The organism is Mesorhizobium sp. WSM4849 (genome assembly GCF_055811385.1).
This window is the reverse complement of record NZ_JBVVPW010000043.1, coordinates 1-48,255: the sequence shown is the minus strand read 5'-3', so window position 1 is coordinate 48,255 and position 48,255 is coordinate 1. Positions and strand designations below refer to the sequence as shown.

Sequence of the window (48,255 nt, the reverse complement as noted above, 5' to 3'; positions counted from 1 at the left end):
AACGCTTCTGCCTCGCAACCCTCAAAACCGGCGACCAACAGGCTAAAATCGTCAGAACTTCGGAATCAGGACACTAGGGGCAGATCACCACCTTGCGGTGCCCAGCCTGACCGCACTCAAGCATGGCTTTTGCGCTGTCAGCATCCGTTGCGACGTCCGTCGCCAACCCGGCCCGCGCCACAGCTACAAGAATGGCACGTTGGTGCTTCCCGCCTGAGGCGATGATGCGGCAGGGAATATTGCGGTAGTCGTCGAGCTCCGGCGAAAGCACCTGACCGTTGAGAGTTTGGTCGACAGGCTTGCCGTGGATAGCGGCCCGGCCAAATAGCCCTCAACCGGAAAAACGCGCTGTTTGCGGGGCACGACACTGGAGCAAAAAACTGGGCCACCATCGCCTCGCTCGTCGAAACCTGCAAGCGTAATGGTGTCGATTCCATTGGCCTAACTGACCGCAACGCTCACGTCGCAGCAGCGTATTGCCTCCTCGTAAGCGCGTCGAAGGAGCTTTAGTCCTCTGTGGATTTGGCTCTCGGTAAGACTTGCGTATCCCATCACCAGGCCGAGGCACCTCCGATCCAATGTCTGATCGAAATAGTGCGGTGATATGGAGTAGATGCCGACTCCGAGCGAGGCGGCTCTCTCGGTGAATGATGTCGCCATAGAGGGCGGCATGTCGCCGAACCAGACGACGAGGTGCAGACCGGCCTCCGCGCCTTCGACCCGAACGAGATCCCGGAATTCAGCGTGCAGAGCGTCGAGGAGCGCTGCACGTCGGCGGGCATTTTGACGACGGGCCTTGCGCACGTGGCTTTCGTAGACGCCGGATTCCACCAGGGTCGCAAGCGCCTCCTGTTCGAGGATGGGCGCATGCCTGTCGGTCAGGCGCTTGGCCTGGGCAAAAACCTCCTGCAACTCTCGCGGAATGACGAGGTAGCCGATCCGGAGCGTCGGCGACAGTGTCTTTGAAACCGTACCAACATAGATGACGTTCGACGCGCCTCCAAGCGCGCGAAGCGGCGGTATGGGGTTCATGTCGAATCGATATTCGCTGTCGTAGTCGTCCTCGACGATGTAGGCTCTCTTCTCTTCCGCCCATCTTAGCAGTTGCTGGCGTCGCCCCATGGACATTACGCTTCCCAAGGGAAACTGATGTGAAGGCGTGACGTAAGCCAGCCGCGCGCCAACATCCGCCAACAAGTCCGCTCTGATGCCTTCGGCGTCAACCTCCACCGGGGCAGCGATGGCCCCTGTCATCTCGAAGACGCTCCGTGCCATCGGATAGCAGGGCTCTTCGATGGCAAACCCGTCGCCCTCATCGAGAAGGAGCCGGGCGCAGAGATCTAGTCCCTGCTGAGAGCCGTTGACGATGACGATCTCGCCCACCTCGCACCTGATGCTCCGCGCTCGCCATAGATAACCCTGCAGGGCGGTACGCAGGCGGATCAAGCCACAGGGCTCGCCATAGGATAGCTTGGGCGGCCGTCCCAGCGCAGCATCGTTCATGGCCTTCCGCCAGGCAAGGGTCGGGAAGTCAGAGGCCGACATGTCGCCGTAGCGGAAGTCGGCGACGAGCTTCTCCGACGGAACCCGCATCGGAATGGCTCTGGATCGAAGCCTTTCTCCGAAAGCGGAGAGGCCGTGTGGCTCTGCAGCTGTATGAACGAGGTCTCCCGGCTCGCTGTGCGCGATCTTGATGGCCACCCGTGGCCGAGCGCCATGTCGAATGACCACGAACCCCTCGGCGGCGAGCTGTTCGTAAGCTGACGTCACAGTCGTTCGCGAGACGCCAAGCTCGACCGCCAGTGCACGAGCCGACGGAAGCACGTCTCCGCGGCCGTATACCTCCGCCACGATCTGTTCCCGCAGGTTCTCATAGATCCCGCGCGCGCCCAGTCCCGACGACGAATTTCCCGACGACGAATTCTGCTTGCGGGGCCGTAACTGGACCATCGCGATTACCCAAATGAAGACGTTTCGTTGATCCAGGCATTACCGGGAAAACTCAGTCAGGCAAAGGCCTGAGGGCAACTGGACCAGCAATTTTTATCCAAACTGGTTCTATGTCAGGGCCAGTTGTACTGGTATTGATGACGCCAGTTTGCACCTCCCGAAGAAGTAAAATGCTGGCCGAAATCCACCAATTCATCATCGTCTTTACCGCATACGTCATCGCTGCCGGTAGTCCCGGCCCGAGCAATATGCGCATCATGGCCGTCGCCATGAACGACGGCCGCAGGGCCGCGCTGGCAATCGCGTCTGGCGTAGTCAGCGGCTCGATCTTTTGGGGCCTGATGGCGGCGACAGGTGTCTCGGCGATCCTCAGTCGATACGCGCAGGCACTCGTGGTCCTGCAGGTGCTCGGAGGCCTATATCTTCTCTATCTCGCCTTCAAAGCGGGCAAGGCTGCGCTTTCTTCAGACAAGGATCAGCTTCGCCCGACGAACGAACGGAAGGCGACGGCGGCCACTCTCTACAAGCGCGGACTGCTAATGCACCTCACCAATCCGAAATCGATCCTGGCATGGATCGCACTGATGACGCTGGGGCTCGGCTCTGGGTCGTCGCCGTATACGGTACTCGTCATCCTCGCAGGCTGCGCGGTCCTGAGCGTCACCATCTTCTGCGGCTACGCGATCGTCTTTTCGACCGCTCCAATGATCCGCCTGTATCGGCGGGCGCGGCACTGGATCGAAGGCACGCTGGCCGTATTCTTCGGATTTGCCGGGCTGAAGCTTCTCCTGACCCGAATCTGAAAGGTTTTTTCATGTCTATTTTCCAAGGCCTTTCGGCATTCCCGATCACCCCGGCGGACGCTTCCGGCAGGCTCGATACCGCCGCCCTCGCGCGCCTTCTGAAGCACATCGAGGAGGCGAGAGCGGACTCTATCGGACTGCTCGGCAGTACCGGAGCCTACGCTTTCCTCACGCGAGAAGAGCGTCGACGCGCGGTCGAAACGGCGATGGACACGGTCGGCGGCAAAATCCCGGTTATGGTCGGCGTCGGAGCGATCCGGACCAGCGATGCGGTGGAGCTTGCCCGTGACGCGAAGGCTGCGGGCGCCGACGGCCTGCTGCTCGCTCCGGTTTCCTATACACCGCTCTTTGACGACGAGGTCTTCGAACACTTCGCCGCAGTCGCCGATGCGGGGCAGCTCCCGCTTTGCATCTACAACAATCCCGGCACGACCAGGTTCACTTTCAGCCTGGACCTCATTTCCCGCTTGTCGAAGGTGGCTAACATCGAAGCCGTGAAGATGCCTTTGCCGTCCGGTGGTGACGTCGCTTCCGAACTCGCCTCCCTCCGGTCTGCGACCGGGTCGGCATTCAAGATCGGCTACAGCGGCGACTGGGGCGGGGCGCCTGCGCTGCTCGCCGGGAGCGACGCCTGGTATTCCGTCGTCGCAGGACTTCTGCCGTCACAGGCTCTGGCCCTGACGCGAGCGGCGCAAGCCGGGGACGCCGCCACCGTCGAGCGATTTGACGCCGCCTTCGGACCGCTTTGGGCGCTGTTCCAGGAATTCGGCAGTTTCAGGGTGATGTATGTCGTCGCCAAGCTTCTGAACCTCTGCGACGTCGATCCGCCACGCCCCGTCCTCCCACTGAGGGACCAGGCACGGCAGCGCGTCGCCGCCGCTCTCGACCATCTCGATGCGGTTTTCTCCACTGGTTCCAAAGTTTGTATTGAACTTCGATAGACAGTCTTTCATCAGGACATTTCCATGCTGAATTCCAACGCTTTCACCGTCTACCTGTTCACGGCATTCCTTCTGGCGATTACTCCGGGTCCGGGGATTTTCTATGTCGCCGCCCGAACTCTTTCCGGCGGCCGCTCTGAAGGAATCGCTTCGAGCCTTGGCAATGGTCTCGGCGGGCTGTTTCATGTCTTAGCCGGCAGTCTTGGCGTCTCGGCGATCGTGCTGGCAAGCGCCGAATTGTTCACGGCACTCAAGGTGGTCGGCGCGCTCTATCTGGTCTGGATGGGATACCGAACCATTCGCCATGCCAGGCTCGGCTACAAGTCGCTGGGTCATTCAGAGCCGCCCGTCGGCGCGATGCGGGCCTTCAGGGATGGCGTTCTTGTGGAAGCGATGAACCCGAAGACGGCCGCATTCTTCCTCGCCTTCATTCCCCAGTTTGTCGTTACATCGTCGGATCACGTTGCCCTGCAGTTCGTGATCCTCGGCGCCGTCTCGGTTGCTCTTAACACGCTCGCCGATATTGTCGTGGCGTTTGCAGCCGGAAGACTTCGCGATGGCGCGGCGTCCCGTCCGAATCTCATTCGCCGGCTTCGTGAAGGCTCGGGCGGCGCTATGATCATGCTTGGATGTGGGCTGCTGCTGGCAGAGCGCCCGGTTGCTTGACCGGTTCGGCCGGCCGCACTGCCGCCGAAGGCTCGTTTGGCGATACAACCAACTGACGGAGAAGAATATGCGGCAAGCGTTGATCGTATGGGGCGGCTGGGATGGACACGAGCCGGAAGAAGGTGCGCGCGTCGTCAAGGCGATGCTCGAGGAAGAAGGGTTTGGCGTGCGCGTGGAAACCACGACCGAGATATTCGCCGACCCCGCGATCGCCGATTTGAATCTGATCGTCCCGATCTACACGATGGCCAAGCTTGCGAAGAACGAGGAGCTCAATCTGACAAAGGCGGTCGAGGGCGGTGTCGGCCTTGGCGGCTATCACGGCGGCATGTGCGATGCCTTTCGTGAAGCCACGGAATACCAGTTCATGTGCGGCGGTCAGTGGGTGGCCCACCCGGGCAACATCATCGACTACCGGGTTGACATCACCAGGCGCGACGATCCGATCATGAACGGGATCGACGATTTTTCGTACCGCTCCGAGCAGTACTACATGCATGTGGACCCATCGAATGAGGTGCTGGCGACCACCACCTTCTCCGGCGAGCACGCGTCCTGGATAGAAGGCGTGGTCATGCCGGTCGTCTGGAAGCGCCGGCACGGCAAGGGAAGGGTGTTCTATTCGGCGCTCGGCCATGCCGCCAAGGAGTTCGAGGTGGCGCAGATGCGAACAATATTTCGTCGCGGCCTGGTGTGGGCGGCGCGCTGAGAGCGCCGACGATTGGCTATGCTGGGAACTGGTCGCCACGCCAGGAATCCTGCCACGCCGCCGGATCTGGATTTTGGAGCCTTGTGAAGAATGGCGCCGAACCTGAAACAAAAAACCCGCCTCGGCGGCGGGTCGTCGGCGCGAATAGGCACCATAGATGACTTCATAGCACGGCTGCCGGAACAAGAATAAACATGCTGCCGACACGAAATCGCTCACGAATTGCTGCCGGAGGCAAATGCCGAACGCGCCGCCGCATCACCGAGCAATGCGGCGCAGGGCCAAGGCAGCGACAGTGATGGCCGCTGCCAGAAGCGGCAGCCAGGCTTGTGGATCGCCCATGGCATGCAGCGTCAGGCCGCTGAGCAGCAGCCACAGCAGCGGGATCGCAAACAGCAGCGGCACAAGCCCGCCGCTCGCTGCAAGCAGGACGCCGAGCGCTACGATCGCCGTCGGGTCCGGCGCGATGCCGAAGACCTCGGCGCTCGACCATGGCCGCCCGAAGAGTAGCGGCAGGAGGGGATAAACGACGAGGCCAACGACCGCGATCAGCAGCCCGAGCCGCCCTGCGATGTCCCGCCGGTCGAAGGCGAGGGCGCCGCGTGCGGCACCGCCGATCGCCAGCAGCAGCGCCTGCAGGCCGAAGGCCGGCGCGACATAGGCGATCGCCCAATTGATCGCGGCATAGCGGCTCCACAGGAAGGACCAGCCGACGAAGGCAAAGAGCGCGGCGAGGACGAGCGCAATCCAGAGACCATGGCCAGGCGGCCGCCGCAGCACGAGCAGGACGATGGCGAGGCCGGCGGCGAGCGTCAGGAGATGCAGCGGCCAGAACGCGGCATTGGCCAACCCGAACATGCGCCAGTAGACGCGTGGCGAGAAGAGCAGGAAATCTTCCAGACGGTAGGTCCACCACACCGACATCTAGAGGTCCCGGACGTAGGCCGCCATCCGATCACGCATGGATGCGCCGGGGAGGGGACCGGTCGCCGCCATCACGTTCTCGCGCACATGGTCGACGCGGGTGGTGGCGGGGATGGCGACCGTGACTGAGGGATGCGAAAGAATGAACTTCAAAATGAACTGCGCCCAGGTCCCGGCACCGATCTCGGCCGCCCAGTCCGGCAGAGTCTCGCCTTGGAACTGGCGGGTCAGCGCGCCCTGGCGAAACGGCCGGTTGACGATGACGGCCATCCCGCGCTCGGCGGCCAACGGCAAGAGCCGTTCCTCCGCCTCGCGGTCGACGACGTTATAGGTGAACTGCACGAAGTCGAGCGGATGCGCGCGCATGATTTGTTCGAACAGGTCATGCCGTCGTCCTTCGGACGTCGTGATGCCGACATAGCGGATCCGCCCGTCCGCCTTCATGGCGAACAGGGTTTCGAGATGCGTCTCCCAGGCGACGAGGTTATGGACCTGAACGAGGTCGAAGCGCGGCACACCCCAGAAGCGGCGCGACTGCTCGATCTGCGCGGGTCCGTCGGCGGCGGAGGAGGTCCAGACCTTCTCGGCGGAAAACAGCGCTTCGGGCCGGCCGAGCTTCTCGAGGCCATAGCCGATCACGGGCTGCGAAGAGCCGTACATGGGCGAGGAATCGATCATGCGGCCGCCTGCCGCAAAGAAGGCCGCGATCACCTCGGCGCATTCGTCGCGCAGCACCGAATCGTCGCCGACATTGAAGGTGATCCAGGTGCCCAGCCCCACTGCGGGAAGCATCTCTCCCGAGGAGGGCACGGCCCGCATCACCGGCGCACGCGGCGCGCCGGGCGCGGTTCCCGGCAACACCAGAGCCGCTCCGGAAGCGGCGGCAGCCTTCACGAATATCCTGCGGGTGATGATCATCGTCTGCCATCCCTGTACTCCCGACCACAAGAATGGTTCCGGGCGACCGGCCTTCGCATGGCTGATCGGCGGGGAGTGCGGTCGGTCTCTGGCGACTGTTCGGAATATAGAACGTCTGCCTGAAATGGGAACGAACGGTGCAGGCCCGGGTTGCGCCAACCAGCCCGATTACCTGGAAATGGCTCCTGTCCTGACTTGATGGCGCTGGCGGGCATATGCCACGCAGGCGTCAACCGTGCTGACGCAGAGCGCATCGCGGTGGTTCGGCGTGTTGTTGTCGCCGGCGTAGGCAACCTCGGCAACACGGCCATCGACCATTCGGATTTGCGTGTTGCAATAGCCGCCAGGATCGACATTGAGCGATCCTCCAACCGTCGGGATCGCACCCACGGGCAAAGTTGGAATCACGACGTTGAGGTTGCCGCGTTGAACGGTACGCTGATAGGTCCAGATCTGGCTTCCGCCCGCATCAGCGGTGGCAGTCGGAAAGCCGGCGCACATTCGGACGTCCGCCTCGCTGAGACCGATCATCTCTTTGCGGGCTGCCGCCGTTGTGTCGTCTTCCTGTGGGAGGTTCGACGTGTCGTCAGGGGCGACGCAGGACGACACGATGGAACTGCCGGGCAAGACAACAACAACAAGGACAAGCGTTCGGATGCGGGAAGATATCATACCGACTGTGGTGATTTGCGCTGAGCCCCGAGATCCTAGTTAGGCAAGCAGACAATCGAGTCAACCTGCACGGCATCACGATGTCGTTTGTCGTGCCGCCCGACCGACCTTGAGCTGACGGCGAGCTGACGGCGCCGATGCGGTCGTCGCCGCGATCGAAGCCCAAATGGGCCACGCGCACGCGCCGCTATCGTGCGCGACGTAAACGAGGCGAGCCGTGAGGCCTATGTCGACGAGGTGCGCTTCATGATCATTCCCGACACGGCGGCAGCGGAGACCGCGCTGTTTGCCGGCGAGCTCGACGTCCTTCCCGATCTTGAATCATCGCGTGTCGAGGAAGCCAAGTCGCGGGGCATGACGGTGCTGTCGACGCAAGGCCTGTCGTGGACGGCGATCCTGCTACAAACCAAGGATGCGCCAGGAGCGGTCGTTCGACAGCGATCCGAGCAGCAATGGCCGTTGGGCATGGCCGAAGCGCTATTGACGTTTAGTATGAGGTGACGGTTGACCGTGGAGGTCCGTGACCTAGCTTTGTGACTAGCTTAAAGCTCAGGCGGACCGTCCAGAACCGGAAATGGCGGAATGGTACGCACCGTGGGAGAACTTTCGGGACGTTGAGATGCAGAGGTGCAAGTCGGCTTTCAGAGCCTGTGTGCCCTTGGCGGGCGATAATCGGCGGCCACGGCATCTTCAAGTTTCGATTCAAACAAAAGTCATCTGCGCCGGCATGTCTATCAGCGCGCGACAGGCGCTCCGTCATGCAACAACAATTCGAGCACTGGAGGGATCTCGGAGCAAGTGTCGGAGGGACACTGCTCGAAGCAAGTGACAGCTTCGAAAGCGATCAAAGGCTTTAGCCAGCACCAAGACGAGGGGGCAAACACCGCTTCACGAACTTGAGAATACACCCAAGACCGCACAGGCACGGCAATGTCAAATCCTCTTGCCGAAATTTACGCAAACGACGCAGATCTCGCCATCCTGGGCGGGATAGCAACATTTGCCTCGGTGGGCCTCTATCTTGTGCTCCGGCGTATCCTTATCGCGGTGCAACGGCGTCGCCTCAAATCAGATGTGAGCGAAGGCGGATCTGATCCCCCCGATGAGGCATCTTGGGATTGGGAAAGCCCGGTCGACCTTGCAACCGAGCCTGCTTGTTCTTCTCGGGTTGCCACGCCCTCAGACACCGTAAACCTGGATATTCGGCATCAGGATGCCGATTGCCTTCGGTTCGGGGTGCGAATCGAGTATTTCGACGTGATCTCCGAAGCTTGCGAGAGCTCGTCTGTGGCCCAGACCAACGCTTTCGCTTCCGCGACGAACATAGCGCAATCCGGCCGACTTGCGACATCGATCAGGGAAATCGCTGGCTATGTTCAGAGGCAGGTGGCGGCTTATCTTGCCGCCCTAACTAGTCCAGTATTGAGGGCTCTGAGCCGTATGCCGACGCAACTCGCCCTCGCGGAGGATCCCGACCTCACCACAGCGACGGCCTCACCTCCTCGCGTTCGTAGGCCGATCGGTCTTGTACCCCGCTTTGGCGTCGCCGCAATCTGTCTGGCCGTGCCGCTTAGCTATGCGATGACGAGACAAAACTGGGTCGAAAGCGCCCCCGCCATTTCGCGGGTCCAGGGCAACGCCAATCCGGACCTTTCGCGACCCATCGAGCTTCCGGCGAGTGCTGCATTAGATGTGCGTGGGCCAGCCCAGGGAGACGAGCGCACGAGTGTCGAATTGCTCAGCCCGGATCTCACGGCTGCCCGGGCGCAAGTCGGAGCAGCTGCTGCTCAGGCAGCCGCAGCGAAGGAATTGGCCGGCCAGGAGCACCGGGCGGCGGAAGGCGAGCGCGCCAGGAGCGCCGCTCTGCAGCGAGCGCTGCTCGAGTCGCGCAAGGAGATCGACGCGCTGAGGACAAGCATGGCAGCCGCCGATAGCGTACGCGAGGAGCAATTGCGCAACGAGCTCGCGGCAGCCCGCACAGTTGACGCATTGCGACGCATTGCGGGAGATACCCGCACGATGCTGCGCGAGGCCACCAACTATGTCTTTACGGAGATGCCCGCTGCTCATCTGGAGCGTCAGCGAGCCGAATGGCGGCCGCGCGAGCTATCGCGAGCGCGGGCGAAAATTCAACAGCTTGAGGCCGAGGCCGCCGAGGATCGCGCCAAGGCCAAGGCTTCGCTGGCGCAAGCTAGCGGAATGCTCGACGACGAACGCCGGAAATCAGAGGACCTTCGTGGCGACCTCGCCGAAGTGAAACTGTCCAATGCCGCGCTCATGGAGCGCGCCGATGCGGCTGAGCAGGGACGGACCGGTGCAGTCAGAGCCAGAGAACGAGTGGAGCAGACCGCAGCCGAGACGGAGGGCGCGCTGGCTCGAGAACGCGCTGCAGCAGCGTCGATTCATGAGGAGCTGAAAAAAACTCGCCTCGAGCTCGACGCGGCTGAGCAGGAACGAGCCAGAGCAGTCTCAGCGAGAAAGCGTGCCGAGCAGACTGCAACCGAGACGGCACAGGCTCTGGCACGAGAACGTGCTGCAACAGCGTCGACGCGAGAGGAGCTGAAAAAAACTCGCCTCGAGCGCGACGCGGCTGAGCAGGAACGAGCCAGAGCAGTCACAGCGAGCGAACGAGTGGAGCAGACTGCAACCGAGACGGCGCAGGCTCTGGCACGAGAACGCGCTGCGGCAGTCTCGACCCATGAGGACCTCAATAAAGCGCGCCTCGAACGCGACGCCGCCCGAGCACTTTTGGTAGGGGTCGCCAGGCTGAAGGAGGCTCTGGACAAGCAACGTGAAGTCACTGTTTCTCTTGCCCGCGACCTGGCCGCCGCGCGCGCGGACAATGACAGGCTCAGGGCTGAGCGTCGCAGCGCCCAGATTGAGCCGCCGCTGAAGCCGCGCGCTGGCCGCGCGGCAGCCGCTGCCGGCGGGTTGAAGGCTGTCAGCCAGAAGACTGCACGCAGCAAGATTCGCGCCCCGGCGCGGATTGCCCGGGTGCGTTCTCTCATACTTCCCTATCCCCTCAGGCCAAGACAAGCGACGTTGGAGTGATTTCTAAAACGACTGTGCGGTCCTCCTATCGAAGGCCCCGGGCCTTTGGGAGGCATTGCAGTCGCACCCTCTCACGACGCCGCGGATGATTCACCCGTTCGAATTCATCCTGCTCTCGTCGGCGAGGAGTTCTGCGCGATGCGCTATGTCAGCCCGATCACGCCGCCAGTCGCGTTCAATTCGCATCTGATCGGCGCCTGCCGCGTCTCCACCTTGCCTTGCCGTCCATAGTCGATGCTGACCTCAACGGGAGCCGAGATCGTATCCGGGCTCAACCGGCGTATGGAACCTGCGCTGCTGACGCGCACACTGGTCGCGCCAAACGGGGCGGCGGCCGACTCGATTGCATCATGGCAGGCGCGAACGATTTCATCCGGGACGCCCGGCAGCGCTTTGATTGGACTAACCGTCGATGGACTGTTGATGTCGCTGGGAGGCTGGAGGCTGGCCGGGAGGTCGAGCGACCGTCCGGCTCCTGCGGACCGGGCGACACTGACGGCAGTGGCGGCCGTAGTTGCCGCAACTGCTGCCGTTGCAGCGGTGCTGGTCCCATCGTCGTCCACCGGTGACCTACTGCTGGAGCCGCTAGGTCCTTTGTGCGCGCCGCCTTTGCGGCCTTCACCGTGATGGCTGCCAGCGCTATTGTCTCCGCCACCATGGTTGCCACCGCTATTGCCTCCGCCGCGCTCACCGCCGGCAGCAGCTCCTGCGCAAGCTACCGCGATCGAGCAAACGCATGCGAAATATGCCCAGCTGGATTCAAGGGATTGACGCACGACCACCTCCATAAAGTGCGTCAGTCGAACCGTCTTTCCGCGGTATGCAGTCAGGACGGCGCAACCGCCGCCGCCCCCAGGCAAACTCGCGACTAAGGCGCCCACGGAGGTAACTAGGGGATGAATCCGGTGTATCAAGGACGCGGGTACGTGGTAGTGGCCTCGCACGGGACGCGAATTGATCAGACGGTCATGGTCAGGACCGGTCTCATGGATTGCCTCTCGATGACGGCAGGCCTCCGAGTTCGCTTCGCCGCAGCGCTCGATCTGATGCCTGCGACGGTGAGCATCATTCCATCATCATTCCGCGCCGCCTGAGCGCCACGCGCTCGATGGCCGCGCAATGCGCCGACACCGGCCGCCATGAGGAACTGGGCGATCTGGAGCGAGCGTCCCCCCCGATCGCTTCACGCCAATCCGATCCGTGAAATGCCGGGATTGGATGTTTTAGGACCGATTTTCAGCGGCGCATCATTTTCATCCGGATTGGGAACGGGAGCTTCGTCGGGAAGTCTGTCCGGGTCCGGCTCACGCACCGGCTTCGGTTCAGGAAGTGGCGGTGGCGTGGGCGCCGGAGTGGGCGTTGGTTCGGGAGTGGGAAGAATGGCCATGGTGCGATTTCCTTCCTCGCTGCACGCTGCCTTGGCGGGTCACCGACGTCGGCCGGGATTTGACGCCACCCGTTTCGATCGGTTTCGTTCTACGGGCTGATGCACGCAGAACGACCACGCGTGCCTATGGTTCCGACGGCAACCTCCGATGATCCCGCAGGCATCAGGCACTCGTGGCAGGACGGCGCCGTCAGAAAAGTGATCGAATGGTACGCGCATGAGGGCCTTGTCGGCGTCGTGGAGCGCCATAATTTCCATTTCAGGGTGGGACGAACTCACCTGTTGAATAGGAGGCGGCCGTGAAGCACCAAACACTTGACCAACTGCATACCGTTGCCGACGTTCACGCTGAAGCAACAGACCTCGTAGCGACCCGAAGCCAGCGTCTCGAACGTTGGGCGAAACTGCTGGAGAAAAATCCCGATCGGCGTCTCGAAGCGTTGACGGGCACCGAATACAAGTCCCCTGAGATACGCGAAAAGATGCGTTACAACGACTCGCCTCTCACGGTTGCCTTCGAGGACCCGATCTTTCGCGCACAAGGCTTGAGAGACGACACCTACGGTGAAGCCAGGCGCTTCTTCGAACTGACCGACTGGCAGTTGCACGAAATCGTCTGCCATTGCCATGTCGGCGCCACGATACGAGCGCGATGGGCTGCCTCCCGCGTCCGTGCGGCAATGTCCGAGAGGTTCGGCTTCTTCGCCTGGCTGCGAGGAACATTCATGCATTGAAGCAGCATTGACGCTACGGGCATTGAAGCTACCGGCATTCACGCTAGGGGCCGGCATGTTCAGTTGATGGAGGCGGCGAAGCGATTTCCACGCCTCGCATCAGTGGTCGTTGATGTGCGGATATGCCGTTCGGCGGCGATCCGCCATCGGCGAAGCTCGATACAATCGGCCTCGATACCACAGGGCATGGGCGGATTTCAGTCGGCGGGCGCGGTGTAGCGGCGATGGACCGCTTCCGCGATGGCGGCGCGGCTTCTATGCGGATCGAGACTATCGTCATCCTCGATGACAGCCGCTTCCTCCGCAAGTCCCTGGTCCTTGACCTGGTCGCGGAACCAGGCCGAATAGTCGCCCGCGCGCAAGTGATGCTCCCAGGTGCGGTCGTCGATCCCCTCGGCGATATGGAGGAACATCATGAGATTTTGCGCTTTCAGGTTGAGCTTGCCGTCCGCGCCGCGGAAATAGAAACTGTTGTCGCCAAGATCGCCCTCGGCATATTTCCGAATATGGCGCTTGCGTTCCTGCCGGGGACGCTCGACCGAGATCGGTCTTGCGGGATCGGCTGTCGACCGGTTCCAATACAAGACCTTGTTTTCCGGTGGCGGCACGACGCCCGGCGGTACGCCCTCGCCAATTGCTGCACAGAAGCTTTCAACAACCTTGTCGGCTTCCGGGCCAAGAGCCAGCACCGTGTCGACACCTGCCAGCACATCCCGCGAAACCAGATCGGGATGTACTGTGACCAGAATGGTCGCCGAAAGGCTTTTTGGAAGCGCAAAGGATGTGCCATCGCGCGCGTGCGGCAACAGGTGGTGTGCCTCGTCGATGATCAGCCAGTGCGGGCGTCCGGTGCGGGCGCGAAGCGCGGCAAGCTCCGGCAGCAGCTTGGCGAAGGCGTTTGGCCGCTCCGCGGTCTTGATCCCGAGCATGTTGACGGCGACATTGTTGGACGGCTTCGACAAGAGGTCGAAGATTTCGCGCGAGCTCGGCGGGCTTTTGGCGTCGCCAACCACCAGCACGTCCTCCAGGTCCTCGTAGTCGCCCTCAGGGTCGAGCACGCAAAATTGGAAGCCTTGCTCGACGAAGCGCTCGGTCAGGGCAGTGGCGAGGGTGGATTTTCCGATCCCCGACGTGCCGGCCAGCAGCACGCCGCCGCCGCGCGGTGAAAGGTGCATCACCGCGCCCGATCCGTCGTCCGCGCCAATCTCGATGCGTTGCCGCGCCGTGTCGAGCAAGGCGGCGTCATGCGAGATGAGGCCCTCGATCAACTCCCTCACGCCCGCGCCGCGGGCACCATTCGTCACGTGGCCCGCCGTCTCCCTTACCTTCGGCAGTGCATTGGCGACTGCAACTCCGAAGCCGACGGCGCGCAGAAAGGCATGGTCGTTCTCCGCATCGCCGATGCCGACGACATTGTGGGCGGACAATTCCAGATCCTCAAGGGCAGCCGCAAGACCGGTCGCCTTGTTGACCCCGCTCGGCAGCACCATGACGGCACCCTTGTTGAAGATGATCTCCAGCTCCAGGCCAAGGTCCTTGATCACTTCCAGCACGATGGTCTCGTTGGGCTCCCTGGTGGCGACGACGGAACGTCCAATCGACAGGGGCGCGATCTTGCGCATCATCAGCCTGTCGACGAATTCCGCCGGCGGCGCAGGCGCCAGGACCCGTATCTTCTTCGAAGCCGGCGTGTAGACGAGCGCGCCGTTTTCGGCGACGACCTTGTCGAAAATGCCAAGCTCCGGGAAAACGCTTTCGAGGTCGGCAAGCTCGCGACCGGTCACCATTATCAACTTGCGGCCGGTTTCCTTCAGCCGCTCAAGCGCGGCACGGGTCGTATCGGAAACGACCCCGTTTTCCGCGAGTGTGCCGTCGTAGTCAGTGGCTAGTGCAAGAGCATACATCGAACTGTCGTCGGCAGTCCGAAAGCCGACCCGAGATGCTTTCTCGCCGAAACTGAACGGAAAGCCGTCTGCTCGGGTGACGTCCATAGGCCGAATCCCGTCATTGTTTGTCATGCCCGCCCGCATCGGTTCCAACGGCGCTGGCTGTCGATTGTTCCCGACGGCGCAAGGCAAGAGTCGCGTAGGCCTGGCTTTTTGGTGAGCAATCGGGTTTTCCCAAAGCCGATATACACTTTCTAGCCGATGATCCTGAATCCGTTCGGCTCCTGGCCCGGGTCGACATCTTGGGATGTCACGCGGGACACCGAGGCTCCGGTCGGCCCTTTCCAGAACCGGTTCATCATCGTCGAAACCGCGCCTTCGGCCCCGACGATCAGTGCCGTTACGGATCCGTCATCCTCGTTGCGAACCCATCCGGACAGACCGAGCCTCTCGGCCTCGGTCCGTGTCCACACGCGAAAAGAGACGCCTTGCACCCTTCCCCTGAGCCTGACACGTACCGCCTTGCGCTCGTCCTCCATGGTCACCTCCGTGCTGGTGGTTTTCTCATACCTTCAACTCCTCGGCGGCGAAAAAGGCTCCGCCATCGCATTTTTAACGGATTTGGCGGCCTGGCCGTCCGATGGAGGTGTCCGGCTGCATGATATCGACAACGGAACCATGCGGCGGCGGCTTTGTTAAGGACGGACAGTTGCAGATTTGCTGGGGTTTTGGAGCCACGGTTTCATGACCAATGATTCTACACCGGAAGGCGCCATCCCGGCATCCGTTCCGACGATCAATGCAAAAGCGGCGCCGACGCTTCGCCACGCCGAAGCAGAGGTCTTCTACACCGAGGCGATCCGCGAACTCGCCGCGACGGATATCCCCTTTCTTGTTGCCGGCACCTATGCGGTGAGCGCCTACACAGGCGTCACGCGCCAGACGAAGGACCTCGACATTTTTTGCAAGGCCGGCGACTACGCCCGCATTCTCGCGCATTTCAAGCAGGCCGGCTATGCGGTCGAGATCGTGGACGACCGATGGCTTGGAAAGGTTTTCAAAGGCACGCATTTTTTTGACGTCATATTCGCTTCTGCCAATGGCACCATGCCGGTCGGCGACCAGTGGCTGGAGCATGCACGGCAATTCGAGCTGCTGGGCAGTCAGGTGCGGATCGTAGGTCCGACCGAGCTTATCTGGTCCAAATGCTTCATCCAGGACAGACGCCGCCACGACGGCGCCGACATCGCTCATACCATCCTCAAGGCGCAGGATCAGATCGACTGGCATAGGCTGCTTTCCTACCTCGAAGTTCACTGGGAGGTGCTGTTGATGCAGCTTCTGAATTTCCGATGGATCTATCCGAGCGAGCGCGATCATGTTCCCGCCTGGCTGCTCGACGAATTGCTTGACCGTCTCGCCAAGCAGAGGGAGTTGCCTACCCCCCGGATGAAGATCTGCCGTGGACGACTGCTTTCGCCGACCGACTACGAAATCGACGTCAAGGAATGGGGCTTTGCCGGCGTCGGCGGAACAGGAGAATTTCGCGATGGCTGAGAAGGGCGGAACTGCCACGGCAAGGACCGAGAGAAACCGCACAGTCAAGATTGCGGCCGTCGGCGACCTGCATGTGCGGGAAGACGGCCAGGCCTCCTGCCGTGATCTCTTCGGCGAGGTCTCGCGCGAAGCGGACGTCCTCGTGCTCACTGGCGACCTCACCAATCTCGGCAAGCCCCGAGAGGCCGAAATCCTTGCAGAGGATTTGCGCGCCTGCTCCATCCCGGTCGTCGCCGTGCTCGGCAACCATGACTATGAATCCGGCGCGGTCGAGGACGTCGCCCACATCCTTCGGCAGGCAGGCGTCCATCTTCTCGACGGCCAGACAACGGAAATCAAGGAGGTCGGCTTTGTCGGCGTGAAGGGTTTCATCGGCGGTTTTGGATCACGCATGCTCGGCTCGTTCGGCGAGCCGGCGATCAAGGCGATGGTCGCCGAAAGCGTCAGCGAGTCGATGCGGCTCGAAAACGCGATGCGGCAGGTTCGCACCAACCGTACGCTCGTCGTCCTGCACTACGCTCCGGTGGTCGAGACGGTCGTTGGCGAGCCGCTGGAGATTTTTCCGTTCCTCGGCTCGTCGCGGCTGGCTGAGACGATCGATCGGTTCAAGGTCAGCGCCGTCGTGCATGGCCACGCGCATCGCGGCGTCTATGAAGGTCGCACGCCCGGTGGTGCCCCGGTATACAACGTCGCCATGCACGTGGCGAAGCCGACCGGCCGTCCCTACGCCCTGCTCGAAATCTGAAACACCCCGCGCCTCGTCAGCGATCGATCTCGCCGAACACGATATCGAGCGACCCGATGATCGCGGCGACATCGGCGATCATGTGCCCGCGCGACAGAAAATCCATCGCCTGCAGATGGGCAAAGGACGGCGCGCGGATCTTGCATCGATAGGGAGTATTGCTGCCGTTCGAAACCAGGTAGACGCCGAACTCGCCCTTCGGCGCCTCCACGGCGGCATAGACTTCTCCAGCGGGCACGCGAATACCCTCCGTGTAGAGTTTGAAATGGTGGATGGTCGCTTCCATCGAGCGTTTCATCGTCGCCCGCGGCGGTGGCGTGATTTTGTGGTTTGGAATTGCCACTGGCCCTTGGCCTTCGGGCGATCGCAATTTTTCCAGGCATTGCTTCATGATCCGCACCGACTGGCGCATTTCCTCCATGCGGACGAGGTAGCGGTCATAGCAGTCGCCATGCTTGCCGATGGGAATGTCGAAGTCCATTTCGGGGTAGCATTCATATGGCTGCGCCTTGCGCAAATCCCATGCTGCGCCCGACCCGCGCAGCATGGGGCCGGAGAAGCCCCAGGCCCAGGCGTCATCGGGGCCGATCACGCCGACATCGACATTGCGCTGCTTGAAGATGCGGTTGCCGGTGAGCAATTCATCGAGATTGTCGCAGACCTTGAGGAACGGATCGCAGAAATTCCAGATGTCGTCCAGGAGCTTCTCAGGCAGGTCCTGGTGCACGCCGCCGACCCTGAAATAATTCGCATGCATGCGGGCGCCGGAGGCGCGCTCGTAGAACACCATCAGCTTCTCGCGCTCGGCGAAACCCCAGAGTGGCGGGGTCAGCGCGCCGATATCCATCGCCTGTGTCGTGACGTTGAGGAGATGCGACAAGAGCCGGCCGATTTCGCAAAAGAGCACACGGATAAGTTGTCCGCGCCTCGGGACTGATATTTCGAGCAGCTTCTCGGCGGCGAGGCAGAACGCATGCTCCTGGTTCATCGGCGCGACATAGTCGAGCCGGTCGAAATAGGGCAGGGCCTGCAGATAGTTCTTGTACTCGATGAGTTTTTCCGTGCCGCGGTGGAGCAGGCCGATATGGGGATCGGCGCGGTCGACGATCTCGCCGTCCAGTTCCAGCACCAGCCGCAGGACGCCGTGAGCTGAGGGATGCTGCGGCCCGAAGTTGAGGGTGAAGTTGCGAACTGCGGCTTCGACCATCACGGTGCTCCGCTGTACTGGGTTTTCAGGGCCGAAGCCGGGTGGTCCGGTCCGCCACGCCCGGATCGCCGATCAGGTGGTTGTCTGGATGATCAGCGTCAGCATGCCGTCGCCATCGATGTTGGCGGCAACAACTTGCGAGGAATCCAGTCCGCTCGCCGCCAGCGCCGTTGCTGCCTGCGGCGACGCATCGATCGAGCTCTGCAGGGTAAGCAGATCTTCAACGCTGGTCTGGGTGATCACGGCCTCGGCTTGTGTCTTGAGTTCCGGCGGCAGATCCTCGAGGGCGACAATCGCAATGCCAGTAAAATTCTGGTCGGTGAAACCTTGATCCGGCAGGGCCTGGTCAGGCGTTTGGTTAGGCAAGCTTGGATCGGGCAGGGCTTCCGGGGCCGGGGGCGCGATTTGGGGAAGCTGCGGGTCGGTGGATTGCGCGTGGATAGGCTGCGCCAGGGCCAATCCCGAAAGGGCGGCAATTGTCGTCAATATGCGCATGATCGTTCCTTCCGTTTTCCGTTTTGCTCGGGGAGGATCACTTGGTGACCACACAACCATCGTGCCGGATTATGGTTCCCGGTCCGTCACGGATAAGGCCCGTCGCAGAGCTATCCCGTCGCGCCTGCCCGCTGCGCGTGGTCGAAAAATGGAACAATTTCTAAAGGCGTTCATTCTCCCCTGATCACACCTTCATCACAGGATCGGCGGGGCGCTGCACCTCGAGGAGAAAGCTATGAGAATCAGCGAGTGCATGACACGGAATGTTCAGGTCGCCAGTCCGGACCAGTCCCTGCGGGATGCCGCACGAGCCATGGCCGATCTTGACGCCGGTGTTCTGCCCGTCGGTGAGAATGACCGGCTGGTCGGCATGATCACGGACCGCGACATTGCCGTTCGTGGCATCGCGGAGGGCAGAGGTCCCGATGCCAAGATCAGGGACGTGATGAGCGCGGAGGTACAATGCTGCTTTGACGACCAGGAAGTCGGCGATGTTCTTCAGAATATGCGCGAACTCAAAGTGCGGCGAATGCCGGTGATCAGCCGCGACCGTCGGTTGGTTGGCATTGTCTCGCTCGGCGATCTCGCCACGAACGGCGAGCCGGCCTGGGCCGGCGAAGCGCTGGGCGGAATTTCGGAGCCGGGCGGCGACCATTCGCAGACGGCGCACTGATGCATCATAACCAGATTTGAAGTTCCTGCTCGATCGACGGCATCGGCGTTCAGGAACTTCGAATCCACAACCGTACTGGAGTCACTCCTTTGCGCTACACGGCCGCCAGCGAAAATCGATTTCCGGGGTGATCCGGGCCGACGCTACGCAACCGAGAATCGATCGATGACCCACAGCCATGTCCCGTCGCCTTGGCGGCGGGCGACCTCGGCGGTTACGGTGCCATCGGGAAGACGGGTTGATGTGAGTGCCAAGTCTCCGCTGATAACTGCCGGTGCCTGAGTTCCGGCAGCAAATTTTCGGCCCGTGGCGGTGATGTTCGCGAAGAGTGCCCGGATCGCTTCGCGGCCATGCGTCAGTCGGCCTTCACCGCTGTCGATGACGGCATGCGGCTCAAAAAGCGCGGCCATGCCGTCGATGTCTCCCGCCCACTGACGGGAGATCAGCAGGCGCTCCAAATCCCGGGGATCACGCGCCGGTTCACGGCTTGGTTCATCGGTCATGCGAGACTCCTCCGACGCTCGGTACCAAAGCGTTCGATCCTGCGCCAAGTTTCGTTGGAAGACGAGCCGCCGAAGCTCCGCCATGCCGAGCGCCAGGTGGAGCAGCCTGGCGATCATCCTCCCCAGCCGACATCGCGGGCCGCAACGCGCCATTCGGCAGCGCCGGCGAGGCGCCGATGGCTGCTGCTGTCGTTGAGGAAGTCGGCGATCCTTGCCGCCGACTTCGCCGAGGCGAAGGTGAGCAGCCGATCGTGATGGACCACGGGCTCGCCGGTCTCATTGTCCCAGATCTCGAACCGGCAGCTTGGGTTCGGTATGGCTTCGAAACGGTTCTTCATATCGATGGTTCCGGTGATCGTCGGACCCAGGTTCCGCGACCCCGGCTTACGGATGGCTTACGGCTCGCGCGGGCCGCCCTCGGCTAGCTGGCCTTCGGCGCGAGGCGCTGCGCGACATGGTCAGCGATCGCCAGGCTTGACGTAAGGCCGGGACTCTCGATGCCGAACAGATTGACCAGGCCCTCCACGCCATGCACCGCCGCATCCTGGATGACGAAGTCGGCATTGGCTTCGCCGGGACCGGAGAGCTTCGGCCGGATGCCGCTATAGGCCGGCTGCAGGCTGCCATCGCCCAGGTCCGGCCAGTATTTGCGGATCTCGTCGTAGAAGCGCTCGCCACGCGTTGGATCGACGCGATAGTCGAGTGTCTCGGTCCATTCGACGTCAGGCCCGAAGCGGGCGACGCCGTCGAGGTCGAGCGTCAGATGGACGCCGAGCCCGCCTGGTTCGGGCACGGGATAGACCAGCCGCGAGAATGGCGCCCGGCCGGCGACCGAAAAATAGTTGCCCTTGGCATAGCGAAGATCTGGCACGAATTGCGGGTCGAGCCCGTCAAGCGAGCCGGCAAGTGCTGTGGCGCCAAGCCCGGCGGCGTTGATGAAGCGCGTGGTGGCGATTTCAAAGCGCTCGCCGCTTGTGCTGTCGACCGTGTCGAGCGCGATGCGCCCGCCCTCGATGCGGCCGCAGACGATGCGGGTGTTGAGGCTGAGCGCCGCCCCGTGCTCCTCGGCGTCGCCCAGCAGCGCAAGCATCAGGGCATGGCTGTCGATGATGCCGGTGGCGGGAGACAAAAGGGCCGCCGTGCACCGCAGCTTGGGCTCCAGCCTGCGCGCCTCTGCTGCGGTCAAGCGCGTCAAATCGCCCGCGCCGCAAGCAGAGGCGTTGGCCAGGATGGAAGCGAGCACCGGCTCCTGTTCGGCATCCGTGGCGACGATGAGCTTGCCGCAGCGCGCATGCGGCACCGCCCGCTCCTGGCAATAACGGTAGAGCTTTTCCCGGCCTGGCAGGCAGAGCTGGGCCTTCAGCGATCCGGCCGGATAGTAGATGCCGGCATGGATGACCTCGGAATTGCGCGAACTGGTCCCGGTGCCGATGGCGTTCTCGGCCTCGAGGATCAGGGTATCCATGCCACGCCGCGCCATCTCTCGCGCGATCGCAAGGCCAATGACGCCGGCGCCGGCGACGATGCAGTCGACATGGTCCACGATCAGGCCACCTCAGCCTTGTTGTTGTGCCTGCTGGTGACCCGTTCGGGGATCAAGTCTTGGCGACGCGCACCGCCGGCTTGGCGCAGGTTCTCGCGTTCCGCAGCCTCGAAGCTGAAATTCTGCATGTCTTCCGTCCATCCGCCGGCCCTTCCGAAATGGCTTGACACCCTTACAAGAAACGGATGCACCAAACAGCATTAATTCAGAGGCCGATGCGCGCGCCGAAAGGCGGCAGGACGCACGTCCCGGCATGCAGGACAGGAGCCATCATGGACGCTCGACCGAATTCTCCCGAAGCCCGCGACATCAGCTACCACTTGCACGGCTACACCAATGCCCGCAAGCATGAGGAAGCAGGGCCACTCGTCATCGAGAAGGGCGACGGCATCTATGTCGAGGATCTCGCCGGCAACCGCTATATCGAGGCGATGGCCGGGCTTTGGAGCGTCGCGGTCGGCTTTTCGGAGAAGCGGCTGGTCGATGCGGCGGTGCGCCAGATGTCCAAGCTGCCTTACTATCACGACTTCGGCTCCAAATCGCATTCGCCGCTGATCGATCTCGCCGAGAAGCTGGTGCAGATGGCGCCAGTGCCGATGAGCAAGGCGTATTTCACCAATTCCGGCTCCGAGGCCAACGATACGGCCATGAAGATGATCTGGTACCGGTCGAATGCGATCGGCCAGCCGGCACGCAAGAAGATCATCAGCCGCAATCGCGGCTATCACGGCGTCACCATTGCCGCTGCAAGCCTGACCGGCCTGCCCAACAACCACACGTCCTTCGACCTGCCGATTGCCAATGTGCTGCACACGTCGACGCCGCACCACTGGCGCGAGGCGCTGCCAGGCGAGAGCGAAGCAGAGTTTTCGAGCCGGCTTGCCGACGACTTGGAAAAGCTGATCCTGGCCGAAGGACCGGAAACCATCGCTGCCTTCTTCGGCGAGCCGATCATGGGCGCCGGCGGCGTCATCGTGCCGCCGGCCGGCTACTGGGAGAAGATCCAGGCGGTCCTGTCGAAATACGACATCCTGCTCGTCGCCGACGAGGTGATCTGCGGTTTTGGCCGAACCGGCGAGATGTTCGGCTCGCAGACCTTCGGCATCAGGCCTGACATCATGGTGCTGTCGAAGCAGATTTCTTCGTCCTACCTGCCAATCTCGGCCTTGCTGATCAACGAAAAGGTTTTCGAGCCGATTGCCGACGAAAGCAATCGCATCGGCACCTTCGGCCACGGCTTCACCGGCGGCGGCCATCCCGTTGCGGCGGCAGTCGCGTTCGAGAACCTGAAGCTGATCGAGGAGCGCGACCTTGTCGGCAATGCGCGCACGGTCGGCGCGCATATGCAGAAGCGGCTGCGCAAGCTCGAATCGCACCCGCTTGTCGGCGAGGTGCGCGGAGTCGGCCTGATCGCGGCGGTCGAACTGGTCGGCGACAAGGCGAGCAAGACGCCGTGGGAGACGGCCGGCGCGCTGGGCGGGCTCGTCAACGGTTTCATGCAGCAGAACGGCGTGATATCCCGCAACATGGGCGACGCGCTGGCTTTCTGCCCGCCGCTGATCATCACCGAGCCACAGGTCGATGAGATGATCGACGCGTTCGAAAGATCGCTTGAAGCCGCGGGCAAGCAGGTCCCGCAATTGGCGCGCGCGTAACGGCGTGATCTCGAGCGACGCAAGCGGCGTTATAAGAAAATTGCGAAAAACTTATAACGCTGCAGGAGAGGATCAGGAATCCTTGTTGCCGTCGTGCAGCCAAATCAGAATGGTCTTGCAGATAAACAAAGCCATCACGAAAAACGCCTCGTGAAAGCCGCCGCGTATTGAGCGTTGAAAGCCAGGTACGCTTTGAGCCTTGCTGCGGCATCCAATCTTCCGCAGGGGAGATCGGCAGCTTTGCCGGCGGCGCCACGATCGGCAATTGCCCCGGATCGTACTTGAACATCCACCGCGCCGGTGCTACGTCCACCCAATCGACAGGGGCGCTCCGTATTGCCGGGGCTGAGATGGAAGGTGCCAAGCCTTCGGTCCCTCAAGCTGATCTGGGTAATGCCAGCGGAGCGAGGCGACCGTGTTTTCAGGTGCACAGATTTCCCTGTATCCGATGTGCGACGATTTCGTCGGCGTCATCCTCAAAGCTATTTCGGCGATGGATTCCTATCGGCCGAATTTCCGCATCGAGACCGACGACATCTCGACGCTGATCGTCGGCCCGCCGGAACAGCTTTTCCCGGCCATGCGCGATCTGTTCGCCTCGGCGGCGGCAAGTGGCGTGCACTGCGTGTTGTCGGCGACGGTGTCGCGCGGCTGCCCCGGCGAGCCCGACGATCCGATCTGCACACCGATTTCCGGCAGCAGTCACGAGCTCTCCCTGGCCGAGCGCATCGGCGCGGCGCGGTCGCATGTCGACGGTGCGAAAAAGCTCGGCCAAGAGGTCGCCGCGCAGTTCTCGCTCTATCCGCTCGGCGAGGGCCATCACATGGACGAGATCTACGGCTGCATCGACTTTCTCAAGATTTCGGGCGTCTTCGACAGGTCGAAGAATTTCTGCACCAAGCTTAGAGGCGATGCCGGACCGGTGTTCGCGACGCTATCGGAAGCCTTCCTTCGCTTCGGCGCGCCGCAAGGCCATGTCGCGCTCGATTTTACCGTGTCGGCGAACAGCCCGAGCGCTTGTTAGTCGATTGTCAACCGGTTGCAGCGAAATCCGAAACGGCATCCGGAACGACCACCAGCTTGCCGACAAAATCCTTGGCAATGAAATCCGCCTGGGCACGGTGGAAATCGGACAGCCTGTAGACGCCACCGACCAGCGGCCGGATCTTCTTCTCCTCGATGTAGCGGACGATACGGCGAAAGTCCGCACGCGTGCCCTGGCTCGAACCATGCAGCTGCAACTGCTTGAGATACATGGTGCGCAGATCGAGTTGCACGACCGGGCCGGCAATCGCGCCGGCGGTGGTGTAGCGGCCTTCGGGCCGAAGGATGCGCAAGAGATCATTGAAGATCGCACCGCCGACGAGGTCGGCAACCACGTCGATCGGCTGGTCGTCGGTCGCGTCGTTCACGGCAGCAGGCAGATCGGCGACGCCACGGGTGATCACCGCCTCGGCGCCGATGTCGAGCACCGCCTGTTCCTTGCCCTTGCCGACGACGGCATAGGGAATGGCGCCGCGTGCCCGCGCCAATTGCACGATGCCGGAGCCGACGCCGCCCGACGCGCCGGTGACCAGCACTCGCTCGCCGGCCATCAATGCGGCGCGTTCCAGCATCTGTTCGCCGGTAAGGTAAGCGCAGCAGAAAGTGGCGAGTTCGACGTCAGTTAGGTCGGTAGCGACGACATGGGCATTTTCGGCCGGCACGGCCTGATATTCGGCATAGCCGCCGTCGCGGCCGTGGCCCATATAGTCGATGTCGGCGAGTGAATCATCGTCGCGGTTGTAGATGGAGAAGTCGACCATCACCCGCTCGCCGATGCGGGCCGAAGAAACACCATCGCCGACGGCAACGATGTTGCCGACGGTGTCGGTGCCCTGGATGCGCGGGAAAGTCAGCGTGTTGCCCTGACGCCGCCAGGTCGACACGGCGGCAGCATCTTCCTCCGTGCCGTAGGCGCCCTGTCGCACCCAGACATCGGTGTTGTTCATGCCGCAAGCGGTGACCTTGACCAGCACCTCGCCCGGGGCGGGCGAGGGCACTTTCACGTCGGTGCGGTAGACAAGCTTTTCCGGTCCGCCGTAACCGGTCAGGAGCACTGCGGCCATGGTGGCGGGGAGGGGTTTGGTTATGGCATTCATGTCGGTTTTTCAGAGGTTCGCAAACACGCTCTTCAACGCATCTGCCGTTTTCGATACGACGATGTCGGCCTCTTTGCGGGTGAGGCACAGCGGCGGCGCAAAGCCGAGAATGTCGCCCTGCGGCATGGCGCGGCCGATGACACCACGCTCGCCAAGGGCTGTCGCGACCTGCGGCCCGATCTTTTGCGAGGCGTCGAAGAACACGCGATCATCTCTGTCGGCGACGAACTCGACCGCCGCCAGCATGCCGTCACCGCGCACCTCGCCGACATTCTTGTGGCCGCCGACGGCTTTCGCCAGCTCGGCGCGGAAATAGGCGCCGGTTTCGCCGGCATTGGTGACCAGGTCCATCTCGTCGATCAGTTCCAGGTTGGCGACGCCGGCGGCAACGCAGATCGGATGCGCCGAATAGGTCCAGCCGTGGCCGATGCTGCCGAGCTTGTCGGAACCCTGCACCAGCACCTGCCAGACCTTGTCCGAGACGATGACGCCCGACAGCGGCGCATAGGCTGAGGTCAGGCCCTTGGCGATGGTGATCAGGTCGGGCTTGATGCCGTAATGGTCGGAGCCGAACATCGTGCCCAGCCGGCCAAAGCCGGTGACCACTTCGTCGGCCACCAGCAGCACGTCGTACTTCTGCAGCACCGCCTGGATCTTTTCCCAGTAGAGGGCAGGCGGCGGCACGATGCCGCCGGTGCCGAGGATCGGCTCGCCGATGAAGGCGGCGACCGTGTCCGGGCCCTCAGCCAGGATCATCTCCTCCAGCTTGTCGGCGCAGTGTTGGGAAAACTGTTCCTCGCTCATCGAGCGGTCGGCGCGGCGGAAATAGTAGGGCGCTTCGGTGTGCAGGATCGGCGCACGCGGCAGGTCGAAGGCGTTGTGGAACAGGTCCAGCCCGGTCAGCGACCCCGTCATGACGCCGGAGCCGTGATAGCCGCGCCAGCGCGAGATGATCTTCTTCTTCTCGGGACGGCCGAGCACGTTGTTGTAGTACCAGATCAGCTTGATGTTGGTTTCGTTGGCGTCGGAACCGGAGAGGCCGAAATAGACCCTCGACATGCCTTGCGGCGCCCGATCGATGATCATCTTGGAAAGCGTGATCGACGCCTCGGTGCCGTGGCCGACATAGGCGTGATAATAGGCCAGGTTCTTGGCTTGCGCGGCGATGGCGTCTGATATCTTCTGGCGGCCATAGCCGACATTGACGCAATAGAGGCCGGCGAAGGCATCGATGCTCTTGCGCCCGTTATTGTCCCAGATAGTGACGCCTTCGCCGCCGGCGATGATGCGGGTCGGCGATTCACCCCGTGCATGCGTGCCCATATGGGTCGAGGGATGGAAGAAGTGGTCGCGGTCCCAGGCGGCGAGTTCGTTGGACTGGTCGAGCATTTTTTTGACTCCTTAGAGAAAGATGGTCCCGACGCGGCCTAAGGTGTGTCGACATTCAGGTCAGGCCGAGTCGAAAATGGTGGCTTCCGAGAACCGGAGCGGAGCGTACTTTTTCGTACGTGAGCACCGGAAGCGCAGGACGCCGCCATTTGCAGACCGGCATCACCTGAATGTCGATACACCTTACGCCACGTCCAGGCAGAGATATCTAAGATCGGTAAAGGCTTCGAGCCCGTGGCGCGAGCCCTCGCGGCCGATGCCGGACTGTTTGACGCCGCCGAACGGGATCGGCGCGCCGGTGATCTTGACGCGGTTGATGGCGACCATACCGTAGTCGAGCGCGCGGCCTATGCGCAATTGGCGGCCGCCGTTCTCGGTGACGACATAGGCGACGAGGCCGTATTCGGTGGCGTTGGCGCGGGCGATGACCTCGTCTTCACTGTCGAAGGCCGTCACGGCGGCGACCGGACCAAAGGTTTCCTCGCGCATGATCAGCGCGTCGTCGGTGACATCGGCCAGCAGGGTCGGCCGGTAGAACAGCGGCCCGGCCGGATGTCTGCCGCCGCCGGTTAGGCAGCGCGCGCCATGGGCTAGCGCATCGGCAACCTGCTCCTCGACCTTCTGGACGCCGCGCTCGTGCATCAACGGCCCGATGTCGGTGTCATCGGCCAACCCATTGCCTGTCCGCAGCGTCTCGATGCGTCTGGCGAAGGCGGCGCAGAAACGGTCGTAGATCGGGCGCTGGACATAAATACGGTTGGCGGCAAGGCAATCCTGGCCGGACGTGGCGAATTTGGCATCGATGGCGATGGTTACAGCCTTGTCGAGATCGGTGTCGGCAAAGACGATCAGCGGCGCATGGCCGCCAAGCTCCATCACCAGCCGCTTCATCGTCGGCGCAGTTTGCGCGGCGATAAGCCTGCCGATCTCGGTCGAGCCGGTGAAGCTAATGGCCCGGACGCGAGCGTCTTCACACATTCGCCCAACGATGATCGAAGCCTTGCCGGTGAGAACGTTGAAGACGCCAGCCGGCAGGCCGGCGCGTTCGCCGAGCTCGGCCAGCGCCAGCGCCGACAGCGGCGTTTCCGACGAAGGATGCGCCACGATCGTGCAGCCGGCGGCAAGGGCGGCCGCGGCCTTGCGGGTCAGCATGGCCGCGGGAAAATTCCATGGCGTGACGACGCCGACGACGCCGAGCGGTTCGCGCCGCACCATCATTTCGGCGTTCGGCAAATGGCTGGTGACGCTTTCGGCGTTGAGGCGCTTTGCCTCCTCGGCATACCACTCGACGAAAGCGGCGGCGTAGTCGATCTCGCCCCGCGCTTCCCTAAGCGGCTTGCCCTGTTCGAGCGTCATCAAGAGCGTCAGATCCTCTTTCGCGGCGATGATCAGGTCGAACCATTTTCGCAGGATTCTTGCGCGTTCCTGTGGGAGAGCCGCGCGCCAGGCGGGAAAGGCACGCGACGCAGCGTCGATCGCCTTGCTCGTTTGCCTGCTATCGAGCGCGGCAACCCAGGCAACGGTGGCGCCCGTGGCAGGGTCGGTCACCTCAAAACTCTCGGCCGCCTCACTCGCCGTCCAGTGGCCGTCGACATAGGCGAGTTCGCGCAGCAGTCGGCGGTCGGCGAGGCGGTCAAGCGCTTCGTCGCGTTGTTGGCGGGCAAAATGCGCGGACATGTTCGAGGTCTCCCGATGTCGAGGCGATGCGGAGAGACTATGCGCGCGGTGCAGACAGAGAGGCTGTTTGGGCGCCCACGCTTAGAGAGATTGTCTCTATTCATCGGCTCGGACAGACAATCTGTCCAGCTTTAGGCTGGGCAATCGCATTGGGGAAGTGCCCCCTCACCCGGATTGCCAACCGAATTGCAAAGGGCAATTCGGGGCAATCCGACCTCTCCCCGAGGGGAGAGGAGATCGCCAGCGCCGGCGCCAGCCTCTTCTTCCCGCCGGGGAGAAGGTGGCCGCGAAGCGGCCGGATGAGGGGGCTCTTTGCGATTTGCTCAGGCCTCACGACAGCGCCGGCAGCAGATCCGCCACCGGCAAGACAATCTCCTCCTTCACCGTCTTGGTGACGATGTAGGTGAAATAGCGGTCGATGCCGATCTCGCGTTCAAGCAGGGCGTCGACCAGCCGCTGATAGGCGTCGATGTCGCGCGCCATCACTTTCAGCAGATAGTCGACGCCGCCGCCCACCGACCAGCAGGCGACGATTTCGGGGATATCGCGGATGACCCGCTCGAAGCGGTCGAAATCGGCCTGGCGGTGGCTGGCCAGCGTTACCTCCATCAGGACGGTGGCGACCGGCGCGACGGCGCGCATCGCAACCTTGGCGTGATAGCCGGAGACGATGCCGGCCTTTTCCAGCTTGCGCAGGCGCATCCAGCACGGCGTCGCCGACAGGCCGACCTTTTCGGCGAGCGCCAGCTTGGTGATGCGCCCGTCGCGCTGGACCGCGTCGAGGATTTTCAGGTCGATCTGATCGAGTTTCGGTGCGGCCATGAGCGTCCACTTTTTTGTCCCCGACACCATGACGGCGCATTATTTCGATTGTCAATTGCACTGATTTCGATCTCTAATATGTCATGACATTGTGGCGTCCAGATCCCGCGCTCATCCGGCGGCCGGCCTATCAATCGCTCGCCGACCAGTTCGCGCGCGCCATCCATGATGGGCGGTTGGCCAATGGCACGCGGCTGCCGACGCATCGCCGGCTGGCCGACGAATTGGAGCTTTCGGTGCAGACAGTCAGCCGCGCCTATGAGGAACTGATCCGCCGGGGCCTGGTCTCCGGCGAGATCGGCCGCGGCAGCTTCGTGCAGACGCAGCGCCGCGAGCCGGAGCCGCCCTATCTGCCGGAACGCCTTGGCGAGGTCATCGACCTCTCGATCCTGAAGCCGGTCTGCGAGCCGATGCATCTGGAGCGGCTGAAGCAGGCGCTGGGCTGGCTTGCCGAAAACCTGCCGTCGAGTTCGGCGCTGTCGTTCAGGCCGAACATGGTGTTCCCACGCCACCGCGCGGTGGCGGTCGAATGGCTGCGGCACTGCGGTCTCGACGTGTCCGCGCAGAATGTCAGCCTGACCAACGGCGCCACGGCCGGCATGACGGTGGCGCTGATGAGCGTGGCGCCGCCCGGTTCGACCGTCGCCACCGAGGCGATCGGCCACCACACGCTGATCCCGCTGGCGCGCTATCTCGGCTTCAACCTCGAGGGCCTGCCGATCGACGACAACGGCTTGATCCCGGAGGCGCTGGACGAGGCGTGCCGGCTTTCCGACATCCGCGCCGTGTTCGTGCAGCCCTCGGTGATTAACCCGACCGCAACGCTTATGGATGTCGCGCGGCGCGAGCAGATCGCTGTGGTGGCGCGCCGGCATGACATCGCCATCATCGAGAACGACGTGCTCGGCCCGCTGGTCGAGGGCCGTCCGCCGCCGATCGCCGCCTTCGCACCCGAGCGCACGCTCTACGTCACCTCCTTCACCAAGATCGTGGTGCCGGGCCTGCGCATCGGCTATCTCGCGGCACCCGACCGCTATGCCGCCGCCGTCGCCAACCGCCATCTCGTCTCCAACTGGATGGCGACGCCGATGGTGGCCGAGATCGCGACAAAATGGGTGACCGACGGCACGGCGATGGGGCTTGTCCGCTGGCAGCGTTCGGCGCTGCGGCGGCGGCAGGAGATTGCTGCCCAGGTGCTTGCCGGGGTCGACTATCGTGTCCATCGCGACGGATTGCATCTGTGGCTGCAGCTGCCCGGCGACCGCTCCGAGGAAAGCTTCGTCGCGCAGGCCCGCCTGCAGGGCGTGGCGATCGCACCAGGCACATCGTTCCGTATCTCGGCGGCGCCCTGGCAGCCAGCGGTTCGGATCTCGCTGGGCTCGACTACCGAAGGGGAACTGCGCGCCGGCCTGAGCGTTGTGACCAAACTTCTGCTCGGCGATCCGGAGCATCTCCTGCTGGCGATCTAGGCAGACATTGCCGCGAAATTGTGCGGAGCCAGAAACATTGTCATGAGTTTATTTTCCTGATTGACATGATTTGGCGCGTTCCGCATCGTTAAAGGCACCAAGCTTCTCCAGCACGGGGAATTCATTGTCCGCGCCCATCATCGAGATCGACGGCATTTCGAAAAGCTTCGGCACCTTCAAGGTGCTGGACGGCCTGTCGATGCAGGTCATGCCGCGCGAGAAGCTGGCGCTGATCGGCCCGTCCGGCTCGGGCAAGACGACGATCCTGCGCATCCTGATGACGCTGGAGCGGATCGACAGCGGTCACATCCAGATCGATGGCGAGCAGCTTTACCACATGGAGCGCAACGGCCAGTTGCTGCCCGCCGACGAACGGCATCTGGCTAGAATGCGCCAGAAGATCGGCATGGTCTTCCAGCTGTTCAACCTGTTTCCGCACAAGAGCGTCATCGACAACGTCACGCTGGCGCCGATCCTGACCAAGGGTATGCCGCGCGCCGCCGCCGAAAAACGGGCGAGGGAACTGCTCGACATGGTCGGCATGGCCGACAAGGCCAAAGCCATGCCGGCGCAGCTCTCCGGCGGCCAGAAGCAGCGCGTGGCGATCGCCCGAGCGCTGGCGCTGCAGCCCAGGATCATGCTGTTCGACGAAGTGACATCGGCGCTCGATCCGGAACTGGTCGAGGAGGTGCTGAACGTCTTGTGGAGGCTCTGCTCCGAGACCGACATGACCATGCTGCTCGTCACCCACGAAATGGGTTTTGCCCATGATTTCGCCGACCGGGTTTTGTTCTTCGACCGCGGCAAGATTGTCGAAGAAGGCAAGCCCGACGAGATTTTCCGCAATCCCAAGCAGGAGCGCACGCAAGGCTTCCTGAAGAAGATCATCGCGGCCGGACATCGCGTCTGACTGCCATGCCAAGGCGGCAACGCCGTCCTCAGGGGCGGCGAAGCCGTCTCGACCAAAGCGAACCAAGAAGAGAAGCAAGGAGTTGGGAACAATGAAGAAACTTGGCATTCTGGCCGGCCTGGCCGGTGTTGCACTGACCGCGATTCTGGCCGCCTCGACCGCGGGATCGGCCGACGACAGCAAGCTCGAAGAGCTCAAGGCACAGGGCTTCGCCCGCGTCGCCATCGCCAATGAGCCGCCCTATACGGCGGTTGCGGCCGACGGCAAGGTTTCGGGTGCTGCGCCCGATGTAGCGCGCGAGATCTTCAAGCGCCTCGGCGTCAACGACATCGTCGCCTCGATCTCGGAATATGGCGCCATGATCCCCGGCCTGCAGGCCGGCCGTTTCGACGTCGTCACCGCCGGCCTGTTCATGAAACCGGAGCGCTGCGCAGCGGTCGCTTATTCGGAGCCGGTGCTGTGCGACGCCGAGGCGATGCTGGTCAAGAAGGGCAACCCGAAGGGCTTCAAGAGCTACGAGGATGTCGCCAAGGATGCCACCGCGACGATCGGGGCGCCCGGCGGCGGCACCGAGGAGAAGCTGGCGCTCACTGCCGGCGTGCCGCGCGACCGCGTCATCGTCGTGCCGGACGGCCAGAGCGGCCTGAAGATGCTGCAGGACGGCCGCATCGACGTCTATTCGCTGCCAGTGCTGTCGATCAACGATCTGGTCAAGAAGGCCAACGATCCGAACCTCGAAGTCGTTGCCCCGGTCGTCGGCGCGCCGGTCTATTGCGACGGCGCGGCCTTCAAGAAAGGCGACGAGGCGCTGCGCGACGCCTATGACGTCGAACTGGCCAAGATGAAGAAGTCCGGCGAATTCGCCAAGATCATCGAGCCTTACGGCTTCTCGGCAGCGGCGGCGATGTCGACGAGCCGCGACAAGCTCTGCTCGGCGAAGTAGGGCCTTTTTCCCTCTCCCCGTTCACGGGGGAGAAGGGGCCCGAAGTGACGGATGAGGGGCAGCGCCATACTTTGGTTGGTTCGCGCCGCCCCTCATCTGCCTGCCGGCATCTTCTCCCCGTGAACGGGGAGAAGGGGCCAAGACTACAACCGTGAAACGCTGGAAATTTCGACCTTCATGACCCAATGGTCCGGCTATTTCGGCCTGATATTGCAGGGAGCGCTAGTTACCATCGAGCTGACGCTGATGGGGTCGGTGCTTGCCCTGATCATGGCCTTTCTCGCCGGGCTTGGGCGGCTGTCGCGTTTTTTCGCCATTCGGGCGCTGGCCACCGCCTATATCGAATTCTTCCGCGGCACCTCGATCTTCGTGCAGCTGTTCTGGGCCTATTTCGTGCTGCCCTTCATCGGCATTTCGCTGACGCCGCTGCAGGCCGGCGTGCTGGCGCTCGGCCTCAATGTCGGCGCCTATGCGGCGGAAGTGGTGCGCGGCGCCATCCAGTCGATCGGCCGCGAACAGTACGAGGCCTGCACCGCGCTCAATCTCGGCCGCTGGCAAGCCATGCGCCATGTCATCCTGCCGCAGGCGCTGCTGGTCATGCTGCCGACCTTCGGCAACAACGCCATCGAATTGCTCAAGGCGACCGCCGTCGTTTCGCTGATCTCGCTCACCGACCTGACCTTCCAAGCGCAGGTGGTGCGCTCGCAGACAGGCAACACGATGGTGCCGTTCACCACCATTCTCGTCATCTATTTCGGCCTTGCGCTGATCATCTCGTGGGGCGTGCGTTCGCTGGAACGCCGCATGGCGCGCGGCCTCGATGGGGTGCGCGTCTGATGGATCGGGCCTCATAATGGAGTGGGATTGGAACTTCGTCTGGGAGATCATGCCGACGCTGATCGACGGCGTGAAGATCACCATCCTGGCGACGCTGCTCGGCTCGGTCCTGGCCGCGATCGTCGGGCTGGCCATCGCCCTGGCGCGGCGCTCACCGAACAAGGGCTTGTCGCGCACCGTCGGCTTCCTCGCCGAGTTCATCCGCGGCACGCCGCTTTTGGTGCAGCTATACTTCATCTTCTACGTACTGCCGGACATCGGTATCCTGCTGCCGCCGCTGGTGGCCGGCGTCATCGGCCTCGGCCTGCATTACGGCACCTACACGGCCGAAGTCTATCGCGCCGGCATCGACAATGTGCCGCGCGGCCAATGGGAAGCCGCCAAGGCCTGCAATCTGAACGCCAGGCAGACCTGGACCCACATCATCATGCCGCAGGCGATTCCGCCGATGATCCCGGCGCTTGCCAACTACTTCATCGCCATGTTCAAGGAGACGCCGCTGCTTTCGGCGATCACCGTGCTGGAACTGATGAACCAGGCCAAGAGCGTCGCCAACACCTATTACCGCTATGTCGAGCCGATGACCTTGGTCGGCGCCTTCTTCCTCGTCATCAGCCTATTCTCGGTCGTGCTGCTGCGCTGGCTGGAACGCCGTTACGGCAAGATCGAGAGGTAGTCTTTCATGAAACACTTGCCCGAAATCAGACTGACGCCGACACGGCCGGCGCTCGAAGCGCGTCCCCTGGAAAAGCGCATCGGCCTGATCGTCCTTGCCACCGACCATACGACCGAACCGGATTTTCGCCGCATGGTGGCGAGCGAGCGGATCGGCGTCTATGTCGCGCGCATTCCCTATGCCAATCCGACGACGCCGGAGAATTTGCGCAAGATGCAGCCGTCGCTGACGGCGGGCGCCGCGCTCATCCTGCCCGATGAGCCGCTCGACGCGATCTGCTATTCCTGCACCTCGGCCTCCGTGGTCATCGGCGATGCCGAGATCGAGGCGGCGGTGCAGGCGGCCAAGCCCGGCGTGCCCGTGGTCACACCGCCGATGGCAGGGGCGCGTGGCTTGAAGGCGCTGGGCGCCAGGACGATCAGTATTCTTACTCCCTACACGGTCGAGACCAGCCGGCCGATGGCGGCCTATTTCGCGGCGCACGGTTTCGAGATCGCCAGCTTCACCTGTCTCGGTTTCGAGGACGACCGCGAGATGGCGCGGATTGCACCGGCCACGCTGGTCGATCTGGCGCGCGAGGCGACCGATGCGCAAGCGGACGCGCTGTTCGTCTCCTGCACGGCGCTGCGGGCCGCACTTGCCGTGGTCGGCATGGAAGAGGCAATCGGCCGTCCGGTCGTGACCAGCAACCAGGCAACGGTCTGGAACTGTCTGCGGCTTTGCGGCGACGACGAGCCGCGCGCCGAATTCGGCCGTCTGATGACGCTGCCGTTGGGACAATGAGGCCATGACACTTGCGCCTATCACCCTCTCCGACATCCGCGCCGCGCGCGAGCGCGTCGCAGGCAAGGTCGAGCGCACGCCGACCGTGCTTTCCCCGAGTCTTTCCGGGCACTTGGGCGCGCCCGTTTATCTCAAGCTCGAACATCGGCAGACCACCGGCAGCTTCAAGCTGCGTGGCGCCTCGAACGCCATTGCTTCGCTGAACGCCGAGGAGAAGGCGCGTGGCGTGGTCGCCGCCTCGACCGGCAATCACGGCCGGGCGCTGGCCCACGCGGCGAAGCTCGAAGGCATGCGCGCGACGATCTGCATGTCGCGACTCGTGCCGCAGAATAAGCTCGACGAGATCCGCCGGCTCGGCGCCGAGATCCGCATTGTCGGCAACGGCCAGGACGATGCGCAGCAGGAGGTCGAACGGCTGGTCGCGGAAGAGGGGCTGGTCATGCTGCCGCCCTTCGACCATCCTGATATCATCGCCGGGCAAGGCACGCTCGGGCTGGAGATCATCGAGCAGGTTGCGGACGCCGCTTTGGTGCTGGTGCCGCTTTCCGGCGGCGGGCTGGCGGCGGGTGTCGCCGCTGCCGTGAAGGGCGTCAGCCCCGGCACGAAGGTCATCGGCGTTTCGATGGCGCGGGGTGCGGCGATGAAGGCGAGCCTCGACGCCGGACATCCAGTTTTGGTCGAGGAACTGCCAACGCTTGCGGATTCGCTCGGCGGCGGCGTCGGCCTCGACAACCGGCTGACCTTCTCGATGTGCCGCGACCTGCTCGACGACGTAATCCTGCTCAGCGAGGACGAGATCGCCGCCGGCATCCGCCATGCCTATGAACAGGAGCGCGAGATCGTCGAAGGCGCCGGCGCGGTTTGCATCGCCGCCGTGCTTGCCGGCAAGGTCAGGGCGAGCGGCACCACAGTGCTCATTCTGTCGGGCCGCAACATCGACATGACGCTGCACAGGAAAATCATCTGTGGCGAAGCAATTGAGGAGAGCGCCGCATGAGCCGGATGACGATACTCACCGAAGCCGAACTGCGCGGGATCGTGAAGCTCGATCTCGATGCCGTCGCCTGCGTCGAAGATGCGTTCCGAGCGCTCGCCACCTTGCCGGTGGCGATGCCGCCGATCCTGCGGCTCGACATTCCCGAGCATCGCGGCGAGGTCGACGTCAAGACCGCCTATGTGCCTGGGATCGACGGTTTTGCGATCAAGATCAGTCCCGGCTTCTTCGACAATCCGAAGCTCGGCCTGCCCAGCGTCAACGGCATGATGGTGCTGCTGTCGTCAAAAACAGGGCTGGTCGACGCTCTGCTGCTCGACAACGGCTATTTGACCGACATCCGTACCGCCGCCGCCGGAGCGGTCGCGGCTAAACACCTTTCGCGATCGGACTCCTCGATCGCCGCGATCTTTGGCGCCGGCGTCCAAGCCGGGCTGCAGCTCGAGGCGCTTATGCTGGTGCGGCCGATCGCCGAGGCCCGCATCTGGGCCAGGGACGCCGCCAAGGCCGAAGCCGCGGCGGACACATTGCGCGAAAAACTAGGCATCGTCGTGCGTGCGGACCCCGATGCGGCATCGGCGGCGGCCGGCGCCGACATCATCGTCACCACGACGCCGTCGACCGAGCCGCTGATCAAGGCCGGCTTCATCTCGGCCGGCCAACACATCACCGCTATGGGCTCGGACGCCGAGCACAAGAACGAGATCGCGCCGGCGATCCTGCGCATGGCCGATCTCTACGTCGCCGACAGCGCGAAACAGACGCGGCTGCTGGGCGAACTGCATCATGCCATCGCGACGGGCGTGATGGCGGCCGATGCCGAGATTACCGAACTCGGCCAGATCATCGCCGGCGAAAGACATGGCCGGCGCTCGGCCAGCGACATCACCATCGCCGACCTGACCGGCACCGGCGTGCAGGACACGGCGATCGCCACGCTCGCCCGCGACCGTGCCCGGGCGGCCAACACCGGTACGATTTTCGAAAGCTGATGCTGGGCCGCAAGGCCCAACAAACGAGGACCAAGAAAATGCAGCCTAATTTGAAATTCTCGCGCGGCGAATATGCGGACCGCCTCGCCAAGACACGGAAGGCCATGGAGGCCAAGGGCGTCGATCTGCTTGTTGTCAGCGATCCGTCCAACATGGCCTGGCTGACCGGCTATGATGGCTGGTCGTTCTATGTGCACCAGGCTGTCATCGTGCCGCCGTCGGGCGAACCGGTGTGGTACGGGCGCGGCCAGGACGCCAACGGTGCCAAGCGCACCGCCTATCTCGCCCATGACAACATCGTCGGCTATGCCGACCACTATGTGCAGTCGACCGAACGCCACCCGATGGATTTTCTCGCGCAGGTGCTGGCCGATCGCGGCTGGGGCAAGCTAAGCATCGGTGTCGAGATGGACAATTACTGGTTCTCGGCCGCTGCCTTCGCGTCGCTGCAGAAGCATCTGCCCAACGCCCGCTTCGTCGACGCCACGGCACTCGTCAATTGGCAGCGCGCGGTGAAGAGCCCGACCGAGATCGACTATATGCGCAAGGCCGCCCGCATCGTGGAAGTGATGCACCAGCGCATCGTCGACAAGATCGAAGTCGGCATGCGCAAATGCGATCTGGTCGCCGAGATATATGATGCCGGCACGCGCGGCGTCGACGGGCCAGACGGAAAGATTGGGGGCGACTATCCGGCGATCGTACCGCTGCTGCCGTCGGGCGCCGATGCGTCGGCGCCGCATCTGACCTGGGACGACAGGCCGATGAAATCGGGCGAGGGCACCTTCTTCGAGATCGCCGGCTGCTATAACCGCTACCATTGTCCTCTTTCCCGGACTGTGTTCCTTGGTAAACCCACGCAGGAATTCCTCGATGCCGAAAAGGCGACGCTGGAAGGCATGGAGGCGGGATTGGCCGCGGCAAAGCCCGGCAATACATGCGAAGACATCGCCAATGCCTTCTTTGCGGTGCTGAAGAAATACGGCATCGTCAAGGACAACCGCACCGGTTATCCGATCGGGCTTTCCTATCCGCCGGACTGGGGCGAGCGCACGATGAGCCTGCGTCCCGGCGACCGCACCGAACTGAAGCCGGGCATGACCTTCCATTTCATGACCGGCCTGTGGCTGGAGACGATGGGGCTCGAGATCACCGAATCCATCCTGATCACCGAGACAGGGGTCGAGTGCCTGGCCAATGTGCCACGTAAGCTGGTGGTGAAGGATTGAGCCCGATGTCCCACCTTCGCCCATCACCGATTACGCCGACCGTCGATTTCGACCGCGACGGCGTGCAGCACGGGTTCCTGCGGCTGCCCTACAGCCGTGACGATTCCGCCTGGGGATCGGTGATGATCCCGATCTGCGTGATCCGCAACGGCAGCGGGCCGAGCGCATTGCTCACCGGCGGCAATCATGGCGACGAATATGAGGGGCCGCTGGCGCTTTATGATCTCGCCCGCACGCTCGATCCGAAGCAAGTCAGCGGCACGGTGATTATCGTGCCGGCGATGAACTATCCGGCCTTCCGTGCCGGCACCCGCACCTCGCCGATCGACAAGGGCAATCTCAACCGCAGCTTTCCCGGCCGGCCCGACGGGACGGTGACCGAGAAGATCGCGGATTACTTCCAGCGCGAACTTTTGCCGCGCACCGACATCGCGCTCGACTTCCATTCCGGCGGCAAGACGCTCGACTTCGTGCCGTTCTGCGCCGCCCATATCCGGCCCGACAAGGTGCTGGAAGCGAAAGGCTTCGCCGCGGTCGAGGCGTTCTCGGCACCGTGGTCGATGAAGATGCTGGAGATCGATGCGGTCGGCATGTTCGACACTGCCGCCGAAGAGATGGGAAAGCTGTTCATAACCACCGAGCTTGGCGGCGGCGGCACCTCGCGCGCGGAAACGGTGCGGATCGCCCGTCGCGGCGTGCTCAATGTGCTGCGCCATGCCGGCATTGTCGCCGGTGCGGTCGAGATGCAGCCGACCCGCTGGCTGGACATGCCGTCGGGCGATTGCTTCTCATTCGCCGAGGACGACGGGATGATCGAGACGATGATCGATCTCGGCGAGCCGGTCGAAGAGGGCCAGGTCCTGGCGCGCATCCACTCCATCGGCCGCACAGGTGCCGCACCTCAAGAGATCAGGGCAACAATGTCCGGCCTTCTGGCCGCGCGGCATTTCCCCGGACTGGTCAAGGCGGGCGACTGCACCGCCGTGGTCGCTGTGCTCGTCGATTGAAGGCAAGGCAATCGCTTCTGGGATACGTGCGAAATTCCTCAAGCGCGGCTTCTGCAATGCCGGCGACTTCGGCGTCGCTGGATAGCTACCGCCGGCGACTTCCTTGCGGAAGCCCGACAGCGCCTCGACCCGCGCATCCCTGACCGCCTTTTGCAGCACGCGAGATTGCCCCAGCGCTGGCGGCCGAGCCGAGGCACTACGCTCGTTGGCGGTCTGCGAAACTGCTTGCGACCGTGCTACTCGATAAGCAGTAAGCCGCGCTTTTTGTCGCCATCGCTGTCGATTGTGTTCATGGCTGAGAACAGGCGCTCAAGCTCGATCAGCCAGGGCTTGTAGTCCTTGGTTACGTCGAGGACGAAGACCATGTCCTCGGCCTCCAGATACCCTCCGACCGGGGAAAAATGGCCGCTGCCGGCGCCGAAAATCTTCTCACGGGTGAAGTTGACGATGTAGCGGCGGCCGGGATCGTTGGCGCGCCTCATGTGCTCGCGAAACGCATCAGCGCTCAGATTCCGAAGCACGGAGACCTTCCGCTTGGTGTTCGTTCGAGCGACCTCGGCAAGCTCGTCCAGCGCGAGCCCGATGATGCAAAAGCCTGTCCAGCACTTTCCGGTTCCCGCGAGGACTTCGGCTTCGGTTGTCTCCTCTTCGCCGATGGAGCGGAATGTGTTTGCAACGCTTGCCGGGCCGCACCTTGATCCGTTTGATTGCCATGTGACATCGGCATTGAAAGTGACAGCCACGGGGAGATTCCAGGCACTGTCAATCAATTCAGGGGTGCGGGTAACCGACGACTGGATTGCACCTTGCGAGACTCTGGACTGACCAGCAATCAAAATTGCGCTGCCGCCCAGCAGGCCGACGGCGATCACACTGCCGACAATCACACCGAAAGCGAGACTGCGCTTCATTGCTGAAACCTCGGAGCAGGCATAGGACAATGAAGAAAAGGCGCCGCAACGTCAATCAAGCCGCATCCGGCCGGTCAGCCATCCAGTGATCTCGCGGATCGGTCGGCGATCACAGGACCTTCTGCCGAAACTTCGAATGACAGCTTGAGCAATCCTGCAGGATAAGATGCAGGAGGTGCTCGGCGGGAGCCTTGGCAGGATCGGCTTCCGCCGCTGCCGGCCGCTTGCCAAGCAAGCTGCCGCCGCCCATCGCCGGGCCGGAATCCATCCTCATGTCGTCGGTGATGCTGGCGGGCGCCCGCTCGGCCTTGGCGGCCAGCGTGCTGGCCAGCGTCCCGATGTGACGGGCCAGCGCCTCGAATTCCGAACGGGCCTGGTCGATTTCCAACCTGGCGCCCGAAGGCGCACCCAATGTAGCGCTGGGAAATTCCGCAATGAGGGCAGGGCCGGTGCGGGCACGTAACGTCCCGGCCGCCGCCTTGAACGCCGCAGCGTCATAGGCCAGCTTGCCATCGAACATCCCGGCGATCGTCTTTGCGGCAGCGGCCATCTCCTTCATCGACGACTGGCGCGTCGCGACGATTGGGTCAGGTCCGGCCGCGGCCACCACCGCGGAGGCGCAGGCAAGCGACAGCATCACCACGGCGGTCCACTTCACTGGACCATGCCCTCTCCCGCCAATTCGTCGATGATCGGGCAGTCCGGCCTCTCGTCGCCATGACAGTGCTCGACCAAATGATGAAGCAGGCCACGCAATCCCACGAGTTCGGCGAGCTTCCTGTCGATCTCCCGCAACTTGGCTTCTGCGATAGATTTGACGTCGGCGCTCTCGCGGTCCTTGTCTTGATAGAGCGACAGCAACTGGCGGCATTCGTCGACCGAAAAACCCAGGCTGCGCGAGCGCTGCAGAAACCGGAGGCGGTGGATGTCGGCTACCGAATAGTCACGATACCCATTGTCTGTCCGGGCCGGGCGCAAAAGCCCGATGTCCTCGTAGTAACGTATCGTCTTGGACGGCAGGCCGGATTTCTCGGATGCGATGCCGATGTTCATGATGAAAATCTCCGTTTGCATGGAAAATAGACCTTCCATCTGCTGGAAGGTCAACCGCTGCGGTGATTTTCACGCGCCACAGCCCCTCTCAGCCGGGAAAGGGCTCGAGCGGTAGATTGGGACCATGCGGAACGACGCAAAGTCGAGCGGATGCGGACGTCACCCGCTCAAGGCAGGAACCCCGGCGTCAGATGAGAGCGCTGGGTCTTGGAGGGTATTCAAGCCGGCAATTGTTCTTAGCATCGGGGAAGCCCGCGCTTCTGGAGGAGTGCGGGCCGACCGGGTACGGGCCCCGATCCAGCAGCCAATATCCGAGAGATATTCGCTGTCATCCTACAACTGTTAGTATGCGCTAATGTTCCATCGATCAGCAAAAAGACCGCGCCAGTGAGGGCTGGGCGCAATGGCGTCTCGGCCCGAGGCGCGGGCTCTTCGGTGGACGCCTCGGTGATGGATCCTATGTTCCTAGTGCCGGCGAACCGAAGCATAGCCTGGCAAACAGCACATGCTGGACCTCGGGATGAAATCAGTTCTCTGAAACGTTCATCGAACAACACTCAAAACCTGATGTCCACATCTGGTGCCGATGACCAAACAACCTCCGGCGGTGGCCCCAAAGTATACCGTGCACAACGCCGAGGAGACAGAATATGCCGGCCAAAGCGTATATCAACCGGATCGCGACAGCGGTGCCGGAGCACGAGGTTCATCAATTCTATCTGCGTTTCGCGGCCTCCATGCTTGCGGCCGATCGCCGAAGAATTTTCAAACGCATGGCTGACCTTGCCGGCATCGAGCACCGCTATTCCTGCTTTGCACCTGCCGGCGACCCCGAAGGACCATCAGCAGACCTGGCCGGGAGGTTCATCCGGGGCGCCTTTCCTGGAACGGCCGAGAGAATGGCAATGTTCTGTCATGCCGCACCTGTTCTGGCGAAAAAAGGCGTCGACGGATTAGAGCTTGGTGGCGGCGTTTCCCGCATCACCCATCTTATCGTTACCACCTGCACCGGTTTTTCAGCGCCGGGCATCGACCTGGAGCTGGTTGCGCGATGCGGCCTGCCGGAAAGGGTCGAACGCACGATGATCGGGTTCATGGGCTGCTATGCGGCGATCAACGGCCTCAAGCTTGCCCGCCACATCGTCCGCTCCGACCCGCAGGCCAGAGTCCTGCTGGTCAATATCGAACTTTGCACGATGCATCTGCGGGAAACCAGCGAACTGGAAAAGCTGTTGTCGTTCTGCCTCTGGGGCGATGGCTGTGCGGCTGCGCTCGTCACCGCCGAGCCGCACGGCATCGAGCTCGAAAGCTTTTACTGTATCGTGGCGGACGAGCGGCGGGACCTGATGAGCTGGAGCATTCGCGACCACGGTTTCGAAATGGTTCTTTCCGGCCAGGTCCCGGCAGCGATCCATGAAGCGTTGCGGAGCAACCAGGACGCCATCCTCGGCGACCGGCCGACCGAGGCGATCGACCTCTGGGCCGTGCACCCGGGTGGACGTTCGGTCCTCGACGCCGTCGAACGAGCCCTGAAACTCGCGCCCGCCGCGCTGGAGCCATCGCGCGAGGTGTTGCGCCGATATGGAAACATGTCGTCCGCGACCGTCATGTTCGTGATGAGAGAGATGTTGAAGGCGCCACCAGGCCTGCTCGGCTGCGGCATGTCGTTCGGACCCGGGCTGACAGCCGAAACCATGCTTTTCCGAACGGTGTCATGAGCGGCCTGGAGCACCGTCAGCTTGAGCCGGAAATCCTCGACGGGCTTGTGGGCGACGATCCGCGAGCGCTTGCCGCGCGCCGCGACCTCCGTTGGATCAACGCGCTGATGTTTCAGGCAAAGATCATGGCGTCGCTGCTCAGGAATTTTGTGCCAAGGCCGCCACGCCGGATTCTGGAGATCGGCGCCGGCGATGGCTCCTTCATGCTGGCGGTAGCGCGACGCATGGCCGGGCATTGGCCTGGGGTCGAACTGGTAATGCTCGACCGCGTCGACCTCATCACCGCGCAGTTGCGTGGTGATTTTGACAGGCTGGGATGGACGATCGAAGGCGTCACCGCCGATGTCTTCGACTGGGCGAGAAAGAATGAGGGCACACGTTTCGACGCGATCACCGTCAATCTGTTTCTGCACCATTTCGATGATGCCAAGCTCGTGCGCCTATTTTCGCTGATGGCGCCGAAGACCCCGCTGCTCGTGGCGACAGAGCCGTTGCGGACGAAACTGGCGTTGGCCGCGACGCGTCTTCTGCCGGCAATCGGCGCCAATGACGTGACACGAAACGACGCGGCTCAAAGCGTGCGTGCCGGCTTTTGCGGCAGCGAGCTTTCCAGCCTCTGGCTTGCGGCAAACGGCAAACCGGTCGAGGAACGGCGCGCCGGCCTTTTTTCCCACATTTTCGTCGGCGCCAGCGGCGGTCATGACCTATGACGCGATTGTTGACCCATGACGCGATCATCATAGGCGCCGGCCCGGCCGGCACATCCGTCGCGCTCACGCTGGCCCGGCGCGGATGGGCCGTGGCTATTGTGGAAAAGAGCGTCTTCCCGCGCCGCAAGGTCTGCGGCGAGTACATATCGGCAAGCAATCTTGCGCTTCTGGAGCAGTTGGAGATCGGTGAAGCGTGGCGTGCCAATGCCGGCCCCGAAATCCGCCGTGTCGGCTTCTTTTGCGGCGATGCGAGTGTCGAGGCGCCAATGCCTCGTGCAAACGATGGGCCCTGCGAGAAAAAAGATGGTTTCGGCCGGGCGCTCGGCCGAGACATTCTCGACTGTCTGCTTTTGCAGGCGGCGCGATCGGCGGGCGTCGAGATCTTTCAGCCTTGCCGCGCCGTCGCCATCGACCGGGATGGCGAGATGCAAATGGTGCGAATTCAAGGCGGAAACGAAACGACGATGTTACGTGCGCCGGTGATTGTCGCCGCACACGGCTCCTGGGAACCAGGACCGCTGCCCAGTCAGCTCGGAAAGACCAACCGCCCTTCGGACCTGCTCGGCTTCAAGGCGCATTTCATCGGGTCGTCCCTGGCGCCTGATTTGATGCCCCTGCTGGTATTCCCCGGCGGTTATGGTGGCATGGTTTCGGCGGATCATGGCCGGCTGTCGATCTCGTGCTGCATTCGGCGCGATATACTCGCACGGTTGCGCAAACAACCTGGCCCCAACCAGCAGAGTCATTTGTCGGCCGCCGATGCGGTCTCCCGTCATCTGATGGAATCGTGCCGGGGTGTCAGGGATGCCCTCGAGTCAGCTCACGCCGACGGTGCATGGCTTGCCGCAGGTCCGATCCGGCCGGGAATTCGCTCTTGCTACGAACGGGACATCTTCCGCGTCGGCAATGCAGCCGGAGAGTCTCATCCTATCATCGCCGAGGGCATCTCGATGGCGCTTCAGTCCGGCTGGCTGCTGGCTTCGGAACTCGCATCCGCGCAAAGCGGCAGCGCAGGGCGGCAGGCTGCCGGCAGACGCTATGAGGCGGCCTGGAAAACACTGTTTTCGACGCGGGTCTACGCCGCTGCAGCGATTGCCGGAATTGCCCTTCGCCCCGGTAACGCCACCTTGATGGCGGCAATTATCCGGAATTTTCCGCAGGCACTGACATTGGGCGCGCAACTGAGCGGCAAGACAAAGCCAGTTCCCGGCTTTGTCTAACACGTGGTGCGGCGCGTCATGCGTAAACCAAGGTACTAGCGACCTCAACAAGCGCTGGCTTTGTCACTTGGGGCAATTCTCCATTTCCGAAGTTGCAGTGCCACTGGCGGCGTTTGCATCCGCGTCGACCCCTGCCGTTTCCTTACACCGGTCACCAATGCCGTCGGAGCCTGTGGTTGTTGAACCGGTTACGTTTGGATCGGCAGGAGTTGCATTATCGGTGCTGGGAGCCATGGTGCCAGTGCCTGTCCCGGTGGCCACTCCCGGATCGTTGGTGCCGGATTCGGTACCGTTTGATTGCGCCATCGCCGAAGTGGCCAGGGCGATGCTGACTACCGTTGCAGAAAGAATTTTCTTCATCATGGTGAGTCTCCGTTGGAGTTGCGTCGCTGGTTGCGAGTAACTATCCACCGAGCGTTTTTCGGCGTTGTTCCGCCAGACAGAAATCGTGATTGACGGGTTGGGCCGATGGCAATCCAAGCAGCAATGCTGGCGAAACCGCAAACGGGCGCCATCTTTTTTCGGTTTTGATGGAACAAGATCCGCCGGCCACGATTGGAAGCACAGTCGTTCTACTCCAGCGACTATGAAAGCCGTTCGGACGGCATTCGGACAAAGACCCCGCGCTTCTCCTCCCCGCGGGGTCTTTTCTGTTGCTGCAGATTGCGCCGTTCGCTGCCGCCCCGCCTCCAGCGCCAACTCGAACGCTGCCGACTAGCCACAGCCATCACGCCTTTTGTCGTCCCAGGGCGGAGCAGGAGCAAAGCGATGTCGCGGGGACCCTGGGAGGGAGGGGGCGTTGGCGCTAAAAGGGACTGTGGACATTCGCTGCCGATCGGCCCCGACCCTGTCAAAATCACCGTGTCGAGATATTAGCCGCTATTGAATGCTGTTCACGGCTCGTCGATATCTTGCTTCGAGGGGTTGCGCGAGATGGCGCGTTCCTCTTCGTCGTCCGGCAGCGCCTCGTCGCTTTCCTGGTACGGATTGTCGTCGTCTTCCTCGGGCAGTTCAGCCTCCTTCTCGATGTCGTAACGGATGTCGCCGTTTCCCGGCACGCTGTCTGGTAGAATTTTACTGCCTTTGATCGCGTCCCAATCCTGCTGTTCGATGGTCGGGCCTTCGGACGGATCGTCGGGTTTTCTGCGCGGTGCCATCAGAGCTCTCCTCTGCATCGGTTGCTCATACGCCTAACTCCGTGGACCGCTGCGTAGTTCCTCGATCGAACCGGCGGAGACCGCCTTACGGCGATCCAGCACCCATCTCGGCTTGGCCCGCCGGCGGGGCTTTTTACCCAGCCCCTAGTCTCAATGAGAGCTAACCAGTAGGCGGGTTGCGCAATATCGCTCAGCAAGCGACTAGGAACTTGCGCGTCTTCTAACATAAGGGCACACTTCGAAACGGGTGGAGGGAAAAACAGCTCAAAAACAATCGGGAGGAAAGCCATGGATAGCATGAGCCTCACCACGCTTGATCGCGGCAAGACGACGGTCGATGCCGCGGCCCTGGACGCGCTTTCGGCACAATTGCGCGGCACTGTGCTGAGGGAGGGCGACGCCGCTTATGACGACGCACGCAGCATCTGGAATGCCATGATCGACCGGCGGCCCGGGCTGATCGTGCGCTGCGCCGGCGCCGCCGACGTTATCGCCGCCGTCAATTTTGCCAGGGAAAACAGGCTGCTCGTCGCGGTTCGCGGCGGTGGCCACAACATCGCCGGCAGCGCTGTCTGCGATGGCGGCCTGATGATCGATCTGTCGCCGATGAGATCGGTGCGGGTCGATCCGGCGACGCGGCGGGCATGGGTGGAACCTGGGGCGACGCTCGCCGACGTCGACGCGGAAACACAGGCCTTCGGATTGGCGGTGCCGATCGGCATCAACTCGACCACCGGCATTTCAGGCCTGACGCTGGGCGGCGGCTTCGGCTGGATCACGCGGAAATTCGGCCTGACCATCGACAATCTTCTCTGCGCCGATGTGGTTACCGCCGACGGCAAGCTGCTGCGCGCCAGCCAGACCGAAAATCCGGACCTGTTCTGGGCGCTGCGCGGTGGTGGCGGCAATTTTGGCGTCGTCACGGCTTTCGAGTTCAAGCTCCACCAAGTCGGTCCGCAGGTGCTGTCGGGGCTTGTCGTTCATCCCTTCGCCGATGCCGAAAACGTGTTGGGGGAATACCGCGCCGCGCTCGAAGCAGCGCCCAATGAGCTGACCTGCTGGGTGGTCATGCGGCAGGCGCCGCCGCTGCCGTTCCTGCCGGCCGAATGGCATGGCAAGGAGGTGCTGGTCCTGGCCATGTGCTATTGCGGCGACCTTCAGGAGGGCGAGAAAGCGACGCAAAGGCTTCGCGCCATCGGCACACCGATTGCCGATGTCGTCGGCCCCAACCCGTTCACCGGCTGGGAGCAGGCATTCGATCCGTTGCTGACGCCCGGCGCCCGCAACTATTGGAAGAGCCATGACTTCACCGAGCTTTCCGACAGCGCGATCGAGGTCGTCACGGCCGCGATACCCCGGCTTCCGGGGCCTGAATGCGAGATATTCTTCGCTCATATCGGCGGTGCCGCGGGCCGCGTGACAGCGGATGCAACGGCGTTTCCGCAACGCAGCGCACATTTCGTCATGAATGTTCACGCCCGCTGGCGCGAACCGGAAATGGACCGCGCCTGCATCGACTGGGCGCGCGGTGTTTACGAGGCGGCCAGGCCCTATGCCGCCGGCACGGCCTATGTGAACTTCATGCCCGAGGACGAGGTCGACCGGGTCGAAGCAGCCTATGGCGGCAACTATCGGCGGCTTCTGGAAATCAAGCAGCGTTATGACCCGCTGAACCTGTTCCGCATGAACCAGAATTTGCGCCCGGCGGAAAGCCTGCGCGCCGCATAGGCGTGCGCACGCAATGACAAGGCCCGCGCCTCCGACGGAGGACGCGGGCCTCATTTTTCGGGTCATGCGCTGGCAGGTATCAAGATCGCAACGCGATGCACGCCGACCACGGCACTTGTGTTCGTGGCACCGTCGGTCTTGCCCTTGGCGCAAGTGTACATGTCGCCTTCCCTAAGTTTGAATTCCTTGTCCGCTTTCTTGATCGTGAATTCGCCGGCAGCGATCGTGCAGACCATGTCGTTGTCCATGACCATTTCAGGAGCGACGGCTCCGGGCTGAAAGACTATGTCGACAATCGAGATGCTCTTGTAGGCGGGAATGTCGGAGTTGCCGGTGCCGACCTCCACCAGTCTGACGCCGGGCGCAATCTCCTTGCCCTCATTCGGGCCGTACTCCTTGGCCGTTGCGGATCTCGCCAAAGCGAATAGAGGCGTAACCGCGGCGGCCGTGACGCCGAGCGCAATTGCAGACCTGCGAGTCATGGTTTCCATCGCATCCTCCCATTTTGTTGGTCACGCACGAAATTGCATGACCAAAGTATATTAGCACAAGCGCAAGTAATTGGCTGTATGGGAATTCCGGAAGTGGTCCTTGCCGTTCTTCAGACGGCGATCGCCAATCCCGTCAGCTTCGCAGGTATTTGACGAGTGCCGCAATCGCGAGCACAAGGGTGACAAGCACCAGGACCCAGATGAGCGCCATGCCGCCCATCATCCACATACCCATTGGACCATTCATCATTTCATCTCTATGGTCGGTGCGCCGGTTCGCATCGGCGATTCCGAGGTGAATTAGTCGTCCGTGAAGAACGCGGAACGCTTTGATTTAATTTAAGATTTTCGCCTGAATTTGGGTTTCGTTTTGCCGGAA

Annotated in this window: 49 protein-coding genes, 1 pseudogene and 1 riboswitch; of the genes and pseudogenes, 26 read left to right on the top strand and 24 right to left on the bottom strand. The window is 62.7% G+C overall.

Annotated features, from left to right (window positions below):
• Window positions 1-73: 73 nt before the first annotated feature.
• Both AC0L3L_RS32350 and pdxR read right to left on the bottom strand, forming a co-directional pair.
• A pseudogene (locus tag AC0L3L_RS32350) lies at window positions 74-304 on the bottom strand (sugar-binding domain-containing protein); the annotation flags it as partial.
• Window positions 305-441: 137 nt separating this feature from the next.
• Entirely contained in the window at window positions 442-1,950 is a 1,509-nt protein-coding gene (gene pdxR / locus AC0L3L_RS32345; protein WP_473641240.1) for a MocR-like pyridoxine biosynthesis transcription factor PdxR, read from the bottom strand.
• 170 nt (window positions 1,951-2,120) lie between these two features.
• Between pdxR and AC0L3L_RS32340 the strand changes: the two genes are divergently transcribed.
• The 4 genes from AC0L3L_RS32340 to AC0L3L_RS32325 all read left to right on the top strand — a co-directional run bounded on the left by AC0L3L_RS32340 (window position 2,121) and on the right by AC0L3L_RS32325 (window position 5,069).
• Complete coding sequence (locus AC0L3L_RS32340; protein WP_473641239.1) at window positions 2,121-2,753, top strand: LysE family translocator; 633 nt, start codon at window positions 2,121-2,123, stop codon at window positions 2,751-2,753.
• Between the two features lie 11 nt (window positions 2,754-2,764).
• Window positions 2,765-3,694 (top strand): dihydrodipicolinate synthase family protein, encoded by a 930-nt coding sequence (locus AC0L3L_RS32335; protein ID WP_473641238.1) that lies wholly within the window; start codon window positions 2,765-2,767, stop codon window positions 3,692-3,694.
• 24 nt (window positions 3,695-3,718) lie between these two features.
• Window positions 3,719-4,360, top strand: a complete 642-nt coding sequence (locus tag AC0L3L_RS32330) for a LysE family translocator (RefSeq protein ID WP_473641236.1) — start codon at window positions 3,719-3,721, stop codon at window positions 4,358-4,360.
• 67 nt (window positions 4,361-4,427) lie between these two features.
• Window positions 4,428-5,069: a ThuA domain-containing protein gene (locus AC0L3L_RS32325; protein WP_473641234.1), complete on the top strand. Its 642-nt coding sequence runs from the start codon at window positions 4,428-4,430 to the stop codon at window positions 5,067-5,069.
• Between the two features lie 258 nt (window positions 5,070-5,327).
• On the opposite strand, the gene AC0L3L_RS32320 is transcribed toward AC0L3L_RS32325, so the two are convergent.
• The 3 genes from AC0L3L_RS32320 to AC0L3L_RS32310 form a co-directional block, all read right to left on the bottom strand.
• Entirely contained in the window at window positions 5,328-5,993 is a 666-nt protein-coding gene (locus AC0L3L_RS32320; protein WP_473641233.1) for a DUF6064 family protein, read from the bottom strand.
• Window positions 5,994-6,812 (bottom strand): aldo/keto reductase, encoded by an 819-nt coding sequence (locus tag AC0L3L_RS32315; RefSeq protein WP_473641244.1) that lies wholly within the window; start codon window positions 6,810-6,812, stop codon window positions 5,994-5,996.
• 267 nt (window positions 6,813-7,079) lie between these two features.
• Window positions 7,080-7,520 (bottom strand): hypothetical protein, encoded by a 441-nt coding sequence (locus AC0L3L_RS32310; protein WP_473641231.1) that lies wholly within the window; start codon window positions 7,518-7,520, stop codon window positions 7,080-7,082.
• 255 nt (window positions 7,521-7,775) lie between these two features.
• Between AC0L3L_RS32310 and AC0L3L_RS32305 the strand changes: the two genes are divergently transcribed.
• Complete coding sequence (locus tag AC0L3L_RS32305) at window positions 7,776-8,084, top strand: hypothetical protein (RefSeq protein WP_473641229.1); 309 nt, start codon at window positions 7,776-7,778, stop codon at window positions 8,082-8,084.
• A 1,518-nt stretch (window positions 8,085-9,602) separates the two neighbouring features.
• Window positions 9,603-10,634: a hypothetical protein gene (locus AC0L3L_RS32300; RefSeq protein WP_473641227.1), complete on the top strand. Its 1,032-nt coding sequence runs from the start codon at window positions 9,603-9,605 to the stop codon at window positions 10,632-10,634.
• Window positions 10,635-11,817: 1,183 nt separating this feature from the next.
• On the opposite strand, the gene AC0L3L_RS32295 is transcribed toward AC0L3L_RS32300, so the two are convergent.
• Window positions 11,818-12,021, bottom strand: a complete 204-nt coding sequence (locus AC0L3L_RS32295; protein ID WP_473641225.1) for a hypothetical protein — start codon at window positions 12,019-12,021, stop codon at window positions 11,818-11,820.
• A 299-nt stretch (window positions 12,022-12,320) separates the two neighbouring features.
• Here AC0L3L_RS32295 and AC0L3L_RS32290 point away from each other — a divergent pair, with 299 nt between their 5' ends.
• Window positions 12,321-12,755, top strand: coding sequence for a hypothetical protein (locus AC0L3L_RS32290; protein WP_082982175.1), 435 nt, complete (start codon window positions 12,321-12,323; stop codon window positions 12,753-12,755).
• Between the two features lie 197 nt (window positions 12,756-12,952).
• On the opposite strand, the gene AC0L3L_RS32285 is transcribed toward AC0L3L_RS32290, so the two are convergent.
• Together AC0L3L_RS32285 and AC0L3L_RS32280 are read right to left on the bottom strand one after the other, a co-directional pair.
• Window positions 12,953-14,659, bottom strand: a complete 1,707-nt coding sequence (locus AC0L3L_RS32285; protein WP_473641242.1) for an HAD family hydrolase — start codon at window positions 14,657-14,659, stop codon at window positions 12,953-12,955.
• A gap of 236 nt (window positions 14,660-14,895) precedes the next feature.
• Entirely contained in the window at window positions 14,896-15,180 is a 285-nt protein-coding gene (locus tag AC0L3L_RS32280; protein WP_473547780.1) for an acylphosphatase, read from the bottom strand.
• A 205-nt stretch (window positions 15,181-15,385) separates the two neighbouring features.
• On the opposite strand from AC0L3L_RS32280, the gene AC0L3L_RS32275 reads away from it, so the two are divergent.
• Window positions 15,386-16,198 carry a nucleotidyltransferase family protein gene (locus AC0L3L_RS32275; protein ID WP_473485577.1) on the top strand — a complete coding sequence of 271 codons (813 nt, stop codon included), beginning with the start codon at window positions 15,386-15,388 and terminating at the stop codon, window positions 16,196-16,198.
• Window positions 16,191-16,943 carry a metallophosphoesterase family protein gene (locus tag AC0L3L_RS32270; protein WP_473485578.1) on the top strand — a complete coding sequence of 251 codons (753 nt, stop codon included), beginning with the start codon at window positions 16,191-16,193 and terminating at the stop codon, window positions 16,941-16,943. Before AC0L3L_RS32275 ends, AC0L3L_RS32270 begins: the two co-directional genes overlap by 8 nt.
• A 16-nt stretch (window positions 16,944-16,959) precedes the next feature.
• On the opposite strand, the gene AC0L3L_RS32265 is transcribed toward AC0L3L_RS32270, so the two are convergent.
• Window positions 16,960-18,150 carry an NADH-quinone oxidoreductase subunit D gene (locus tag AC0L3L_RS32265; RefSeq protein WP_473485579.1) on the bottom strand — a complete coding sequence of 397 codons (1,191 nt, stop codon included), beginning with the start codon at window positions 18,148-18,150 and terminating at the stop codon, window positions 16,960-16,962.
• Between the two features lie 72 nt (window positions 18,151-18,222).
• Window positions 18,223-18,645: a hypothetical protein gene (locus AC0L3L_RS32260; RefSeq protein ID WP_473641223.1), complete on the bottom strand. Its 423-nt coding sequence runs from the start codon at window positions 18,643-18,645 to the stop codon at window positions 18,223-18,225.
• Window positions 18,646-18,880: 235 nt separating this feature from the next.
• On the opposite strand from AC0L3L_RS32260, the gene AC0L3L_RS32255 reads away from it, so the two are divergent.
• On the top strand, window positions 18,881-19,318 hold the full coding sequence (locus AC0L3L_RS32255; RefSeq protein ID WP_473641221.1) for a CBS domain-containing protein: 438 nt from the start codon (window positions 18,881-18,883) through the stop codon (window positions 19,316-19,318).
• Between the two features lie 143 nt (window positions 19,319-19,461).
• On the opposite strand, the gene AC0L3L_RS32250 is transcribed toward AC0L3L_RS32255, so the two are convergent.
• The 4 genes from AC0L3L_RS32250 to AC0L3L_RS32235 form a co-directional block, all read right to left on the bottom strand.
• Window positions 19,462-19,821: a YybH family protein gene (locus tag AC0L3L_RS32250; protein WP_473641219.1), complete on the bottom strand. Its 360-nt coding sequence runs from the start codon at window positions 19,819-19,821 to the stop codon at window positions 19,462-19,464.
• Between the two features lie 113 nt (window positions 19,822-19,934).
• On the bottom strand, window positions 19,935-20,159 hold the full coding sequence (locus AC0L3L_RS32245; protein ID WP_473641217.1) for a hypothetical protein: 225 nt from the start codon (window positions 20,157-20,159) through the stop codon (window positions 19,935-19,937).
• Between the two features lie 83 nt (window positions 20,160-20,242).
• Window positions 20,243-21,364 carry an NAD(P)/FAD-dependent oxidoreductase gene (locus AC0L3L_RS32240; protein WP_473641215.1) on the bottom strand — a complete coding sequence of 374 codons (1,122 nt, stop codon included), beginning with the start codon at window positions 21,362-21,364 and terminating at the stop codon, window positions 20,243-20,245.
• 2 nt (window positions 21,365-21,366) lie between these two features.
• Window positions 21,367-21,492 (bottom strand): hypothetical protein, encoded by a 126-nt coding sequence (locus tag AC0L3L_RS32235; protein WP_258123042.1) that lies wholly within the window; start codon window positions 21,490-21,492, stop codon window positions 21,367-21,369.
• A gap of 144 nt (window positions 21,493-21,636) precedes the next feature.
• On the opposite strand from AC0L3L_RS32235, the gene AC0L3L_RS32230 reads away from it, so the two are divergent.
• Complete coding sequence (locus tag AC0L3L_RS32230) at window positions 21,637-23,019, top strand: aspartate aminotransferase family protein (protein WP_473641213.1); 1,383 nt, start codon at window positions 21,637-21,639, stop codon at window positions 23,017-23,019.
• 312 nt (window positions 23,020-23,331) lie between these two features.
• Window positions 23,332-23,444: riboswitch (TPP riboswitch) on the top strand.
• Window positions 23,435-24,043, top strand: coding sequence for a YkoF family thiamine/hydroxymethylpyrimidine-binding protein (locus AC0L3L_RS32225; protein ID WP_473641212.1), 609 nt, complete (start codon window positions 23,435-23,437; stop codon window positions 24,041-24,043). (Overlaps the previous riboswitch by 10 nt.)
• 7 nt (window positions 24,044-24,050) lie before the next feature.
• Here AC0L3L_RS32225 and AC0L3L_RS32220 read toward each other — a convergent pair whose 3' ends face one another.
• The 4 genes from AC0L3L_RS32220 to AC0L3L_RS32205 all read right to left on the bottom strand — a co-directional run bounded on the left by AC0L3L_RS32220 (window position 24,051) and on the right by AC0L3L_RS32205 (window position 29,048).
• Entirely contained in the window at window positions 24,051-25,160 is a 1,110-nt protein-coding gene (locus AC0L3L_RS32220) for an alcohol dehydrogenase family protein (RefSeq protein WP_473641210.1), read from the bottom strand.
• Between the two features lie 9 nt (window positions 25,161-25,169).
• Window positions 25,170-26,549, bottom strand: a complete 1,380-nt coding sequence (locus AC0L3L_RS32215; RefSeq protein WP_473641208.1) for an aminotransferase — start codon at window positions 26,547-26,549, stop codon at window positions 25,170-25,172.
• A gap of 183 nt (window positions 26,550-26,732) precedes the next feature.
• Entirely contained in the window at window positions 26,733-28,226 is a 1,494-nt protein-coding gene (locus tag AC0L3L_RS32210; RefSeq protein WP_473641206.1) for an NAD-dependent succinate-semialdehyde dehydrogenase, read from the bottom strand.
• A 330-nt stretch (window positions 28,227-28,556) separates the two neighbouring features.
• Entirely contained in the window at window positions 28,557-29,048 is a 492-nt protein-coding gene (locus tag AC0L3L_RS32205) for an Lrp/AsnC family transcriptional regulator (RefSeq protein WP_473526910.1), read from the bottom strand.
• Window positions 29,049-29,131: 83 nt separating this feature from the next.
• On the opposite strand from AC0L3L_RS32205, the gene ehuR reads away from it, so the two are divergent.
• The 10 genes from ehuR (at window position 29,132) to doeB (ending at window position 38,888) form a co-directional block, all read left to right on the top strand.
• A complete protein-coding gene (gene ehuR, locus AC0L3L_RS32200) occupies window positions 29,132-30,517 on the top strand; it encodes a MocR-like ectoine utilization transcription factor EhuR (protein WP_473641204.1) in 1,386 nt (461 codons plus the stop codon).
• 124 nt (window positions 30,518-30,641) lie between these two features.
• Entirely contained in the window at window positions 30,642-31,427 is a 786-nt protein-coding gene (gene ehuA, locus AC0L3L_RS32195) for an ectoine/hydroxyectoine ABC transporter ATP-binding protein EhuA (RefSeq protein WP_473641201.1), read from the top strand.
• Between the two features lie 91 nt (window positions 31,428-31,518).
• Window positions 31,519-32,370: an ectoine/hydroxyectoine ABC transporter substrate-binding protein EhuB gene (ehuB, locus tag AC0L3L_RS32190; protein ID WP_473641199.1), complete on the top strand. Its 852-nt coding sequence runs from the start codon at window positions 31,519-31,521 to the stop codon at window positions 32,368-32,370.
• 177 nt (window positions 32,371-32,547) lie between these two features.
• Window positions 32,548-33,207, top strand: a complete 660-nt coding sequence (ehuC, locus tag AC0L3L_RS32185; RefSeq protein ID WP_473641197.1) for an ectoine/hydroxyectoine ABC transporter permease subunit EhuC — start codon at window positions 32,548-32,550, stop codon at window positions 33,205-33,207.
• A gap of 16 nt (window positions 33,208-33,223) precedes the next feature.
• The gene (gene ehuD / locus AC0L3L_RS32180; protein WP_473641195.1) at window positions 33,224-33,883 is read left to right on the top strand and encodes an ectoine/hydroxyectoine ABC transporter permease subunit EhuD; all 660 of its coding nucleotides are present in this window, start codon (window positions 33,224-33,226) and stop codon (window positions 33,881-33,883) included.
• A gap of 6 nt (window positions 33,884-33,889) precedes the next feature.
• Window positions 33,890-34,666 (top strand): ectoine utilization protein EutA, encoded by a 777-nt coding sequence (gene eutA / locus AC0L3L_RS32175; protein ID WP_473641193.1) that lies wholly within the window; start codon window positions 33,890-33,892, stop codon window positions 34,664-34,666.
• 4 nt (window positions 34,667-34,670) lie between these two features.
• Entirely contained in the window at window positions 34,671-35,663 is a 993-nt protein-coding gene (eutB, locus tag AC0L3L_RS32170; RefSeq protein WP_473641192.1) for a hydroxyectoine utilization dehydratase EutB, read from the top strand.
• Window positions 35,660-36,652, top strand: a complete 993-nt coding sequence (gene eutC, locus AC0L3L_RS32165) for an ectoine utilization protein EutC (RefSeq protein WP_473641190.1) — start codon at window positions 35,660-35,662, stop codon at window positions 36,650-36,652. The genes eutB and eutC overlap by 4 nt, the downstream gene beginning before the upstream one ends.
• Window positions 36,653-36,690: 38 nt before the next feature.
• On the top strand, window positions 36,691-37,881 hold the full coding sequence (gene doeA / locus AC0L3L_RS32160; protein WP_473641188.1) for an ectoine hydrolase DoeA: 1,191 nt from the start codon (window positions 36,691-36,693) through the stop codon (window positions 37,879-37,881).
• Between the two features lie 5 nt (window positions 37,882-37,886).
• Window positions 37,887-38,888, top strand: coding sequence for a N(2)-acetyl-L-2,4-diaminobutanoate deacetylase DoeB (gene doeB, locus AC0L3L_RS32155; protein ID WP_473641186.1), 1,002 nt, complete (start codon window positions 37,887-37,889; stop codon window positions 38,886-38,888).
• A 236-nt stretch (window positions 38,889-39,124) separates the two neighbouring features.
• On the opposite strand, the gene AC0L3L_RS32150 is transcribed toward doeB, so the two are convergent.
• The 3 genes from AC0L3L_RS32150 to cueR all read right to left on the bottom strand — a co-directional run bounded on the left by AC0L3L_RS32150 (window position 39,125) and on the right by cueR (window position 40,852).
• A complete protein-coding gene (locus AC0L3L_RS32150) occupies window positions 39,125-39,799 on the bottom strand; it encodes a phytochelatin synthase family protein (protein ID WP_473641184.1) in 675 nt (224 codons plus the stop codon).
• A 109-nt stretch (window positions 39,800-39,908) separates the two neighbouring features.
• Window positions 39,909-40,457: a cytochrome c gene (locus AC0L3L_RS32145; RefSeq protein ID WP_244602786.1), complete on the bottom strand. Its 549-nt coding sequence runs from the start codon at window positions 40,455-40,457 to the stop codon at window positions 39,909-39,911.
• On the bottom strand, window positions 40,454-40,852 hold the full coding sequence (cueR, locus tag AC0L3L_RS32140; RefSeq protein WP_123148164.1) for a Cu(I)-responsive transcriptional regulator: 399 nt from the start codon (window positions 40,850-40,852) through the stop codon (window positions 40,454-40,456). Before cueR ends, AC0L3L_RS32145 begins: the two co-directional genes overlap by 4 nt.
• Window positions 40,853-41,502: 650 nt before the next feature.
• On the opposite strand from cueR, the gene AC0L3L_RS32135 reads away from it, so the two are divergent.
• The 3 genes from AC0L3L_RS32135 to AC0L3L_RS32125 are packed head-to-tail and all read left to right on the top strand — an operon-like array spanning window position 41,503 to window position 44,500.
• The gene (locus AC0L3L_RS32135; RefSeq protein ID WP_473641182.1) at window positions 41,503-42,570 is read left to right on the top strand and encodes a type III polyketide synthase; all 1,068 of its coding nucleotides are present in this window, start codon (window positions 41,503-41,505) and stop codon (window positions 42,568-42,570) included.
• Window positions 42,567-43,280: a methyltransferase domain-containing protein gene (locus tag AC0L3L_RS32130; RefSeq protein ID WP_473641180.1), complete on the top strand. Its 714-nt coding sequence runs from the start codon at window positions 42,567-42,569 to the stop codon at window positions 43,278-43,280. The genes AC0L3L_RS32135 and AC0L3L_RS32130 overlap by 4 nt, the downstream gene beginning before the upstream one ends.
• Window positions 43,277-44,500 (top strand): NAD(P)/FAD-dependent oxidoreductase, encoded by a 1,224-nt coding sequence (locus AC0L3L_RS32125; RefSeq protein WP_473641178.1) that lies wholly within the window; start codon window positions 43,277-43,279, stop codon window positions 44,498-44,500. The genes AC0L3L_RS32130 and AC0L3L_RS32125 overlap by 4 nt, the downstream gene beginning before the upstream one ends.
• A gap of 63 nt (window positions 44,501-44,563) precedes the next feature.
• Here AC0L3L_RS32125 and AC0L3L_RS32120 read toward each other — a convergent pair whose 3' ends face one another.
• Entirely contained in the window at window positions 44,564-44,863 is a 300-nt protein-coding gene (locus AC0L3L_RS32120) for a hypothetical protein (protein ID WP_473526922.1), read from the bottom strand.
• A 530-nt stretch (window positions 44,864-45,393) separates the two neighbouring features.
• Window positions 45,394-45,657, bottom strand: coding sequence for a hypothetical protein (locus AC0L3L_RS32115; protein WP_473641176.1), 264 nt, complete (start codon window positions 45,655-45,657; stop codon window positions 45,394-45,396).
• A gap of 288 nt (window positions 45,658-45,945) precedes the next feature.
• Here AC0L3L_RS32115 and AC0L3L_RS32110 point away from each other — a divergent pair, with 288 nt between their 5' ends.
• Window positions 45,946-47,385 (top strand): FAD-binding oxidoreductase, encoded by a 1,440-nt coding sequence (locus AC0L3L_RS32110; RefSeq protein WP_473641174.1) that lies wholly within the window; start codon window positions 45,946-45,948, stop codon window positions 47,383-47,385.
• A gap of 62 nt (window positions 47,386-47,447) precedes the next feature.
• Here the strand turns inward: AC0L3L_RS32110 and AC0L3L_RS32105 are convergent, their stop codons facing one another.
• Window positions 47,448-47,876 (bottom strand): hypothetical protein, encoded by a 429-nt coding sequence (locus AC0L3L_RS32105; protein ID WP_473485608.1) that lies wholly within the window; start codon window positions 47,874-47,876, stop codon window positions 47,448-47,450.
• Window positions 47,877-48,255 lie beyond the last annotated feature (379 nt).

What these genes read in the sequence shown, in the direction of transcription:
- pdxR (WP_473641240.1), bottom strand. Translation starts at nt 1,950, where the DNA reads ATGGTCCAGTTACGGCCCCGCAAGCAGAATTCGTCGTCGGGAAATTCG.
- AC0L3L_RS32340 (WP_473641239.1), top strand. Translation starts at nt 2,121, where the DNA reads ATGCTGGCCGAAATCCACCAATTCATCATCGTCTTTACCGCATACGTC.
- AC0L3L_RS32335 (WP_473641238.1), top strand. Translation starts at nt 2,765, where the DNA reads ATGTCTATTTTCCAAGGCCTTTCGGCATTCCCGATCACCCCGGCGGAC.
- AC0L3L_RS32330 (WP_473641236.1), top strand. Translation starts at nt 3,719, where the DNA reads ATGCTGAATTCCAACGCTTTCACCGTCTACCTGTTCACGGCATTCCTT.
- AC0L3L_RS32325 (WP_473641234.1), top strand. Translation starts at nt 4,428, where the DNA reads ATGCGGCAAGCGTTGATCGTATGGGGCGGCTGGGATGGACACGAGCCG.
- AC0L3L_RS32320 (WP_473641233.1), bottom strand. Translation starts at nt 5,993, where the DNA reads ATGTCGGTGTGGTGGACCTACCGTCTGGAAGATTTCCTGCTCTTCTCG.
- AC0L3L_RS32315 (WP_473641244.1), bottom strand. Translation starts at nt 6,812, where the DNA reads ATGCGGGCCGTGCCCTCCTCGGGAGAGATGCTTCCCGCAGTGGGGCTG.
- AC0L3L_RS32300 (WP_473641227.1), top strand. Translation starts at nt 9,603, where the DNA reads ATGCTGCGCGAGGCCACCAACTATGTCTTTACGGAGATGCCCGCTGCT.
- AC0L3L_RS32295 (WP_473641225.1), bottom strand. Translation starts at nt 12,021, where the DNA reads ATGGCCATTCTTCCCACTCCCGAACCAACGCCCACTCCGGCGCCCACG.
- AC0L3L_RS32285 (WP_473641242.1), bottom strand. Translation starts at nt 14,659, where the DNA reads ATGTATGCTCTTGCACTAGCCACTGACTACGACGGCACACTCGCGGAA.
- AC0L3L_RS32280 (WP_473547780.1), bottom strand. Translation starts at nt 15,180, where the DNA reads ATGGAGGACGAGCGCAAGGCGGTACGTGTCAGGCTCAGGGGAAGGGTG.
- AC0L3L_RS32275 (WP_473485577.1), top strand. Translation starts at nt 15,386, where the DNA reads ATGACCAATGATTCTACACCGGAAGGCGCCATCCCGGCATCCGTTCCG.
- AC0L3L_RS32270 (WP_473485578.1), top strand. Translation starts at nt 16,191, where the DNA reads ATGGCTGAGAAGGGCGGAACTGCCACGGCAAGGACCGAGAGAAACCGC.
- AC0L3L_RS32265 (WP_473485579.1), bottom strand. Translation starts at nt 18,150, where the DNA reads ATGGTCGAAGCCGCAGTTCGCAACTTCACCCTCAACTTCGGGCCGCAG.
- AC0L3L_RS32260 (WP_473641223.1), bottom strand. Translation starts at nt 18,645, where the DNA reads ATGCGCATATTGACGACAATTGCCGCCCTTTCGGGATTGGCCCTGGCG.
- AC0L3L_RS32255 (WP_473641221.1), top strand. Translation starts at nt 18,881, where the DNA reads ATGAGAATCAGCGAGTGCATGACACGGAATGTTCAGGTCGCCAGTCCG.
- AC0L3L_RS32250 (WP_473641219.1), bottom strand. Translation starts at nt 19,821, where the DNA reads ATGACCGATGAACCAAGCCGTGAACCGGCGCGTGATCCCCGGGATTTG.
- AC0L3L_RS32245 (WP_473641217.1), bottom strand. Translation starts at nt 20,159, where the DNA reads ATGAAGAACCGTTTCGAAGCCATACCGAACCCAAGCTGCCGGTTCGAG.
- AC0L3L_RS32235 (WP_258123042.1), bottom strand. Translation starts at nt 21,492, where the DNA reads ATGCAGAATTTCAGCTTCGAGGCTGCGGAACGCGAGAACCTGCGCCAA.
- AC0L3L_RS32230 (WP_473641213.1), top strand. Translation starts at nt 21,637, where the DNA reads ATGGACGCTCGACCGAATTCTCCCGAAGCCCGCGACATCAGCTACCAC.
- AC0L3L_RS32220 (WP_473641210.1), bottom strand. Translation starts at nt 25,160, where the DNA reads ATGAATGCCATAACCAAACCCCTCCCCGCCACCATGGCCGCAGTGCTC.
- AC0L3L_RS32215 (WP_473641208.1), bottom strand. Translation starts at nt 26,549, where the DNA reads ATGCTCGACCAGTCCAACGAACTCGCCGCCTGGGACCGCGACCACTTC.
- AC0L3L_RS32210 (WP_473641206.1), bottom strand. Translation starts at nt 28,226, where the DNA reads ATGTCCGCGCATTTTGCCCGCCAACAACGCGACGAAGCGCTTGACCGC.
- AC0L3L_RS32205 (WP_473526910.1), bottom strand. Translation starts at nt 29,048, where the DNA reads ATGGCCGCACCGAAACTCGATCAGATCGACCTGAAAATCCTCGACGCG.
- ehuR (WP_473641204.1), top strand. Translation starts at nt 29,132, where the DNA reads ATGACATTGTGGCGTCCAGATCCCGCGCTCATCCGGCGGCCGGCCTAT.
- ehuB (WP_473641199.1), top strand. Translation starts at nt 31,519, where the DNA reads ATGAAGAAACTTGGCATTCTGGCCGGCCTGGCCGGTGTTGCACTGACC.
- ehuC (WP_473641197.1), top strand. Translation starts at nt 32,548, where the DNA reads ATGACCCAATGGTCCGGCTATTTCGGCCTGATATTGCAGGGAGCGCTA.
- ehuD (WP_473641195.1), top strand. Translation starts at nt 33,224, where the DNA reads ATGGAGTGGGATTGGAACTTCGTCTGGGAGATCATGCCGACGCTGATC.
- eutA (WP_473641193.1), top strand. Translation starts at nt 33,890, where the DNA reads ATGAAACACTTGCCCGAAATCAGACTGACGCCGACACGGCCGGCGCTC.
- eutB (WP_473641192.1), top strand. Translation starts at nt 34,671, where the DNA reads ATGACACTTGCGCCTATCACCCTCTCCGACATCCGCGCCGCGCGCGAG.
- eutC (WP_473641190.1), top strand. Translation starts at nt 35,660, where the DNA reads ATGAGCCGGATGACGATACTCACCGAAGCCGAACTGCGCGGGATCGTG.
- doeA (WP_473641188.1), top strand. Translation starts at nt 36,691, where the DNA reads ATGCAGCCTAATTTGAAATTCTCGCGCGGCGAATATGCGGACCGCCTC.
- doeB (WP_473641186.1), top strand. Translation starts at nt 37,887, where the DNA reads ATGTCCCACCTTCGCCCATCACCGATTACGCCGACCGTCGATTTCGAC.
- AC0L3L_RS32150 (WP_473641184.1), bottom strand. Translation starts at nt 39,799, where the DNA reads ATGAAGCGCAGTCTCGCTTTCGGTGTGATTGTCGGCAGTGTGATCGCC.
- cueR (WP_123148164.1), bottom strand. Translation starts at nt 40,852, where the DNA reads ATGAACATCGGCATCGCATCCGAGAAATCCGGCCTGCCGTCCAAGACG.
- AC0L3L_RS32135 (WP_473641182.1), top strand. Translation starts at nt 41,503, where the DNA reads ATGCCGGCCAAAGCGTATATCAACCGGATCGCGACAGCGGTGCCGGAG.
- AC0L3L_RS32130 (WP_473641180.1), top strand. Translation starts at nt 42,567, where the DNA reads ATGAGCGGCCTGGAGCACCGTCAGCTTGAGCCGGAAATCCTCGACGGG.
- AC0L3L_RS32125 (WP_473641178.1), top strand. Translation starts at nt 43,277, where the DNA reads ATGACGCGATTGTTGACCCATGACGCGATCATCATAGGCGCCGGCCCG.
- AC0L3L_RS32120 (WP_473526922.1), bottom strand. Translation starts at nt 44,863, where the DNA reads ATGATGAAGAAAATTCTTTCTGCAACGGTAGTCAGCATCGCCCTGGCC.
- AC0L3L_RS32115 (WP_473641176.1), bottom strand. Translation starts at nt 45,657, where the DNA reads ATGGCACCGCGCAGAAAACCCGACGATCCGTCCGAAGGCCCGACCATC.
- AC0L3L_RS32110 (WP_473641174.1), top strand. Translation starts at nt 45,946, where the DNA reads ATGGATAGCATGAGCCTCACCACGCTTGATCGCGGCAAGACGACGGTC.
- AC0L3L_RS32105 (WP_473485608.1), bottom strand. Translation starts at nt 47,876, where the DNA reads ATGGAAACCATGACTCGCAGGTCTGCAATTGCGCTCGGCGTCACGGCC.